Source organism: Arthrobacter sp. CAN_A6 (genome assembly GCF_015751715.1).
GTDB lineage: Bacteria > Actinomycetota > Actinomycetes > Actinomycetales > Micrococcaceae > Arthrobacter_D.
Genome location: NZ_JADOUV010000012.1, coordinates 1 through 46,255, shown reverse-complemented (window position 1 = coordinate 46,255; position 46,255 = coordinate 1). Strand labels below are relative to the sequence as shown.

The following is a 46,255-nucleotide window of genomic DNA, read 5'->3' as shown; positions in this document are numbered from 1 at the left end:
TCCAAGAGATCGCTGCCATTCTGCGCAACGCGACGGAACAGTAGACCGCGGACGCCGCCACAACAGCAGGAGAAGTGTCGCCACTATCGACAAGCGCCGCTGCGTAGCCGACCGGAACAATGCTCACCTGTGACGACCCGGGATCGCGAGGGGTTGGACTGGGAGTATTAATCGCGGACAGGAACGGGGACACTCAGGGCATGTTGGGTTGAGGGTGTCGTAGGCGGGTTCGCTGGGGTCACCGGAAGCACGTCGCCTGTGTCACCGTATCGTTGCCTTTGCAGGGCAAAGAGGTAGAACTGAGCCCGTTCATCGTACGAATGTACGGATTATGCAGAGACGGCGCGCCCTGCATTCGTATTCGATTCCGCATAGGCCAGCAAGGCTGCGGTGGTCCGTTCGATGTGATTTTTCATTGCACGGACGGCACCCTCGGCGTCCCTGGCGACGGCGAGCTCGGCGATGTTCCGGTGCTCGGCGGCGACGTCGCGGTCCAGATCGTGGGCAATGTCAATGGACCAGTGCTGATACAGCAAGGAACAATCCCGCAGTTCGGTGGCGATGGATTCAAGCCGCGGCTGTTGGCTCCGTAAGAAGTGCGCGGTGGAAAGCATGGTGGGCCACGGACCAAGTTCCGCCCAAATGACCTTCCCGTGTTGTGTAGGGCGTTCCTTGGAGGGTGTGATGGGCCGCGATCACGGAGGATTCCCAGTCCAGCCCACCGTCGCTGATGGACTCGCGCAGCACGGCAGTTTCGATAAGGACACGGGCGCGAGTCAAATCCAGCAGGTCTCCCACGGAGAGCGGGGTCACGCAGAAACTGAACCGCTCTGGGTTTCATAGAGATTCTGGTGTGTCCCGGGTTTCGCGTGATCCGGGACACACCAAAGCCTCCAACGAACCCAGAGCGGTTCAATGCATGGCGCACAGCAGGATGTGCATTGGGACTGTGCGATAAACGGTGTGAAGGGTCCGGCGGTTTTCATCAGCAAGTGGTTTTTTCGAACCGTCCGGCGAAGGTGATTGCGAATGCGTTCACGGCCGGCTTTCACCTGATCACCCAGCGTGCTCTGCCGCCGCCAGTGGGGTCAAGAGACCACGTAACGAGATATAGACACTGCAGCGCCGCGGACTCATTCGGGAAGTGTCCGCGAGCCCGCACCGCCCGCAACGGACAGACCGGCGACCGCTACAGCTTCGGTGAGTTCCGCGGCCGAATCATCGTGGCCGCGGTTCGCTGACGCGCTGGTTGGCCGGACGAGGCGCTCAATGATTGGCTGGGGGTTGCCGTAAAAGCGGACGCAACTTCCCACCAGTGCCTCCCAGATCCGATGCACAGTGCTGCAGGATGTCGAGGCACCGGTGGCGCTGCGGACCATCCAGCCATCCCCTGCGACCTGTACGGTGGGAAGACCGGCAATTCCGCTGCACAGAGTGTTGACGGTCTGGGCGACGAGCAGTCGTTGGCGGAGGGTCCGCACCGGGCCGAGCACGGGGTCAGGTACTGCTGTTTTTCCACAGGCTCCGCACATAGGTGGCCTCCTTTCAGGGCATGACGTCGCCGGAGTTTGGCCGCCCGAGAGTCTGCCCGACGTAAAGATTTCCGCCGGGATCGCTCGCCAGGAGAAGCGCGGTGGGTGCCACTTCTTCGGGAGACCCGAAGCGACCGAGCGGAAGTTCCTTGCGCTTGGCGGATTTCCATTCTCCAGAGATGCCGTCGACCAAGGGAGTTTCAATGGGCCCCGGCGCGATGCAATTGACCAGGACGTTGTCGGAGGACACCTCGAGGGCCAGCGATTTGGTCAGACCAATCACGCCGGCTTTCGCGGCGCTGTAGTGGCTCAATCCGGTTCCCCCTTTGAGGCCGAGCTGCGAAGAGATGTTAATTATGCGGCCCCAGTTGCGGCTCCGCATGTCGGGTACCACTTCACGGCAGCACAAGAAGACCCCTGTAAGGTCCACCGCCAGCGTCTCCGTCCACCGGTCCAAGGACATGTCTTCGAGCCTTGACTCGGTGAGTAGCCCGGCGCTGTTAACCAGGATGTCGATGGAGCCCAGTTCTGCCCGGGCAGTCGCGAAGGCCCCGACGACGCTGAACTCCTGGGCGACATCCATGACGATGGTCCCAGCGGCCGGGGTGCGATCCAGGACAGCAACACGGTCTCCGTTGGCTCGGAAAGCGCGGGCGATGGCGGCTCCGATGCCGCTGCCACCGCCCGTGACCACAACCGTCCGTCCGCGGTTCGTCCCTTCATCCGCCATCAGCCGCACTCCGTATTCACGGTCAAGCCCTCATCTTTACGGTGAGGCCACCGTCGACGATCAGGGATTGCCCGGTGACGTACCTGGCGGCGTGAGAGGTCAGGAAGCCGATCACGTCGGCCACTTCCTGCGGCGTGCCGACGCGTCCCCATGGAATGTCCTTGCCGGCCCGCTTCAGGCCCTCCGGGCCCAGCGAATTGACCGGGTCGAGGGATTGCGGCGTCTCGATGAGTCCCGGAATCACAGCATTCGCACGGATCCCCCGGGGGCCCAGTTCGACGGCCACACTGCGCACCAGGCCCAGTACGCCAGCTTTCGCCGCAGCATAGTGGGCGTGCTCCTCCCATCCGTACACGCCGCCGGCGATTGAGGACACTGCGACCAACGCGCCGCCGTCGTGCATGCGCTGAGATCCGGCGCGCAATGTGCGGAGGACGCCCGTGAGGTCCACGTTGAGCATGTCGTTCCACAGGTCGTCCGACAATTCGTTCAGCGGCGAGTTGCGGAGGATTCCAGCGTTGGCAACGGCGTAGTCGAGCCGGCCGAATTCGGTGAGGGCGCGCTCGGCGAACGCATCCACGGACTCCGTGGTCCGCACATCCACCTCATGGATGACTGCGATTCCGCCGGCTTCCTCGACCAATCGAAGCGTCTCCTCGGGATCGTGAGGATCGCCAGGGAACGTGCCGATCACGGATCGCACGCCACGGTGGGCATAGTGCTTCGCGAGGGCACGCCCTATCCCGCTGGCGGCTCCGGTGATGATCGCTACTTCAGACGATGGCATTGGCTTCCTCCAGTGCGACGGCCGGGACTGACTTTGTCCCGAGCATCAGGAAACCGGAGAGCAGAGTTCCGAGGGCACCTACCCACAGCGCTGCAGGCCCTGTTCCGGCTGCAGCGGCTACCACCGTGAAGAGCGCACCACCGAGTATGATGCCGGGCTGGCTCATGGCTCCGATGAAGGCGAGCCCGGTGGCACGGCAGCTGACGGGGTAGCACTCGGCCATGAAGTACTGGATTGCGGAGTACGGGCCCACCAGGAAGAACAGCCCAGTTCCGTAGGTCAGGATGATCAGGAAGGGGCTGGCTACCAGGGGGCTGAGCATGACGGCGAAAGAAAGCCCTGAAATGATCCATCCCGAGACAATGGTCTTCTTGCGACCGATCTTGTCACCCAGCCAGCCGTGGAAGACATAGCCGAAGTAGGCCAGCAGGTTGATGATGATGAGCATCCAGAACGCATCTGACAGCTGCACTCCCTTAGCGTTCGCCAGGACGGACGTGCCGAGGATGCTGAAAATCATGATGCCAAAAAAGTTGACGATCCACGCAAGCGAGAAAATGATGGTGTTGCGGCGAAGGGCTGGCTCCCAGATACGCTTCAGCGGAGCGCTTGAGGAGTGTTCCACTCCGAAGGACTTGGCGAGTGCATGAGCTTCAGATGTCTTGCCGCTCTTCTCGAGCTGCGTCAGCTTCTGGTGAAGCTCGAATTGAGGGGTCTCCTTGAGTTTCTTGGCGATCAGCAGGACGATGATGATCGCTGGAATGGTGGCCATGAGGTAGAGCGCACGCCAGCCGAGGCTTGGTAGAAAGGCCAGCGCCAAAGCGCTGGCCAGCAGGAACCCAAGCGGCCAACCGCCCTGGATAAAGGAGTAGTGGAATCCCGGGCGTTTCCGTTTCCGTTCATCCTCCGTGACCTGGTAAACCTCGTTCATGTAGGTGGCGTTGACAGCCTGCTCAGAGAACCCGAGCCCACCAAATGAACGCACGAGCACAAGCAGGGCGTTGCTCATGAAGCCGAGTCCGGCGGGGATGAAGGCGGTGACACCAGAGACGATGGCGGTGCCGCCCACGGTGAGCATCATGCCCTTTCGCCGTCCGAGGCGGTCGATGACGGGGCCGATGCCGAAGCAGACGATGGCTGTGCCCACAGCAATCCAGGTGTTGATTGCGTACGCCTCTGGTGCCGTCCATCCGAATTCCTCCTGCATCGCAGGCAGTAGGGTTCCAAACAGCCCGTAGTCGAAGACAGCAACGGTCCATGCGAGAAGCGCAAGGATGCTCACCGTCGTCGTTCTCTTTTTCGTGAACGTCGGAAAACGGCGCTTCTCGTCTCCTGTTGGCGTCGAAAGGTCGACGCCCGCCTCTTTGATGGACATCAGTTCGTTCCCTTCCGGGGGGTGCGTGCGAGGAATGAATCGGCGATCTGATCGAAGGTGTGCCAGCTGACGCCCTCGTGGGAGTTGAAGTGCTGAATGAGGCGTTCGAGCATGAGGAGCACCTGGGGGCGCCCCGACACGTCGGGGTGGATGGTCATCGTGAATACCGCCTGGTCCATTTCGGAGTAGACCCAGTCGAACTGGTCGCGCCACATCTGCTCGATGTCCCGGGGGTTCACGAAGCCGTGGGAGTTGGGGGAGGCCTTAATGAACATCATCGGAGGCAGATCATCGAGGTACCAGTTCGCGGGAATCTCCACGAGGTCAGTTTCCTTGCCCCGGACGAGGGGTTTCATCCAGGCCTCGGCAGGCTTGCTGTAATCGATTTTGGTCCAACTGTCCCCCACCCGGACATAATAGGGCTCGAAATCGTTGTGCATCAGTGAGTGGTCGTACTTGATGCCCCGCTCGAGGAGAATCTCGTTGGTGATAGTCGAGAACTCCCACCACGGAGCCACATAACCGGTGGGCCGTTTTCCAGACACATTCTCAATGAGTTCGATGGAGCGGTCCAGGATCGCGGTCTCCTGTTCGCGTGTCATGGCAATCGGGTTTTCGTGGGAGTAGCCGTGGACACCGATTTCGTGCCCGGCGTCCACGATCATCTGCGTCAACTCGGGAAACGTCTCGAGCGAGTGCCCCGGTACGAACCATGTGGAAGGAAGGTTGTACTTCTCGAACAGGCGGAGGATGCGCGGGCCTCCCACCTCGCCGCTGAACAGGCCGCGGGAGATATCGCAGGGAGAATCCTCTCCTCCGTAGGATCCGAGCATTCCTGCAACGGCGTCGACGTCGACACCGAACGCAATCTGTATGTCCTTTTTCATAGGTCAGCCTTTCAAGGGAGCGAGTGGGAGTGAATAAGTAGCAGAGTGCGGCAGGAGGGCGCCGCGCTGGGAGAAGTGTTCTTTTACCTGGGGGTGCGACATCCCCAGCGTGAGGAGCAGTTGGAGCAGGATCCGGGCCTGGGAGGGTTTGAGAAGACCGGCCGGAATGGCTCCCGCGGCGTGGAGGTCTTTGCCTCCGCCGTTGCCATACACCGGCAGTACCGGCCCGGCGTGCACCCTGGTGCTGGTGACCACAACAACCCCCGCCGCTGTGGCCTCGGCAACCGCCCCACAAATGACCGGGTTCGCATTACCATTTCCGGTTGCCGCAAGCACGATTCCCGAGGAACCGGCGGCCAGCGCCGCTTTCAGCAGTGCGGCATCGGCGCCAGGATATGTGGCGACGATATCTGCACGGTGTGGCTCCAGCTCAGGAGCCGGGATGGGCAGTGGATCGAACCGGAGCGGAACGGAATGCATCGATACGAGCCCTGTTTCCGACACCGCTCCAACGGGTTCGCCGTCGGGATTGTGGAATGCCTGAAGGTCCGCTGTGTGCACTTTCTGAACACCTGCAGCGGGAAGGATTTTTCCGGCGAAACTTATCAGGACTCCGTGTCCTTGGGCGTCGGGTGACGCTGCGACGGCGATTGCCTTTCGGAGATTGTCGGGGCCGTCGGGGTCGGCATGGTCGGCGGCGCGCTGGGCACCGGTGAAAACCACGGGGCGCGGGTCATCGTGTAGGAGATCCGCGAGGTACGCGGTTTCCTCGGTGGTGTCCGTACCATGAGTGACCACCACACCGAGGACCAGGGGATCATTGAGTGCCTGACGGATGGAGGAGCAGATGGAGAGCATGTCGGTGAAGGTCAGCTGGTAGGAGCCCTTGCGCATCACGTCGACCACCTCCACGGGCACAGTGCCCTGCCCGGTGCTTTGCAGGATAGCCGCACCTGTATCCTCAGCAAGCGTTGCGCCTCCGCCATTGGCTGAGGTGCGGGACGCAATGGTTCCGCCCGTGGCTAGCAGCATCACGTATCGGGTATCGGCTGGTATCACGTTCACCTCCTGAAAAGTTTCGAAGCTTATCGCGCAATCGTTTGGGTAAATTGCCCCGGCACCCTACTTACGGGTGAAGGTGGGTGGCCAGGCTCGGACTTGGATGTTGGTCGGGGAGCACGCGACCCAATCGTTTGGGTTGCTCGAAAGAAAACACTAGGATGTGATGTGGATCTCGTCAAGGGAATCGCGCGATAGTTTTCATCGAGAACGACTGGCGGGGTGCAGGGGAAAGATGTGGTCAATGAGTATCGCTGGGAAAGGCCGCACTCCGGTCACACTGAAAGACCTCGCTGCCGAGTTGGGCATTCATTCGTCCACCGTGTCGCGGGTACTGCACTCCACATCGGACGTTGCGCGGGGAGCGGCGTCGAGCGCCACAGCCGAGCGAGTCCGGAAACTAGCAGCGGAGCGCGGATACTCGCCAGATCCCCAGGCAACCAGCCTCCGGACCCGACGCACGAGGGCTTTAGGCGTCATCGTGCCGCGGCTCTCCGATATCGTGCTGGCGACGATGTATGAGGGCGTGGAGGAAGCGGCTGCGGCAAGCAATTACTCGACCTTCGTCATGAACTCGCATGACAGCATCGATGAGCAGCGCAGGAAGGCTGACATCATGCTCGCCAGAAGAGTAGACGGGTTAATCCTCGGCGACGTGCATGCCGGTTCCACCCTCATCCATGATCTCCGTGCACGGCACGTTCCCTTCGTCCTCATGAACCGCCGCCACGAGGGCTTTCCCTCGTCCACCTGTGACGACGTCACTGGCGGAGAGCTGGTGGCGGACCATTTGTGGGACGCCGGACACCGGCGGGTGGCCGTGATTGCCGGTGAGCCCTACGCGAGCACGGCTATCGACCGGACAGCCGGGTTCTCCCAGCGGTGGCGGGAGCTCGGCGGCGAGCTTCGGAAGAAGGACGTCATCTGGTCACGGTTCGACACCGAGGGTGGAAAGAACGCCGCCGAGAAAATCATCAGCCGCCCGGGCCGGCCACCCACGGCGGTGTTCTCCGTTAACGACTTCGCGGCGATCGGAGCCATGGGGACCTTCCGTGCGCATGGCCTGACCGTGGGCCAGGATGTCGCCGTCGTCGGCTTCAACGACACATCACTCGCGGCCCAGCTCCCCATTCCGCTGTCCTCGGTACGGTCACCGATGCTGGACATTGGCCGCCGCGCCGTCGAAATGCTTCAAAAGGTCATCAACGGCGAGCATGTCGATTCCGCGCGGATGACGCCACAGCTGTTCGTCCGCGAGAGCAGCGCGGCTGCATCCCACGTTTCACCCGTCCGCACGATCGCCGGGTGAAGTATCCCAAAGTTTCGACCGCACCAGCTTGCCCTCCGACCGCGCTGCAAGTGCCTCATCCATGGTGACTGCCCGAAAGGAGGTCTTGGTGCCCGGCGCACTCCGCGCGAGCAGATCCATATCTGCGCTGATCACCGTGGCCACCATGGCATAACCGCCACCGGAAACGGCGTCGCGGTGGAGCACGATAGGTTCCTTGCCACCCGGAATCTGAATGGAACCGATGGCATACCCGGCGTCCACGATGTTGGAGGGATCCGATCCCGCTCCGAACGGCTGGGTGCGGGGCTTCCATGCGACCTCGGGGCCGGAGTAACGCAACCCCGTGCGATCGGCCACGGGCGTGAGCGTCCAGGTCGCGGTGAGGAAGGTTTCGAGACCTTCCTCTTTGAGGCGGTGGTCATAGAGGCCCGGCAGTACCCGCACCGTGACCTCCTTCTCGAAAACAGGACGCAGGGACTCATCGATGCTCTGGATGCTCGGTCCGGGAGCAGAGTTTGAATCGGCGGGGCCGACAGGCAATATGTCGCCTGCCTTGAGCGTTCGTCCCTGGAACCCTCCCATGGCTCCCAGCGCGTAGGTTGACCTGCTTCCAAGCACCACGGGGACGTCGATGCCGCCCTGAACCGCTACATAGTAGCGCGTGCCACCGCGCAGCATACCGAAGGACACCTCGTCGCCGGCAGCCAGCTCAAGTCGGTTCCACTGCTCGCAGGCATCACCGTTAACCCGAACGTCGACGGGTGCTCCCGTGACCGCGATCATGGCGTCCCGGTCGGTGCGGAATTTCGGGCCGAGATAGGTGCATTCGAGGACAGCTGCCTCCGGCGAGTTACCCGTTAGTGCATTCGCCATCTCCGCGGACAATTGGTCCATGGCTCCACCTTGGGGGATGCCGACGTTGTAGTAGCCCAAGCGGCCTTTGTCCTGAACGCTGGTTGCAAGTCCTGACTCCAGAATCTCAAACGCCATCGAGGTGCTCCATCATCTTCTTGTTGTAGTCCTTGGGGTCCAGCATCGCCTGCTGCAGATCGAAGGTCACCGGTGCCTGCCGGTACCGGAAGTGTCCGTTTTCCACCTGCGCCTGGATCTGCCTGTATTCCGCCTCGTCCACCGGTTTGAACTTCACGATGTCACCGGGCTTGAAGAAGATCATGAAATCATCGAAATCGGGTAGACGCTGTGCGGGGTCGAAGATGGGTGCGGCAGCGATGCCGAACATCTGATAGCCCCCGGCTCCCCGGACCGAGTAGATGCAGGCAAAGCAACCACCATGGCCCACTGTCAATGGGGGAGTGTCAGTCCGTGGACTAAGATACTTCGGTACCTCCAGCTGCTCGTCCTGCGGGACGATCTGGAACATGAAGGGCAGGCCTGCCACGAAGCCGACCATGGAGACAAGCCAGGGTGATTCGTGGTGCCGCCGGATGAACTCCTTTGCGGAGGTGAGGCCGTTCTCCTCAGCCGCGAAATCGAGGTCCGTGCCCTCGGGCCGTTGATGCCCCTTCCGGAAGCGCGACCCGGTTTCGCGCGTGAATGGGTCGTCGTACCAGACGGGAATCTCGATGATGCGCGTTGATAGGGTCTGGTGCGTCAGTTGGGCGACCTCGGCTTCGACGCGGCGCACCAGATCCTCGAGTTCCTGGGGTGGAACTAGATCCGGGTTGAACCGGATGAGTAGTGATGCGTTGGCCGGACAGATGTCCGTAATTCCGTCGACGTTCCGGTGCTGCAGCAGGTTGGCCATGGCGTTGGCCGTGAAGTTCGCGGCAAGGCTCATAGCTTCGGCGATCTCAACGAAGAGGAACTCATCCCCTCCCCAGGTGTAGCGGGCCTGCAGGGCGGTGGATTCGCTCATGTGTCTACTCCTAGCAGGTCAGGCGTCGTTTCGATGAACTTGGAGTGGTGCTCAACGTTGCGCACCTCGTGGCGGGCGAGGACGGCTTCCAGGAGCGGGAGTGTGGTCTTCACACCCTCGATGCGGACCTCGCCGAGCGCGCGACGGGAACGGGCGATCGCCTCATCCCGGCCCGCGTCCCAAACCACGATCTTGGCGAGCAGCGAGTCGTAAAACGGTGCGACGGCGGAACCCATCACCACGCCGGCGTCGATCCTGATACCCGGTCCGCCAGGCCAGGTCAGGCGCTCCAAAGTTCCCGGGCTGGGCATGAACCCGTTCCTGGGGTCTTCTGCATTGATCCGGAATTCGAAGGCGTGACCGGTGAACCGGACATTGTCCTGGCTGAGACGGAGGGTTCCATCGCGCGCCACCAGGATCTGTTCGCGGATCAGATCGAGGCCTGTGATCATTTCAGTCACTGGATGTTCAACCTGCAGACGGGTATTCATCTCGATGAATGCGGCCTCCTGGGTATCCGGGTCATAAAGGAATTCGATGGTTCCAAGACCCCGGTATCCGCAGGCCCTGCCCAACTCGATGGACGAGGCGGCGATGGTGTCCCGAACCGTTGCCGGCAAACTTGGGGCTGGTGCCTCTTCGACGATCTTCTGCTGGCGACGCTGCAATGAACAGTCCCGGTCGCCGAGGTGGATCACGGTTTCGCCGTCGCCGATAATCTGCACCTCCACATGCCGGGCCCGGTGCACGAACTGTTCAAGGTAGACAGCGGAATCCCCGAAGGCCGCACGCGCTTCGGCCTGGGCGACTTCAACAGTAGACAGGAGATCCTGCTCGGTGGTCACCAACCGGATGCCCCGCCCGCCCCCACCTGCTGCGGCTTTCACTACGAGGGGATAGCCGACGGCAGCGGCGATGGCGATCGCGTCGTCTTCGGGCATCAGCGCCCCATCGCTCCCCCGCAGCGTAGGCACGCCAGCGTCCTTCGCAGCCTGACGCGCCCTTGATTTATCACCCATCAGTTCAATCGCCTCGGGCGAAGGCCCAATCCACGTGATGCCCGCGTCGATGACGGCCCGCGCGAAGGCGGCGCTCTCTGAAAGGAAGCCGTACCCAGGGTGAAGGGCATCACAGCCGGATACTTCCGCCGCCTTGAGGATCGCGGAGGTATCCAGATAGCTTTTGGCCGCTGGCGCCGGGCCGATCACCTGCACCTCGTCCGCTAGCTGCGCCGCATAGGAATCGGCGTCGGGTTCACTTGCGGCAAGCACGGTGCGGATGCCGAGTTCGCGCGCTGCGCGGATGATGCGTACGGCGATCTCACCGCGGTTCGCGATCAGCATCTTTCCTGCCGGAACTGTCGCGGCCGGCACTCCTGTCACCACGATCAATCCTCCCTGATGATTGCGATGACGTCGCCGGGGTTGACCGTCCCGGAATCGTCGATCGCGAAACTTTCCAGGACTCCCGAGACGTCGCTGCGGATTTCGGAGAACTGTTTCATGATCTCCACGACCCCCACCGTCTGGCCGGCCTCGATGCGGTCTCCCTCATTGGCATAAGGCTCCTTGTCGGGACCCGGCTTGCGGTAGAAGATTCCGGGAAGGGGGGATGTGAGGTCAGCCATGGTGGGTCCTTTCAGGACGGTAGGAAGATGCGGCGAGAATTTTCTAGGAAGCGAGGACACCGCGGACGGCGGCAGCGACCTTGGGTGAATTAGGGGCGTCGGAGTGGACGCAGATGCTTTGGAAATCGATGTGCAGGACTGTGCCGTCCGTGGCCTCCACAGCACCGTCCTCGAGTGCGCGCCTGACGCGTTTCGCCGCCGCAGCCGGGTCCGTCGGTTCGGGCTGGCGCTGGATGAGTAACTGGCCTTCGGATCCGTAGTTGAGATCCACATAAAGCTCACCGACGAAGGGAACTCCTATCTCCTCGCACACCGACTGGTGATGCGTACCCGCCAGGCCGTAGAACGGCACCCCATAGAGGATGGCTACCCGCGCTGCTGCGGTCATGAGGGAGTGGTCCCGCGCGAGCATTCCGTAAAGCGACCCGTGAGGTTTGATGTGATGAAGTTCTGCGCTTTCCCTCTGCAAAAATGCCGACAGTGCTCCCACCTGGTACATGATGAGGTTCTCCACCTCCCCGGGCGTCAGCTTCATCTCGCGCCTGCCGAACCCCACAAGGTCCGGCAGGCCAGGATGCGCGCCGATGCCCAGACCATGCTCTACGGCGGCGGACACTGTGGTGGCCATCGTGTCCGGATCTCCTGAGTGAAATCCGCAGGCCACATTGATGTGGTCGACGATGCCCATGAGTTCGAGGTCATTACCGAAGGAATGCAGACCGAAGGATTCGCCCATATCGGAATTGATCGTCAGCAACGTTCGAGGCGTGGTGTGGATCACGGGCGCGTGAGTCATGGGTTTCACCCTAACCTCGCCCCGAAGCGCCGGTATAGTAGGCATCTGACTCGATTTCCTTGCGAGCAATGGGCGGATGCACATGTGGAGGATTAGTGATCGTTTCGGATCTGCTCGCCGCCGAAGCGCTGCAATTGCGCCTGCATACGCCCTCGTCAACTGAGCGCCTGAGCTGCGAAATCAGCTGGTGTGCTCCCGCTGAAACCATCGATCCGACGCCCTTTCTTAGCCAGAACGTGTTGCTGCTGACCAATGGAATCGGGCTCAACATTCAGGACAACCGCACATGGGCGGCGTATGTGGAACGGCTCGTCAAGGTGGGTGTTGCCGCCATTGCCTTCGGCACGGGCACCGCCCACCGGTTGATCCCCCCGGGCCTTGTGCAAGCGGCAACAGCACTGGATGTGCCTCTCCTGGAAATCCCGAGGGCAGTGCCGTTCCTGCAAGTACACCGCCACGTCACCAACGTGCTTCAGGCAGAGCGCTTCACCGCCACAACCCGTTCGTGGGAGCTCGCCCAGAAGTGCGCGGCGCTGGCCTCCTCCGGCGCCCGGTTGTCGGTCATCCTTGCCGTTGCCGCTGAGGCAGCGGCAGGGCAGCTCGCCATCGTGGACGCAGCAGGCTCGATCATTGCTCGGTCTCCGGAGGATTCATCCTGGAGCAAGGAGGATCTGGAGCGCGCCGCCAACGGAGGCAGGGACGTAACCGTCCCGCTCCCCATGGGAAGTGGGGACGCGTTCCAGCTGGTGGTACGCGATTGCCTGGCGGATCATCCCCTGGGCACGCTGCTGGCACCGGCGGCTTCCATCATCGCGGTCCAGTTGCAGACGGCTCTCCACTCGACAGCACACAAGCAGCAAGAGCTCGAAACACTGCTAGACCAGGTCCCGGACTGGAGCGGAGTAGCCCTTGAGGAATTCACCAGCACGTTCCGCTCCACCGGGTTGGACAGCAGTGAGCCGACTTTCGTGATCACCGCGCGCACCGGGCCCCAGAACCTCGCCAACGCATGGCGTATCCGGCTCGTGCTGCAGTCTTTGTTCGATGACGTTCGAGTGCAGGTCCGCGCAAATGTCTTGTTCGTCTTCGCGCAGAAACCTGCGATCCCCGGCCAGCCCGGTACCATCGATGTGCTCCTGTCTAAGTTTTCACAAAAGTTGCCCGGCCAGCCCCTAGTGCTTAAGGGTCCCTGCGCGAGCATCGACGAATTGCGGTTGGGGGTCCATCAGGCGCGGGAGCTGGTGGATCAAGTTGACCGGCCGACGATTGCTCCCGAGCTGGGGGTCAGTGCCCTTGTTGCCTCCACGGCTTCCCGTGGCGCACGAGCTGGGGCCACGAGGCTCTTTGCTCCCGTTGTCGCCCATGACGAGTCCCACTCGGTGAATCTGTTAGGAACACTGGAGTGCTTCCTCGTCCACGACGCACAGCCTTCCAGGGCAGCGGCTGCTCTCTACATCCACCGCAATACGCTCAGCCAGCGCATCACTAAACTGGAGTCGCTGCTTAACCTCTCCCTCGCATCCCTTGAGGGGCAGGCAACGTGCCTGATGGCACTGAGAATCCTCCGCTCATGAACGCTCACCAAGGCCACCTGGCCCGCAGTCGGGGGCGGGTGGCCAATCGTTCAGGGGACGATCGATTGGCCTTGCGACGCGTCGCAACTCGACTACTGATGGCTTCCGTAGCATGCGGCGCTGCTGAGATGCCGTGACCAGTACCCTTGCCACGGATGTCGTCAGCGTTTTTGCCGAACCTGTCCATGATGAAAAAACGTGACCGTGTTGCCGAGAGAATGTCAGCAATTCGGGGATCGGAGTTCGCTGGCTTAGGACCCCATGCCGAGGTGCGCTCCACCAGCGACGTCGAGGGACACTCCAGTGATGTACCGGTTGATGGGGTCCGTGAGGAAGCTGATCGCGTTGGCGACTTCGGTCGGCTCGGCGAAGCGCTGCATGGGCAACTGGGCGGCCCGAGCGTCTCGTGCTGCTTGCGCGGCACCGGACTGGTCGGCGAGCTGCGCCCACAGCGGCGTGTTCACCGGACCCGGGTTGACGGCGTTGACCGAGATGCCATTCGGTCCAAGGATCTTCGCCATGGACCACATGATGTGCAATACGGCGATCTTGCTGGCGTTGTACGGCAGGTAGTCGATTCGTGCTTCTTTGGCCGCGACCGACGACAGCAGCAGGATCGTTCCCTTCGTGCCGCTGGTACGCATGACGTTCGCGACTTCGCGAGTGATCGTGAACGTGCCCGTGGCGTTGATGCGCATGACGCGCTCGAATTCCTCGGTAGTGGTGACCAGCGGATCGGCAGTGCCGCCCAGCACCCCCGCGGCGTGCACGAGGACATCGATGCGACCGTGCTCCTGGATGACTTGGCCGATCACGTCACTGGTTTGCTGCTCGTCGGTGACGTCGAGCTCGTAGAAGCTAGCGATGTCCTGCCCGTCGAGCGGTGCGCGGTCTGCGCCGACGACGACGTCCCCGCGCGCCTGGAGCGCGGCGACGACGGAGGCACCGATTCCGCCGCTGGATCCGGTGACCAGGGTAACCTGGCGGTCCGTGGAGGGTTTTACTGCACTGCTTTGCTTGACCACACGCGTCCTTCCTGCTCCTCGGTGGGTAGGCCTGCTGCACTAAGGATCTGATCAAGGAGTTGCTGGGTCTTGACCGCTTCCCACCCGGAGGTCAGCGGCTGCTGCCGGTCTTGGACCCGGTCAAGGAAGTGCCGGACCGCGGCGGCGAATCCGAAGGTTTCGGTTGCTGTTGCCCACCCGAAGGCTTCCGGACTCATTGACCGAACGGTTCGGACGCCATCTACTGTGACTGTGACGCTGTCGGGTGCGATGACCTCGGCCGAGCGCATCTGACCGTATGCGTCGAGCTTCTCGCTCCACGCGCCGGCGGCTCGCGCCGCGACGAGCAGGCCGGTGTTTTCGGTCGAGAACCGTACGAGGGCGGCTGTGCCGTCCTCCTCCCAGCGGTTTGTTCCGGCGGATGCGCTGGTGACCTCGACGACTTCTCCACCGCAGAACCAGCGGAGGAGGTCAACCATGTGGATGGCGTTCTCGAACGTGGCCCGATACTCAGAGCCGGCGCGGTTCTTCTGGGCGACGCAGAACGATGCCCCGGCTGCCCCGAACGCTTCTCGTGCGGCGACGTACACGGGCGCGAACCGCCGGTTCAGTCCAACCATCAGAATCCGGCCGCGTTCGTCCGCGAGTTCGGCAAGGCGGACGGAGTCGGAAGTTGAGGTGGCGAGGGGCTTCTCACAGAAGACGTCGACGCCGGCGCGGAGGGCGCTTTCGACGGCCGCAACGTGCTCGGAGCGGGGCGTGAGGACGAAGACGGCGTCGAGCTCTTCGGTCTCGAGCATCGCGTCGACCGTGCGGTGAACGTTCGCAAATCCCCATCGGCGTTGCAGGGCACTCGGGTCCTCACGGCGGGATACCAGGGCGCGCAGCTCCACGTCGTCGCGCTGCACGAGGGTGGGTAGCTGCGCGATGCTGGCAATGTTGCCGGCACCGACCACGCCAACCCTGAGCGCGGTCACGAGATGACCTCGGCGTCTTTGTTGTTTGCGTTCAGCTCGAGCTGAGACAGCAGCGCACGAAGGTGCTCGGCACCGCGACGAAATCCGATCTCGGGGTCGTCGAGGTCCTGCGGGTGCCACCGGTACTCGTACTCGAGCGAGAGTACGTCGTTGTAGCCGATCTCGCGGAGGCGGCGGAGGGCACGGGGCCAGTCGAGGGAGCCGTCGCCGACGACGCGGGAGATGACAGCTCGTTCTTCGGCGTGCACACGGGCCGTCTCAGACGCGACGAACGGAGCGTTCGGGTCCTTGAAAATCAGGTCCTTGACGTGCACGTGGCCGATGAGATCACCTTGGACGGCAAAGGCGTCGTCGACGTCTTCGTCGTGGGTGAAGGTGAGGTTGGCCTGGTCGTAGAGCACTCGGACGGCGGGGGAGTTGACGGCGCGGACGAGCTTGGCCGTGTCCCGCGCGGTCTGCGTCATCGTCCCGAAGTGGTTTTCCGCACAGAGCACGACACGGGCGTCTGCTGCCGGACCGGAGAGCTCGCGGAAGGAGCGAACGAGTTGTGCCCAGTGTGCGGCGTGGTCGTGCTGGTCCGGTTGCCACGCGCCGGAGTAGACGCGGATGCGGGTTGCTCCGACGATGTGAGCGGTGTCGATGGCGGACCGCAGCTCGTCAACGGCTGCCTTACGGACGTGCTCGTCCGTCGCATTGATGGCGGTTGTGTAAGGCGTGAGTCCGATGATGGGGATACCTTCGCCGTCAGCGACGCGTGCCGCTTCCGCTGCTGTGGCGGCATCGCCGATGGGCAGACCGCTGGTGTAGTCGTTCTGGTAGATCACCTCGGCGGCATCCAGGCCGGCTCGGGCGAAGAGCTGGAGTGCTTCAGGGACGGTGTGATGGGGGGTGCCAAGGGTGTGGCCGGCGATTTTCATGTGGTTGTCTCCGAGGTGGTCGAGGTCGAGTGGGAGTGCCAGTCGCGGGGGCCGACGAGGCGCGGGGGATCGGTGACCCGGGACCGGTCGACGAATTCGAGGATGAGTCCCCAGTCGGTTCGGGCGTACACCCACCGGTTCCCGGCAACGGCGGGGCTGTCGCCGGCGACTTCTTTTCGAGCGCCGAGGATCTCGATGCCGTTGAGGTCTGAGATGGCGGTGACGACGTCGTCGACGTCGTCGACGACAAAGCAGAGGTGGTGTCCACCGGCGTCGCTGGCGCGCGGGAACACGGGGGAGCGATCCGCTGTCCACCACTGGAACAGCTCGACGTTCAGGTTCGGCGGAAGTCGGAGCATGCGTAGCTCGAGGTGCGCGTCCTCGGGGACGCCGAAGTGCTCCGGCATGACCGAAGGGTCGGGCCCGCGAGTGGATCGGTAGAGCTCTTCGGCGCCGAGAAGGACGGTGAAGAGGCGAGTGGCATCGTTGAGGTTGGGGACGGTGAAGGCCACGTGGTCCACGTACTGCAAACCAGGAAGGCGACTGGGGTTCGGTTTGATCATGGGAGTCTCTGTGTGGAGGAGCGGATGAGAAGTGTCGGCTCGAGGACGACGTGGTCAGGCGGGCCGTTGGCGATGAGGGTTTCACCGAGTTCGATGGCGATCCGGCCAAGGTCGGTGATGGGTTGACGGACGCTGGTCAGTCGAGGACTGAAGTGTGCCCCGAGGTCGAGGCCGTCGAAGCCGACCACCGAGAGGTGGGCGGGGACGGTGAACCCGCGGGTGCCGAGTTCAGAGATCACGGCGAACGCGATCATGTCATTGGAAGCGATGACCGCCGTTGGACGGACCGGTTCCCGCATCCAGTGGTCCACGATCCCGGAACCCAGCTCTACCCCGGGTGCTGCTTCCAGAACGACAGGCGTGATGCCGTGACGCTGGGCGGCGTGATGGTAAGCATCCCACCGGTCCTGGGCGGTGTAGGTGCCCACAACCCCAGGGGCGTAGGCGATGTTCGTGTGGCCAAGACCGAGGAGGTGATCAAACGCGAGGTCGACGCCATGAGTGCTGTCAACAGTGACGGTGGGTACAGAAGGGTCGTCCTTGACCCGGTCGAGAACGACGACCCGGTTCTGGAACGCATACTGGCGCAGCGCTTCCAGGTCTACCCGGGTTGAGGGAGCGACGACGGCAAAGGGGGAGTACATAGAACGCATCGAGGTCAGGTAACCGGCGGTCAGCCCCATGTCACCGCCGGTGATGCAAAGCATGAGTTGGTATCCGCGCGCTTCGGCGGCGACGGTCGTCGCGCGGGCCAGCTCAGCGAAGAACGGGTTGGTGATGTCCGGGACGATCAAAGGGATGAGATTGCTGGAGCCACGGCGGAGGGCTTGGGCCAGGGGATTCATCGAATATCCAAGTTCTGAGGCGACACGCAGCACATGCTCCCTGGTCGCCGTCCGGACGGCATCCGGTTTCGAGAACGCGCGCGATACGGTCGAACGGTGCACTCCTGCCGCCTCGGCGACGTCGTCGATGCTGATCTCAGCCACGATTCATCGTCCTCACCAGGTCCGGCGACCAGATGACCTCCATCGTGGCGACGAGCTCCGCCAGCGTTGGCATACCCGCGAACCCTTTCGTGAGCGTGTCCGCGACACCATCGACGAACACGTCATAGAGCGGGTCACTGTCCACCTCGAGGGTTGCGGTCGTGGTGGTGCCGGAGTGGTCGGTGAAGGATGCGCTGCCGGTGGTGTCGACGGAGGTGAACCCGACTGTTCCGGCCGCACTGAAGCTGCAATACCGTTTCAGCCGCGAATCGGGGAACGTATAACCGACCTCGATGATGGCCTCTCGCCCCGTTCTCGTGGTCAGGATGACCGTGGCGTGATCATCGACCGCCGCACCGTGTAGCGTCGCGGACAGCTTCCGAACGATGTCATCCGGGTGTCCGAGGTGGCGGATAGCCATATCGATAAAATGCGGGCCCAGATTCATCAGACTGCCGCCGCCGGAGAGGGCCGGGTCGAGCATCCACGGATTGCCGTTCTGCTCATAGCGGGTAGGCGGACCGGCGATGAACGCCATTCGTTCGTAGACGATGTCGCCGGCCTGCCTCAACCAGGTGTCGATCGGGGCGCCTCGCTGCACAAGCGGCACGGTCGCTGGAACGCCGGCCAGGCGCGCCTCCCGCTCGATTGTCCTGAGGTCATCGAGGCCCGTGCCCGCAGGCTTTTCGATCACGAATGGGATGCCCCGATCGATGAGTCCGCGGCTGACCGCGAGCATCTCGTGGTGCGGGTTGAACACGAATACTACGTCGATGCCCTCGTCCTTCACAGCATCATCGACGCTGGCGGTGACCGACGCACCCAGAGGGTCTGCGAAGAGCTGCGCGGCTTCAGGACGGGCGTCCTGCACTGCCATCACGCGGAAACGTCGAGCGAGCCCGTCGCGATACAGCAGTGCGTGCCAGTGAGATGCACCCAACACCACAGCCGTAGGCCGAGGATCAGCGGCGAAACGCTTCGTCATCCTTGACTCCTCCGTCTAGAAACGCAAGATAGCGCTAGTGCACCAAATGAGAACGATTACTGAGATCGATTGCAAAAAGACTCCCACACGGTCTCTGGAAGTGTCAACGCCCGGAGTCACAAGCTCGCAAAACTCGGGAAAGTGGTGTATCCCTCGATGTCATGTTCAAAAAACTTGATGTCCTACAGACCATCCGCGAGTCCGGCAACGTCCTCATCGTCCGTCTTGACACTGCTGAGGAGGCGTACGAGGTCGCCGCCGCCGCAGCCGCCGGCGGCATCCGCGCCCTCGAAATCACCCTGTCGATTCCAGGCGCACTGACAGTTATCCAGCGCCTCACTGAACGCTTCGCCGGTGAGGACGTGACATTCGGCGCGGGCACCGTCTTGGACGGACACGCCGCCTGGTCCAGCATCCAGGCCGGCGCCCAGTTCCTTGTCAGCCCGAATCTCAACCCCGAAATGATTCGCGTCGCCAACCGCTACCAGGTCGCCACCATCAGTGGCGCCTACACCCCCACCGAAATTCTCAATACCGCGGAAGCGGGCTCTGATATCGTCAAGCTCTTCCCGACCGAAGCTGGCGGAATTCCCTACACCAAAGCGGTCCTTGCGCCTCTCGCGCACGTCCCGATCCTCCCTGCGGGCGGCGTCACCACCGCTAACGTCGGCGACTGGTTCGACGCCGGCGTCATAGCTGTTGGAGTAGGCAGCGCGATCACCAAGGCCGGTCGCCCCGATGGGGACATGACCAAAGTCACCGCTGCGGCCGAGGAATTCGTGGCGGCGATCGCCCGAGTGAAGCGATGACATCCAGCGACCAGGCCCTGCCGGTCGCCTACATCACCCTTGGCGGGGCGGGGTCGGGCAAATCGACCTTGTCGAGGCGCCTCAGCTCACTCACCGGCGCGGTGTATCTCGATAAGGACACACTCGCCGGGCCTCTCGTACAGGTAGCTCTCGAAGCGTTCGGGCAGGATCCTTCCGATCGAGAATCGAACGCGCTGTACCTGGAAAGGATCATGCCAGCCGAGTACGAGACGCTCTTTGCCACCGCCGGCCGAAACCTGGAGCTTGGCCACTCCGTGGTCCTCGACGCGCCTTTCGTGGCCTACCTGGAGGACCCCGACTTCCTTCGCCGTTTAACTGAGAACGCAGCCTGGCCCGCGGCTCGCATCCGCGTGATCCACGTGCGTACCTCACCCGACGTCGTGCGGCAGCGGCTCGTGGAAAGAGGCAGTGAGCGGGACCGGATCAAGCTTGCTGATTGGGACACCTACTGGGAGCGATTCGGTGCTGTTGAGTGTCGCTGGACCACCGGTGAGCATGTTGTCGTCGGCAACGACGATCAGTCGGCGCTCGAGCGCCTGAGCGATCTGGTGCAGCAGGACTCGACCGGAGCGTCCTAGCCGGGACTGGAAAAGCAGTTTGCATTGTCCCTTGACAGGATTTACCGACGCATGCGACTCTTTCGTAACGGCGTTACAGTAACGCTGTTACAAATCCGCAATGACGGGGAGATGACGTTATGGCACTAGCCGACGATGTAGCGAATGCGATGCACGCACTTGAAATGCTGGCATCGCGCCCCGAAGGCCGAGGGGTGAGTGAGATCGCTGAGCGCCTTGGCATCAATAAGGCCATCGCACATCGCCTTCTCGCCGCGCTGGTAGATGCCGGCTACGTCAGCCAGGACGCCCGCACGTCCAGCTACTTCGCCACCCACAGCCTCGGCGCCCTCGGGCTCCGTCAGCTGTCGTCCTCAGGAGTGGGGACGTGGGCTCAGCGGGCCTTGGACTCGCTCGCCGCGGACTGTGAAGAGCTTGTCCGCCTGGCGGTAGCGACCAACGATTCCCTGCAATGGATCGCCAAAGCCCAAGGTTCGAACTCATCCCTTCGTCTCGACCCCGTCATGGGCCAGGACGCGGTTCCCCATGCCACGGCATCCGGAAAGGCCTGGCTCTCCACTCTCTCGTCAGAGCGAGTCGCGGTCGTCCTGGAGCACGAAAGCCGCCTCAGCACCACCGCCAGGGCACCCCTTGACCGGTCCGGTCTCCTCCTTGAGCTCGACGAGGTTCGTCGCCGCGGTTATGCCACGACATTCGAGGAGATGGACCTCGGCATCAATGCTGCGGCAGCACCCATCTACGGAGCTGGATCGGGTCGGGAGGCCACCGGAACAATTAGCATCGCCGGTCCCTCCGTGCGGATGACGCGAGCACGAATGGCAGAACTGTCGCCGCTGCTGCTCGCTGCCGCGGCGGAAGTCGCCAGAAGTTGGCCCAGCTATACCTACCTCGTCGCGGACGAGGAGCTTTCCGCCTAGATCTCCTCACTGACAGCTTAGATCTCTCGACCTCGACTGGTCAGCCGCTACCAACCACGCTCCGTTGACCATGCCCAAATGCACCCCAGCCGGGTGCCGCGACACCTTTTTGACGACTGAAAGTCCAAGGAGAGCTCAATGACAAAAACCCCCGACACCTCGCACGCGTCCCTTCCCGACAGCAATGCCGCCGGCTGGGTCGAGCACTCGTCCATTGCTCCCAGCTCGGCCCCGAACCAGGCCAAGAGCTCCTGGTCCTAGCAGTTCCCACCCCTTGAGCCGGGTGCTCACGGCACCTCATTGAACTGAACGGACAAGCCTATGATCATCAACACGTTCTCGTACCTCTGGAAAGCAACAGCAACCGATGCGATTGCTGAGTTGGTCGACAGTGGATACACCACCTTCGAGATTCCGATCAGCTCTCCGCATTGCTGGCCGGACGAAATCTCCACCGCCGAGCGCTCGGCAACTCGCGCAAAGCTCAGCGAATACGGTGCCGAGATCAGGTCCCTGAACGCTGGTGGATTCGACCTCAACCTGGCCAGTCCCGCTGCGAGCATGCGACGCAGGAGCATCGAGCACATCGACTCGGTGATCGAGCTGGCTGCTGCTTGGGATGTCCCAGAAATCGTGATTTCCCCCGGCACGCGGCGTCCCATGATCTCGCCGTCACTCGAGCAGGTACACGGGTGGCTGTACGACAGCCTGGACGTTCTGATCCCTCGGGCTAAGCAGGCCGGAACGCGACTCCTCTTCGAACAAACTCCCTACTGCTTCACTCCCACTATCGAAACCCTCGCGCATGTCGTCCGCACGGTCCACGATGATTCGCTCAAAATCGTGTACGACGTCGCCAACGCCGCCTACATCGGCGAAGATCCGGTAGCAAGCCTGGTCTCGCATCAAGAGTCGATCGGTCTCGTGCACATTTCAGACACGGGCACGGAGATCTGGGGCCACGATCCCATCGGCACGGGAGTCATCGACTGGCGCGCATTGGGTAGTGCCGTCGAGGCGACGCTCGGAGTCGACAACGTCGTTCTCGAGGTCATCCGCGAAGAGAACACCCTGCACGAATTCGCCCAGGCCCTGCGCGACCTCAGCAGGGAGGGCTGGAACCTCGGGACGTAATCGAGGTCAACCATTCGGTTCAACTATGCCTGTCGAACCCGTGCGGCAAGGAAGTTTGCCCACTCCAAATACGCAAGGAGATTGTGCAATGAGAGCTCTGGTCAGTGGTGGAAGTAGTGGAATCGGTGCTTCTGCAAGTCTGAGGCTCGCAGAAGCGGCTCTCGCTCGAGGTGAGCAGGCGATGATCGCTGTGTGCGGACATACCTCCAATGCCCAACAGGAGGAGGTTGTCGAATCAATCCAGTCGATCGGTGGCACGGCCATCGCCTTGATGGGCGACTTAGGCGACCCCGAAGTGCCGGAACAGCTGGTAGCTGCCGCGGTCGAAGAGTTCGGTGGCCTGGACGCGTTGGTGGCAAACGCCGGGATCGCGAAGCCCGGTGCACTCAAGGACTACTCCCTCGAAGACTGGGACGGCATGTTCTCCGTCAACCTCCGCGGCGCGTGGCTTCTCGCCAAAGCGAGCTATCCGCATCTGAGAGATAGCGAAGGCGCCGCGTGTTTCACCTCATCGATGTCTGGTCAGCTTCCACATGCCGGATCAGGCGCTTACAGCCCCAGCAAGGCTGCGCTGACACTGCTGGCTCAGACGCTCGCGCTGGAATGGGCGCCCGACGGAATCCGTGTGAACGTCGTCTCGCCGGGCATGACTCGTACAGGCATGACCGAAAAAATGTATATCGACCCCGAAATCAAGAAGGCGCGGGAAGAAATCATCCCGTTGTCACGGATCGGAGACCCGATAGACATCGCCAACGTCATCGAATTTCTCGTCAGCCCGCTGTCGGGTTATGTCACGGGGCAAGACATCTGCGTCGACGGTGGCTTCTCCAAATCCATCCTCAGCCACATCCCCGGTCGACCTAGCTCTAAATCCTGACATCCGACACGTGTCAGTGCTCCTCGGGGCGCTCGACACAACCTCAAGTAATCACGAATACGGGCATCCGCTTTCCCGGGCACAGCTGCCGAAAGAAGCGACTGATCTCGAAGGAGAGAACGAAAATGATCACGAAGCGGTGGAGTATGGCACTGGGAAGCATTGCGGCGGCGAGTATGCTGCTGACCGCGTGTGCGCCGACGGATGATTCCGGCGGCGGCGAGGGCAATGCGGACAGCGGTCCGGTGACCCTCACCTATTGGGACTTCCTGGATCCAAGCCAGGACAACCCGCGGGCAAAGGCGTTGCGCGATAACATCGCCGGCTTCGAGGACGCCAACCCCGACATCGACGTCGATCTGTCAGTGGTGTCGCTCGGCGATATGATCAGCCGGATACCCCAGGCAGCGGCAGCGGGCCAGGCGCCCGATGTGTTCAAGATGTTCACTCCGCAAGTGCCGCAGATGGCCGCAGGCGGCGCGTATACCCCGCTCCCCGAAGCCGCCACAGAGGTCGACTGGCTGCGGCCCGCGGACACGCTGGCCGGCCCGGACGGCCAGCAAGTAGCTGTCCCGTACGAATACCGGACCTGCGCGTTGTATTTCAACCAGAAGATCCTCGATGAGATCGGCGCCACCGCACCGACGACATATGACGAGGTTGTCGACGTGGCGACCAAGGCGGCCGCAGCCGGGTACACCGGGTTCGGCACCGGCTTTTCCGACACCGACAACTCCGCGATCATCGCGACGTTCTTCGACTGCTTCATGAGCCAGGTTGGACAAGACATCTGGAACGAGGACGGCGATGTCGACTACGCCGGCGAGAAGGCAAACGAGTTCGGCGATTTCCTCGCCGAGCTCCGTGACGCGAACGCCCTCGGCGGCAGCGTCGTGTCGGATAGCTACTCCACAGTCACGGACGGGCTCGCGAACGGGACAGTTGCGATGGCTGTTCTCGGCACGGAGCGCATCGTGACCTACGGCGCATCCAACCCCGATATCAAATGGAGCGCCCTTCCAACCGCCTCGACCGGTGATCAGACCGGGGCGACCCTTGGATGGACGATGGGCATCGGCGCAGGAAGTGATCAGGTGGACGCCGCATGGAAGTTCATCGAGTACATGACCAGTGCTGAGGCTGCCGCTGCGATGGCTACCGGTGGTGAAGTTCCGTCCCGCGCATCGAGCTACGACGCACCGTTCTTCTCGACCCCGGAAGCCGACACCGTCAACTCCATCGCCGAATACGTCGAGAGCAACAGCGAACCGCACGCGTACGGGGACAACTGGATTGCGGTCGCGACAGGGCTGTCACAGGCAGGTCAGGCGCTGTACCTGAACGACCTGTCGGGCAGCGAATTCATCTCCACTGCGCAGGACGCCGCAAACAACTAGACCGACAGACATCCGGGGAGCCCGAGAGGGCTCCCCGGGGATCGGAAAATCATGACTCTTTCTGGTGATGTGGCCGGGATCTCCTCCGACATCCGCAATACGGCGCCCGACACGAATCCCCGCATCCAGCGCCGCCCCGTCAAGGACAGCCGAATATGGTTGTACACCGTCCCGGTCGTGCTGGTCTTCACCTTCGTCTTCATCGGCCCGCTCGTGTACACGGCGTGGACCGCGCTGCATGAGACGACGTTCTACGAAGTAGGCGAGTTCTCAGGCCTGAACTCTTTTGTCGCTCTGTTCTCGGACCCAAGCCTTCCCAAGCAAATCGGAACCACCCTCGTTTTCTCGCTAGGGGCGCTGGTGATCGCACTGCCAGCTGGTCTGATTTCGGCGATCGTGCTCAACGACTTGAAAAGGTTCAAGCGGACGGTGCGAAGCCTGTTCCTGCTGCCGTGGCTGATGTCGCAGGCGATCGCTGGCACTATCTGGCTGTGGTTCCTGAACCCCAACTATGGTCCTGCCTCCTACATCACGACGTCGCTGGGACGGGGGCCCACGGATGTGTTCTCCTCACCCACAGCCGCCCTGATCGCGGTAACCCTGATCACCGCTTGGTGGTCGTACCCGCAGGCCATGCTGCTGTTACTGGGGGCTCTGCAAACCATTCCGGAGGAGCTTCACGAAAGCCTCCGCATGGACGGCGGCAACATTTGGCAAGGATTCATCAACATCACGCTGCCGTACCTGCGAAACACGATCGTTTCCGTCGTCGTGGTCCTGCTCATGCTGTACGTGCAGATGGTGACGATCATCCTCGTCACCACCCGTGGAGGACCACTAGCGGCTACCGAGACGTTGTCCATGCGCGTCTTCAACCAAACGTTCCTCGACTTCGATCTGTCGGGTGCATCGGCAACGGCGATCCTGCTGTTCGCGATCAATACCGTGCTCACTCTCGCCGCCATCCGTTTCCGTCGAAAGGAAGTATTGTGACTACCGCAACGACCAGGCGTCGTCGGCCTATCGACTGGCTACGGGTTGTACCCGCATGGATCTACATCGTTCTTTCCGCCGCGATCGTCCTGCCGCCGGTGGCATGGATCGTGTCCACGGCGCTCAAACCTGGCGCCGACACGATCCAGTTCCCCCCTGAATGGATCCCCAACCCGATCACATTCGAATCGTTCGCCGGCATCTACACCACAACCAACGTGCGGTTCTTCGTGAACTCGCTCATCTACGCCGGAGGCTCCATCGCCCTGGCGCTGGCGATCTGCATCCCCGCGGCCTATGTTGCGACCCGATATCGGAGTCGCCGCATGGAAACCCTGATGACGGGCATCCTGGTGCTCTCAATGGTCCCCGCGATCGTGGTCTTCGTCGCTCTCTACTCGATGTTCGTGAAGACCGCGCTGATCAACACATACCCGATGCTGATCGTGGTCTACACCGCGATCATCTGCGGCCAAACCATCCTGTTCCTGCGCAACTTCATCGAGAACATCCCGGTCGAGATCGAAGAGGCCGCCGCCATCGACGGGTGCTCACGGCTGCAAATTCTGTGGCGAATAGTGATCCCGCTGATCCGCCCCGGAATCGCCGCCATCGCCATCTTCATCTTCATCTTCGTATGGAACGACTTCCTCGTAGGAACCGTCCTGGCGACGACGGAAGACATGAAAACCGTCCAGAACGGCATCGTCCGCTACATCACAACCGGATTCGGAAACTTCTGGGGCCTGTTCTCCGCCTTCGTGATCGTCGCATTCATCCCGGTCCTTATTATCTTCACCGCCTTCCAGCGCTGGTTCATCGCGGGCCTGACATCCGGAGGAGTGAAGGGGTGATGTGTCGGCATTGACCCAGGTGGCCGCGCGGGCGTCGTTGATCAACGCCCGCGCCTGGCGTCACCATCGTGACCGGTCCCGCTCTCGAGCAAGAAGGGGAGGGCTGACGGGCGCGGTTCGTCCCTGAAGTCCTCCTAATTCAGATGTACGGTCTGACGCACGCCAGCGCCCTCCCCCACGGGAGAGTTGGCAAGAGTATGAACTTGGGTGCCGCGCGACGGGTGGCTGCCTATACCACCGGGACCCCGAAACCCTCGGCCTCGCGAATCTGCTGGCCGACCAGCCACTGCCGCACCGGATAGTTGTTGCGGATACAGTTCGCACCTCCGCAGATGAACCCACAAGAGCCGAACCACACGGCACGGTCTGGCGATACCACCACGAATGCACAGGCGCGCGCTGCTGCCCGCACTGGCGGCTCGGGTGCTTAACCTGCGCCGAGGCCCGCTGAGGCTATTTCTCCGACGACCACGCGCGGAGGCTCACTGGCAACGGCACCCAGTCCGGCACGGGACATCCGCCGGATACCTCAGCGAGTGTAGGTCAGCAGAACGATCGCACGCATCACAGGCGTCGGTAGATCAGCAATCGCCAGAATCATGTCGGCACGCGTGAACAACATGCTCGACCACTTGAGCATCCATGAAGACATGCTCGTCGCGGTCCGTGAGGCCCATGCGGTCCACCCGCCGAAATCCCGTTCTCCAGTGAGTTCCCGGTCCTAACCGCTATGAGAGCTCGACCCGCATGCTTGTCGGTCGAGGTCAGACGCATTTCACCGTTTGAAACAGATGACCGAACGAGGAGACGACAGTGAGTGACGGAAAAATCGGTATAGCACTAGTGGGATCTGGGGCGATGGGAACCGTCCACGCGGCGATTGCAGCCGGCATAGACGCGCTGCAGATCGTCGCGGTCGTGGATCCAGCCGCCGAATCCGCTACGCGTCTCGCCGCTCGACTCGAGGCGGCCGGCTTCCGCCGTCCACAAGAGTACGCGATGCTGGAAGAGGCACTGTCCCGTTCCGAAGTCGACCTAGTCGTGATCACAACGCCCAGCGGGATGCACGTGTCACAGGCAACAATGGCTCTTCAAGCTCGCCGGCATGTCATCGTCGAGAAGCCTCTCGACGTCGATCTCGGACGAGCTCGCGCGATGGCCGATCGCGCTACGCAAGCAGCACAGGAGGACTTCGTCGCTAGCGTCATCAGCCAGCATCGATATGACACGGCGACGACGATCGTGGCAGATGCGCTGAACGCCGAGGCATTGGGGCGCGTAACAACGGCCATTGCCTCGACAGCATGGTGGCGTCCACAGAGCTACTACGCCTCAGCAGACTGGCGCGGCACATGGGCACTGGATGGCGGCGGCGCGCTCATGAACCAAGGTGTGCACAACGTCGACCTACTGTTGTCCTTCCTTGGGCGGCCAGCAGAAATATCGGGGCAGATAGGGCTACTCGCTCACGGAGATATCGAGGTCGAGGACTCAGTGGTCGCGGCCATCCGTTTCGAATCCGGAGCTCTCGCGTCGCTGCATGCAACGACCGCCGCATACCCAGGTCTCTCGACGCGCCTCCATCTGATGGGTTCGCTGGGCTCAGCAATTATCGAGGACGATCTCCTGACGTACTTCCACACCGCGAAGTCTCCGGGAATCGACGTCGGACCGATGGGACTCACATCGGTTGAGGGCAACAACGCGGCAAGCATGCTCGCGAATGTAGATGAGCCTGTCTACCGCCTTGGTTTCGATCTTCCTCCTGCTCCCCCCGGCCAGTACAGCCTCGACCCCACGAGCCACCATCGGCAGTACGTGGATGTCGTCAATGCCATCACCTCCGGGAGACAACCCCAGGTGACCATGCAGCAGGCTTTCGAAGCGATGGCCCTCATCCGTTCGGTCTACGTCGCGTCCACACTGCAGCGCTCCGTGCTCTTCGACGATGTCTTGACGGGGAAATATGACGATATCGAGTTAGCACTACGGCAGCACTGACGAAGATAGGGCGGCGGAAGCGTTCGGCGGGGGCGTAGGGGATTTCGAGCCAGAAGCGGACAGTATGTCGTTCGGGTGCGTCGGCCATTCGGAAGCGTCATCATTCTCTTTGACTGAACGTTCGTGGGTCAACCGGCCGCTTTGCGTGGGGCAGGTTCTCGACCACGAGCAGGTAGGACTCGGTAATGAGGTCATCGACGAGGTCCTCCTGCAAGGTGCCCCCGGGATGCAGGGTGATCCAGTGATGCTTGTTCATGTGATAACCGGGGGTGATGTCCTCGTGTTGCTCTCGGAGGGCTTTTCCGTCCTCCGGGCCGGCTTTCACGATCACGATCAGCTCGCCGCTGATCTCTGTCAAGAGCATGAAGACCTTGCCGTGCACCTTGAACACGTCCCAGTCGGGCCCGAACGGATACTCCAACAGGGCACCCGGAAGCTCCTCGACGCGGTTGCGCGCATGCTGCTGCAGCGTGTCGCCGTTCATAGTCACCCTCTCGCTGTCTTTACGCCTTAGGAATTCTGCAGGAGGAGTTTCAATCGACCAGTGCTGTCGGTTTGAGTAGTCGAAAGGCCTCATCGAGTAGCTGACGGGTGGTCACGGCACCATCGCGGTGCACCAGCTCGGCTGAGGAGACGTCGAGACAGGTCAGGGCACACAGGGTGATGGCTCGTGCGTGGTACTGCCGTGTGGCTCCGGGTCCGGTGAGGGCGGCGGCCACCAGTGGCACGAGAACAGTCATCCACGCCAGATGTTTCTCGGTGTTCCGGGCCCGCAGTGAGGGCGTGCTGATCATCACCCGTGTGGCACGCAGCGCCCACTCGGGGTTCGATTCGACTGTTTCCACCACGACCTCGAACCCTGATCGCAGGGCCTGCCAGACCGGCATCGATTCCAGGGCCTGGGCAAGGCGCTCTCGCACGGGTTCACCGTAGAGCATCGGATCCCCAAGGACGACGTCCTCCTTGGAGGCGAAGTACCGAAAGAAGCTCCTCGGTGAGATGCCGACAGCGGCTGCGATCTGATCCACGGTGGTCTCATCGAAGCCCTGCTCGTCGAACATCACGAGAGCAACCTCGGCGATCTGCTGACGCACAAGGTCCCGCGTCCGCTGCCGTAACCCGCCACCACTTCTACTTCCACTCATGAATCCAGCATACCGCGCCCAAATTGACAGTGACTGTCATATGAGACGTAGACTGTTGGGATAGGTAAGACGCCGTCGCCTCCGGCCAAAGCCAAGTCGCCCCCCTGCACTGATCGAGAGAGAAATCATGCCAATTGCTGACCAGATCGATGTTTTCTTCACCTACCGGGTCCTGGATCAGGACCTCTTCAAGCAGTACCTCGCTGCGGTGCTGCCCGTGACCGAGAAGGACGAGCCGTACGTCCTGGAGTACACCCTGGCGCGCGGCACAGACGGGACGATCCTGCAACACGAGCGGTACGAGAACGAGGAAGCGATTGGGCGTCACCTCGCACTGACCGCTGACGGGCAAAAACTGTGGAGAGAGTCCACGGAACTCACCGACATCCGGTTCGTCGGACCCTTGAGCGAAAAATTCCGGACCGAAAACGCATTGGAGCCCATCGCCTCCTGGTGGGACCGATACCAGTCCATCAACCGATAACAGAAGGACACATCATGCAGTCACGCACACTGGGCACACAAGGCCTAACCACGTCCGCCATCGGCTACGGCTCGATGGGAATCTCCATGGCGTACGGCGCAGCCGACGCTGAGGGCGGCTCCTCCGCCATCCAGCGCGCCTACGACCTGGGCGTCACCTTCTTCGACACCGCCGAGCTCTACGGCTGGGGCGAGAACGAGAAGGTCGTCGGCCAGGCGGTCAAGCCCTTCCGCGACGAGGTAGTCATTGCCACGAAGTTCGGTTTCACCCGCGAGTACGGTTTCGACAGCCGACCCGAGCACATCCGCGAGGTCGTCGAGAACAGCCTGCGCTACCTCGGCATGGACCACATCGACGTCCTCTACCAGCACCGGGTGGATCCCAATATCCCCATCGAGGACGTCGCCGGAACCGTGAAGGAACTCATCGACGCCGGCAAGGTCAAGTACTTCGGTCTCAGCGAAGCCGGATCCGAAACAATGCGTCGTGCCCACGCCGTGCAGCCCGTCTCGGTGCTTCAGACGGAGTACTCCCTCTTCGAGCGTGAAGTAGAGGTGCTGTTCCCGACCCTGCACGAGCTCGGCATCGGCTTCGTCCCGTACTCGCCCCTGGGGCGCGGGTTCCTCACCGGGGCCGCGAAGCCGGCCTCCGACTACGACGCGGCGGACATGCGCAGCTGGGACGCCCGATGGCAGCCCGGCAACTTCGAGAAGAACGTCGAGGCCACACACCAACTAACCGAACTTGTCGCGACGAAGGACGCGACCGTCGCGCAGCTCGCCCTGGCCTGGCTGCTCGCGCAGGGAGAGAACATCGTCCCGATCCCCGGTACCCGCAGCGCCAAGCGCGTCGAGGAGAACATCGGCGCCGCCAACCTCACCCTCACCGACACCGACCTCGCACGCATCAAGGAAATCCTCCCCGAGGGAGGGTTCGGCTCCCGCTACCCCGAGGGCATGAACCCGAACTGGCAGTAACACCCGAACGACGACAGCGACATAAGGCGCGGGACTCACAACAGGTCCCGCGCCTTCGCTCATGCCATCGAGAAGTGTTGAATCGACCACCCGCCCGCCTAAAGCATGGTGCCCGTAAGCCGATGGGTGAGCGCGACAGAGAATTCTGCGAGGTTATGCATGAGGTTGCATAGTGCTGCGTGTTTTTCGGGAACGGGTCTAGCCAAGTAGTGAGGAATGCAGTTGAGCGAGCTTCATCGCGACACTTGACATTTATCCGTTCGGGGTGGTCCCTGACTGAAGGAACTTTTCGGGCTGCGCCGAGACCTTCTTGCGCAACGATTGGTTCCTTCACGCTTTTCGGGTGCTGGTGATGTAGCTCACCCGGTGGGAGGGCTACGTGAAGCCGGGACCACCCTGCCGCGCTACGGTTTTCAGGGTGGTCCCGGTGTCGAGGTGTACAGCGTCGGTGCTGTAAAGGTCGTGGCGCCGAGTGGTAGACCCGGCATGTTGTGGGGTTAGATGTCCTGCATCTTCCTGGCACGGATCTTGCGTGTGATGCCGTAGATCACGACGAGCAGTAGTACGCAGTACAGGGTGAGAGAGATCCCGCTGGAGATCAGGACGCTGGCGTCCCCGCCGGTGGACATCAAGGCGTTGCGCAGGCTGGTCTCGGCCAGTGGGCCGAGGACGACCCCGATCATGACCGGTGCCAGCGGAAAGCCGTAGCGGCGGAGCAGGAATCCGACGAAGCCGATGCCGAAGACCAGAAGCAGATCCGAAACGGCGGCCGAGGTGGCGTAGACGCCGAGGGCGCAGAACACGGAGATCCCGGCGTAAAGATAGGGCTTGGGGACAAGGATGAGTTTCGCCCACAGGGGGGCGAAGGGCAGGTTCAGGATCAGGAGCATCACCAGGCCGACGAAGAGGCTGGCCAGCAGCGCCCAGACCAGATCGGGGCTGCGTTCGAAGAGTAGCGGCCCCGGTTGGAGACCGTATTGCTGGAACGCTGCGAGCATGATGGCCGCGGTGGCCGACGTCGGCAGGCCCAGGGCGAGGAGGGCTCCCATGGCTGTGCCGGAGGTGGCGTTTCCTGCTGCTTCGGGGCCGGCGACGCCTCGGATGGCTCCTCTGCCGAACTGGGGGATGCGGCGTCTGCGGTCGAGGCTTCGTTCGGTGCCGTAGGCCATGAAGGTGGGTACTTCTGCGCCTCCGACGGGGATGACGCCGAAGGGTACCCCGAAGGCGGTTCCGCGCAGCCAGGCTGGCAGTGCTTCCTTGAACTCCGCCTTTGAGAGGTAGGGGCGCTGGGAGATGCTGACCGCGGTGAGGACGGGGTCGCGGTGGATGCGTGAGGCGACGTGGAAGACCTCGCCGAGGGCGAGGATGCCGACGGTGATGACGATGATGCTGACGCCGTCGAAGAGTTCGGGTATGCCGAGGGTGAAACGTCCGGCCCCGGAGATGCCGTCGATGCCGATGACCGCCAGGGCGAGGCCGATGACGAGAGCGGACAAACCTTTGGTGACGGAGTCGGAGACAACGGAGGCGGTGGCGACGAAGGCGAAGATGGCCAGGGCGAAGTACTCGCCGGGCCCGAAGAGTACGGCGAGTTCGGCCAGGCGTGGGGCGAAGAACACCACAATGGTGGTGGCGATGATGCCGCCGATGAAAGCGCCGATCGCGGCAGTGGCCAGCGCTTGGGGGGCGCGGCCGTCCTTGGCCATGCGGTGGCCTTCGAAGGTGGTGGCGATGGCGGTTCCACCGCCGGGGGTGTTCATCAGGATGCCCATGGTGGAATCGCCGAACAATCCGCCGAAGTAGACGCCGGCGAACATAATGAATGCGCCGACGGGGTCGAGGCTGAAGGTGACCGGCAGCAGGAGCGCGACGGCCATGGCGGATCCGAGGCCTGGCAGGACGCCGACGGCGGTGCCGAGCAGGGCTCCGACGAACACCCAGAGCAGATTCATGGGGGTGAGGGCTTGGGAGAAGCCCTCGAGGAGAAGGTTCAGTGAATCCATCAGAAAATTCCTTCCAGGATGCCCGCGGGCAGGGCCAGGCCGAGGCCGGCGGAGAAAGCGACCTGAATGAAGGACGCGAAGACCAGAGCCAGGGCGGGGTCGAAGAAGCGTTTGCGGCTGCCGAGAGCGTAGGACATGGCCCAGAACATGGCGGCGGCGGACAGGATCCAGCCCAGGGGTTCAAGGATGAAGCAAAATCCGAGGAACGCGGCCAGGACGATGCCGAGCGACTTCCAGTCGCTGTGCATTTTGTATTGCTGACCTGCGTCCTCTGCTGTGGCGGAGGTGATGGCGACGGGCGGTTCGGGGTGGCGCAGCGCCTGTACGGCGAGCAGGAGGGCCAGGACGAACGCGGCTGCGGCGATGATCCCGGGGAAGAACTGCGGGCCCGGCGCATTGGCGCCTTCTGGCACGTTCATGGTGATGATGCCGACGGTGAGGTACACACCGATGGCGGCGACCAGGCCGGCGAGGACCAGTTCGCTACGTCCGGCAAGGAAACCCTGGGGTGATGCCTGTACGCCCGGCCCGGTGGATCCTCGTGGAGGGGACGTCGTTCCAGCAGTTGTTTCAGGACTTGTTCTAGGACTCATGGTGGGCTGCCTTCACGGCGAGGACGGGAACGTGGGAGCCGAGGATGATGCGTTGCGCGTTGGAGCCGAGGAAGAACTTGCCGACCCGGGATCGGCTGCGGATGCCGATGACGATGAGGCTGGCTGCGTGTTCCTGGGCTGAATCGAGCAGTTCATCCGGTGCATCATCGCTGCGCTCACTACGCGCCAGCCAACGATGGAAGATCCCGCTTTCAACGAGTTTGCGGGCAGGTGCAGATTCGGTCGGTGGAGTGAACTTGCGGTCGGCGTCGGATGTGGTGCTGTCGAGGTCGAAGACCGTGAGTTCCAGTCCGTCCTTCTGCGCCAGGGCGATGGCGTGATCGAGGGCGGCTTCGCCTTCGGGTGTGTGGGCGTAGCCCGCGAGAATAGTCATGAGTCTGCTCCTTGGCTTGAACAGGAAGATGGCTTGAACAGGAAGATGGCGTGGACAGGAAAGTGACGAGGGCGGGGGAAGAGACGTAGGCAGGCAACGGGTGCGGGCAGGGGCGGTTAGTAACCGAGTTCTGCCCAGATGCCGTTGACGAATTCCGTTTCGGTTTCCAGACTCTGCCGGAATTCGTCACCGACCATGAACGTGTCCGTCCATTGGTTGCGTTCGATCGCGCTTCGCCATTCGGGGGTGTCGATGGTTTCGGTCACGATGGTTTCCAACTCGTCCTTCTGCTCCTCGGTGATGCCGGGAGGGGCAACGATGCCTCGCCAGTTGGTCAAGGTCACGTCGTACCCGAGTTCCTTCAGGGTGGGCAGATCGATGCTGTCGACCGGTTCAGGGGCGGAAACGGCCAGTGCCCGCAGGGACCCGGACTCGACCTGGGGTGCGAAGTCGGTGTTACCGCTGACCGAGGCTTTGATAGTGCCCGACAGGAGGGACGTGGCGAGTTCCGCACCGCCGGAGTAGGCGATGTAGTTGACGTCGGTGGGGTCGATGCCGCTTTCGAGGGCGAGCTGGCTGATGATCATCTGATCGACGCTGCCCAGCGACCCGCCACCGAACGCGAAGGTCGAGGGATCCTCTTTCCATGCGGCGATGAGATCGTCCATCGTCTGAATGGGGGAATCGGCCGGGACGACGACGACGTCGTAGTCGTCAGCGAGCCGGGCAATCGGTACGACGTCACCGAGGTCGGTTTCCGATCCGTTGATGGCGATGGCCCCGAGCATGGTGATGCCCATGACCATCAGCGTGGATGCCTCTGCATCCATATCGGCGACCTGGGTGAGACCGATGGTGCCACCGGCTCCGGGGATATTGACGACCTGCGGGTTGTTCACAATGCCCTGGGCGCGCATGGACTGCTGCAGCTCACGGGCAGCAGAGTCCCACCCACCGCCGGCTCCCGCAGGCGCAATCAAGGTCAGACGGGCACGGGCATCATTACCGGTACCACTGGTCGCAGCATCGGTGACGGCAGCACCGACAATCGACAGACCGACAACGGCCCCAACAATCCCAAGGACGCCCGGCTTGCGCCGCCGGCGCCCATTCGGTTCTGGAGTATGAGCCATAACTAACTCCTTGCAGCACTGGAAGGTCTCACCCGGACATCACGTTCATCCCGGCAACAGGCTATAGGTTATAACCTGTAACGCTGTGATGTCCAGCACAGCGGCCCAGGTCTCGATCAAGGCTGCAGCCAGGGCCGCCGTCAGAGGCTCCCGTCGGGGCCAGAATCAGGAAACGGCTGGTTCCTCGAGCGCAGTGATGGCACGCCGTCCCAGACTGTGGGTGATGTGGTCCCGCATGGTCTGCTGTGCGCGGTCCGCGTCCTGCGCTTTGACCGCGTCGAGCAGTGCCTGATGCTCGGCGCTGACCCGGGCGTTGTCGTCAGCCGAGTCGGAGGTGGTGCGCAGGCCGATCAGTCGGTACCTGTCAGCCTTGTCCCACAGCTTCTCGAGCATATCGATGAGGATCGGGTTGCCGGAGGCCCGGTAGATCGAGCGGTGAAACTCCCTGTGAGCCATCAACGAATCGAGGGTAGCGGCACCTCGCAGGGGAGTCAGCGCATCCAGGGCGCGCGACATGTGAGAGATATCCTCGTCCGTCCGACGTTCGGCGGCAAGACGTGCAGCCAGGGGATCGACGCTTTCCCTAACCTCGTAGAGGTGTTTAGCCTCATGCGCCGAGACCGTCGTCACCCGGGCATCACGATGGGCCTCCAGTAGAATCATGCCCTCCGCAGCCAGGCGCCTGATCGCTTCGCGCAATGGGGTCGTGCTCACACCCAGTTCATCCGCAAGCCGGGCCTGGCTGATCACCGACCCGGGCTCCAACTCCCCGGTCAGGATGCGGGAGCGCACCTCGGCATAGGCGTAATCGTTCTTCGTGAAGACCCCTGCCGTCAGCGACATCGCCCACGCTCCTACCGTTCGATGGTGTGTACCTGTATCCATTGTAAAGAACAACTACAGGTTATAACCTATAATCTGTTCTATGGATGAGGAGTGCCCGTGACGGCGACCCAAGCGAGTTCCACCCATGCCGTGCTGCACTGGCGGGGGACCGACTTCCAGGTCAGTGACCTGACTGCCCTGGCCGGTGGTGATCTGCAGCGCATGCCGATTGTCCTACGCCTGCTGCTTGAGAACATCGGCCGGACGATGCAGGGTTCGGAGCGGGAGCGCGCCCTGGCCGCCCTGCGCGCCTGGTTGGGTGAGCGCAGCAGCGAAGCGGAGATCGATGTCCTGCCGGGCCGGGTCCTGATGCATGACACGACCAGCACACCGGCCCTGGTGGATATCGCGGCGATGCGCGATGCAGTCGCCGAAGCCGGTGGTGACCCCCGGTTACTCAGCCCCCTGCTTCCCGTGCAGGTTTCCGTTGATCATTCCCTCGCGGTCGAGGAATACGGGCGCCTCGATGCTCCGGTGCGCAATATCCGCCACGAGATCAGGCGCAACAAAGAGCGCTACCGGTTCCTGAAGTGGGCGGCCGCGTCGATGGACGGGGTGTACATCAACCCGCCCGGCACGGGCATCATGCACACCATCAACCTCGAGCAGCTCGCGACCGTGGTGACCACGGAGGAGCGCGACGGTGTGCTCTGGGCGGTCCCCGACATCATGATCGGCACCGACAGCCACACGCCCATGATCAACGGCCTCGGAGTCCTCGGGTGGGGCGTCGGAGGGCTCGAGGCGCAGACCGTCATGTTCGGCATGCCGACCACCATGCGCATCCCCGACGTCGTCGGCGTCCGGCTCACCGGCTCCCTGCCGACAGGGGTCCTCGCCACCGACCTGGCACTAACCATCACCCACGAACTGCGGGCCATGGGAGTCACGGGCGAGTTCGTCGAGTTCTACGGGCCCGGCGTCAGTACCCTCACCATCGGGCAACGAGCGGTCATCGCGAACATGGCTCCCGAGTACGGGGCGACGACCGGCTACTTCCCGATCGATCACCACACCCTGACCTACCTGCGGTCTACCGGGCGGGAAGCCGCCCACATCGACCTCGTCGAAACGTACGCCAAGCAGACAGGGCTCTGGTTCGATCCTGCCGCGGCGCCGGAGTACACGCGTACCCTCGACATCGACCTGGCGGGCCTCACCACGTACGCGGCCGGCCCCCGCCGACCCCAGGACCTCCTGGCCCTTGACCAGATCCCGGCGGCACTCGGACAGGAACCGGCGCCCCGCTTCGCCACCGAGTCCGCGTTGCCGGACTTCCCGGTCGCCATCGCCTCCATCACCAGCTGCACCAACACCTCCGATCCGGCCCTGCTCATCGCCGCAGGCCTGCTCGCCCGCAGGGCACGCGAGCTGGGGCTCGTCGTCCCGGAGTGGGTCAAGACCTCGCTGGCTCCCGGCTCTCCCGCCGCGGCCAGCTACCTCCAACGCGCGGGTCTCATCGAAGACCTCTCATCCGTCGGTTTCGACATCGTCGGCTTTGGGTGCGCGACCTGCATCGGCAACTCCGGTCCGCTGACCCGCACCATGGGCGACGCCCTCACCAGTGGGTACGCCGCACCGGTCGCGGTACTCTCCGGCAACCGTAATTTTCCCGGCCGGGTCCACCCCGACCTTGACCTCGGCTTCCTCATGTCCCCACCCATGGTCATCGCCTACGCCCTAGCGGGGGACGCCCGACGTGACCTCACCACCGAACCCGTCCAGGTGACAGCCGCCGGAGTGCCGATTTATTTGAAGGATCTGTGGCCGGATGCCGCCGACGTCGAACGTCTGCTCGCCTCGGCGATCGACCCGGCTGACTACGCGCGGGATTTCCGTGCCGCGACCCAGAACAAGCTCTGGGCGGAGATCGAGGCGCCCACCAGCGACCTGTACCCGTGGGAGGAGTCCTCCACCATTCTGCGCCGGCCGCCCTTCGCCTCTCCTTCCCAGGGCACTCTGCTGGGCAGTTACCGGGCGCACCCGCTGCTGGTGCTCGGTGATGACATCACGACCGACCACATCTCCCCGGCCAGCGCGATCCCCGCGGACAGCGCAGTGGCCGACTTCCTCGTCGAACGAGGAGAGCAGCGCGATGACCTCAATGTCTTTGCTTCCCGCAGGGGCAACTGGGAAGTCATGGTTAGAGGTGCCTTCCACAATAAATCCCTGCACAATTACCTCGCCCCGAACGCCCCCACCGCACACACGATCCACGCACCAAGCGGGCAGATCATGCCCATCTGGGACGTAGCCCAACAGTACGCGGCAGCAGCAGAGTCCGTGGTCGTCGTCGCCGGCGACCGGTACGGCATGGGATCCTCCCGCGACTGGGCGGCAAAAGCCCAGCGCCTGCTTGGCGTCCGCGCCGTCCTGGCTACCGGCTTCGAACGCATCCACCGCTCCAACCTCATCGGGATGGGCATTCTCCCCCTGATCATTCCGAACGAGGCCTATGCGGTCCTTCAAATTCTGGAGCCGGGGGATGAGCTGCACATCGACGCCGACGCCCGCCACATCCTGCCCCAGGCGGACATTTCCGTCCGACTTCACCAGCGCGCCGGCAATGTCCTGGACTTCACCGCCCGCGCCGCAATCGATACCGACCTCGAAGTGAGGCTGCTGCGCAACGGCGGCGTCATCCCCACCATCCTCAACCGCGTGCTGCCTTCCTGACGCGGTCCGCTACAACAGATCCGAGATTCCTATGCCTATCTTCACAGCCGACATCTACGACGAACGCGGCGAAGCGTTCCAGTCCGTCACCACCCAATTCGAGTCCCTGGGCGGCGAACACCACTTCCATGGGCCCGTTCGTACAGTGCGGTGTTTCGAGGACAACTCAGTCCTCAAAGCCCTCATCGCAACACCAGGAGACGGAGCCGTGCTCGTCGTCGACGGCGGAGGCTCACTCGCCTGCGAACTCATGGGCGGAATGATGGCCCACACCGCACACGCCAACAACTGGGCAGGAATCATCCTCAATGGCGCCGTACGGGACCGGACTGAGCTCGCGGAAATCCCCATCGGCATCAAAGCCCTCGGAAGCAACCCCCGCAAAAGCTCCAAGAACGGATCCGGCGAGCAGGACATCGACGTCAACTTCGGCGGAGTTACCTTCCGGACTGACGCGTTGATCTACTGCGACCGAGATGGGATCCTCGTCGAACTCTGAACTGGGACGATGCGGCACGTTGAGGACAAAGGAAAAAAACCAACCCCTGACGGCGCCAGCCTCTAGGCATCCTTAAAATGCCGCGATGCCCCGGGCGTAGACATTGCCAGTCGCCGGAGGTGACCGTTGGAGGGTCCTCCACCGCTCCACTATTTTCGAGGCTGACTGCCATCGAAAATCCCATATTGTGAATCGCAACGGTGAATGGCGTGGTTTCTGCAGCGCTTCATGGCCCTTCACCTGAAGGCGTGATGTAGTGGCGCCCATGTGGAGTACACGTCGCTATGGCGTCAGAACCTGGGTCACGAACCGTTTAGATGACGTCCGAAACCTGTGAATGGCGGCGATGGTTGGCTGTTTTTCGGACGTCGCAAATTGGCGCGCCCCGTTTTGTCATCGTTTGCCCGCCTGCCCATATGACGACGCGCGATGTCACCACGACTCCCGAGCGTTCGGCAACTTATGCCGTGTCGTAGCGGTGGGAGACGTGGGCGGGTTCGTCATTGATGCGCAGGTCTGCGGATGTGCGCTTCCTCAGCGCTCGATGACTGTGACCTCCACCGACTGCACCACTGCGTCCTCGGTCGACCGAAGGAGCACGGTGGTGTTCTCATCAGCGGGGAAGATTTGCTCGGTGATGGTGACCGCTCCGGCCTCGGCGAAGACCTCAACCGAGGAAACGTCGATCCACACGTCGATCTCGACCGTCTCGCCGGGGGCAAGCGGCGCCTTTGACACCGAGGCGAACGTCTCCGAGAAGCCGATATTTCCCGAGCGTCGGCGGTCAAGGGACACCTCTCCGGTGACGAGGCGCACTGTCGTACCGACCGAGCCGTCAGGGGAGGCACGCAGCACCAGCTCCACGACTCCTCGTCCTGGCCGCGCCACGAGTTTGATCCGTGCTGCTCGCCCGTGGGCGTCCTCGGGCAGAGGGACGGCGACCTCGGATAATGCGAGCGGACCTGCCGAGTAGTGAGGCGCCTTCGCCAGGTTCACGGCAGGACGCTGCACGAGACGTTCGCCGCGCAGCTCGAGCCGGCGAGGCAGTGTTGCTGAGCCTCGCCAGGGCGACGACGGGATAGCGTGGGCGTAGTCCCAGTTGCTCATCCAACCGATAAGCACCGGTGCCGGGGCGTCTGACACCGTGACCGCGGCGTAGAAGTCGCGGCCCCTATCCAGCCAGTCCCAGGACGTGGCCGTGAACGTGGTGCCGTCGAAGTCGCCGATGAAGTACTGCATGCCTGAGCCGCCGGCCGGGTTGCCCGGATTCATGGAGAGCACGAGAACCCAGCGGCCGTCAATCGGGAAGAGGTCGGGGCACTCCCAGATGCCCTGGGGGGCGCCCGCCGGACCGAACACCGACAGCGGGCTCCAGTTCTGCAGGTCGTCCGAGCGGAAGAGGTGCACCTGGCGATCGAGCGCCTCGACAGCGATGAGGATCCAGTGGTCGAGGTAGCGGAATACCTTCGGATCGCGGAAGTCGGTCGTGCCTCGATCGAGCACTATTCCGCGCTTGACCCAGGTCTCGCCGCCGTCGGTGCTTGACGCTAGCGCCTGCGCCTGGCTTCCCTGCCGGGCAGAGGTGTAGAGGGCGATGAGCGGAGGTCGTTCAGTGGTCCCAAGCTTCGAGCTGTTCTGGGCATCGAAGACGATCGATCCCGAGAACACCGCCTCGTTTTCGTCGTGGAGCAGGGCGATGGGATGCTCGGTCCACTCGAGCAGGTCGGAGCTCGAGGCGTGACCCCAGCTCATATGGCCCCAGTCGCCGTCGTAGGGGTTGTGCTGGAAGTACAGGTGATATCGGCCGCCGTGGTGGATAAGGCCGTTGGGGTCATTCATCCAGTTGCGCTTGGGGGCGAAGTGCACCGCGGGCCGGGTGGAGAGGGCGGTCGAGGTCATCCCTTGACTCCTGTCGAGGCGATCGAATTGACGAAGGAGCGCTGGAAGGCCACGAAGAGCGCGACGACGGGAAGGGTGATCATCGAGCAGTAGGCCATGATCTGACCCCAGGAGGTGTTCAGCTGCGAGAAGTACTGCACGCCGAGCATCACGGGCCGCAGCTCCTCCGTCTGGATTACCATCAGCGGCCAGAGGTAGGAGTTCCACGCTGGGAGGAAGGTCAGGATCGCGACCGTCGCGACGGCCGGACCGGAGAGCGGCATGACGATCTTGCGGTAGATGGTGAACCAGCCGGCGCCGTCCATCCGCGCCGCTTCGTCGAGCTCTTTCGGGATCGACTCGAAGTACTGGTGGAACAGGTAGATCGAAAAGGCGTTCACGATGAACGGCACGATCTGGACCTGGTAGGAGTCGAGCCAGCCCTTCGTCATATAGAAGCCGAGGCTGTCGACGCCGAAGTTCGGCAGCTGGTTGACCCACCACACCAGCGGCAGCGCGAGGGTCTCGAAGGGGATGATGAGCGTCGCGATGATCAGGGTGAGGATCGCGCGCTTGAACGGGATCTGCATCCGCGAGAGAGCGAACGCGGCGAGGCTGTTGATGATCACTCCGAGGATGACCGTGACGGCCGAGATTCCGATGGAGTTGACCAGGAATCGCGCTGCCGGCACCCGGTCGAAGACCGCCGTGTAGTTGTCGAACGACACGTTGCCGATGGGTAGGAACGCCGCGAGCGAGCCCAGGTCACCGAAGATTTGCTGGTCGGGCTTGAGGGAGGAGACCAGCATGAACAGCAGCGGGAACGCGAAGACGATCACGAGTGCGATGCGGGCGAGCCAGCCGTACCAGCCCACGCGGGGACGGCCGAACGGGGAGGGAGAGGCACTGGTCCGACGACGCGCTCGGACGGCGGTTTTGAGGGCCATGGTCATGCCTTCTCTCTGGTCAGGAAGCGTTGGACGCCCGAGATGACGAGCACGATTGCGAAGAACACCAGTGAGATCGCGGAGGCGTAGCCCGTCTCCTGCTGCCGGAACCCGCGCTCGACGGCCTGGTAGACGACGGTGGTGGTGGAGTCGAGCGGCCCGCCCTGCGTCATGACGCTTACCTGGGTGAAGAGGCTCAGCGCAGAGATGGTGATGGTGACGAGGATGAGGCTGCGCGTCGCGCGCAGGCCCGGCCAGGTGATGTAGCGGAAGCGCTGCCAGGCGCTCGTGCCGTCGATGTCGCCTGCTTCGTAGAGCTCCTGCGAGATCGTCTGCAGGCCCGAGAGCCAGATGATCATGTGGAAGCCCACGCCCTGCCAGACCGACATCAGGATGATCGACGGCATCGATGTCGCGGGATTGCCCAGCCAGTCGGGGCCCTGAACGAGACCGAAGGTGAGGTTTGAGAGCAGCGTGTTGAGTAGCCCGTCCTGCTGGTACATGAAGCTCCAAAGGAGCGACACGACGACCATCGAGGTGACGACCGGAAGGAAGTAGATCGTGCGGAAGAACGTCGTGCCGCGCACTCGGGTGTTGATGAGCATGGCCATCACGAGGGCGAGGCCCGCCTGAAGCGGAACGACGACGATCCCGAAGTAGCCGACGTTCAGCAGTGCCCGGCCGAACGCAGCGTCCTGGAAGAGGCGGACGAAGTTGTCCGCTCCGCTGAAGGACGCCGGGTTGGGCGAGATCAGCCGTGCGTTGGTGAACGCCAGGCCGAAGGCGAGCCCGGCGGGGATCAGGACGAACAGGACGAGGAGGATGAGCGCCGGGGCGACCATGGCCAGACCCACGCGCTGCTCAGCACGGGAGTTGCGGTTGGTGGTCCGTTGCGGGCGCGGTCCCCGCGACGTCAGCGCTGCGACGGCGACCGGCTCGAGCGGCGCCACGGAGGACGCGGTGTTGGAAGTCATGACATGCTCCCGATCAACTCGGTGCTCATCATCACTTCTGCGAGTAGCCGTCGTTGGAGGCGATGTTCTGGTCGATTGCCTCCACCGCCGCGTCGAGGGTCGACTGAGCGTCGGCCCCGTCGAGGATGTCGGAGACCGCAGCGCCGAACTCGGTCGCGATGAAGGGATAGGCCGGCGTCTCGGGACGGAGTACCGCGAACTTCTCGGAGTATTCGCGCAGGGAAGCGAGTTTGCCGCCCTCCTCGTAGCCCTTGACCAGCTGGGCGGCTTCGTTCGACGCAGGAATGGTGCCCGTCGCCTCGGCGACGGCCGCGATGTTCTCGGGCTGGAGCGAGAAGGCCAGGTAGTCCATAGCGGCCTCGGTGTCGGAGCAGCCGGTGGTCACGCCCCACTGCCAGGAGCCTCCGCCGATCTTGGGGCCGGCGCCGAGGTCGACGGTGGGCAGGGCGACGAAGTCCTCGCCGAAGGTCTCCTTCGCCGCGGCGTAGGCCCAACTGCCGGAGTAGGTGATGGCGGACTTGCCGTTCTGGAAGTCAAGGGTGGCGTCCTCGCCGCTCTTCTTCGCGATGTAGCCGTTGTCAACCAGGCTCTGGAACCACTGGGCCCACTCGATTGCCTCCGGGCCGTTCAGCACGCCCTCCGCGCTCTGGAAGTCGGTCCGGTCGATCAGGTCGCCCCCAGCGGACTGGAGGAACGGGGAGTAAGCGTAGGGCAGCCATTCGCCGGTCCCTGCGGTTCCGAGGTCGAGCGGGTAGTCCCACTGACCGGTCGCCTTGAGGGTCGCGAGGGCGGCGTTGAACTCGTCCTTTGTCCAGGGCTCGTCGATGGTGGGGATGCGGATCCCGTTCTCCTCGAGGATCGAGGTGCGCGAGAGCATTGTCAGGGCGACGTCGTAGTAGCCGATGGAGTAGAGCTCGTCGTCCCAGACGCCTTTGACCGAGGGGAGGAACGAGTCGAGGTCGACGCCGGGCAGATCGAGCGGGGTGAGGTATTCCGCCCAGGCCCAGTTCGGGACGTTCGGGCCGTCGATGTCGACGATGCAGGGCAGCTTGCCGGCGGCGGCAGCAGCGATGACGGAGTCGTTGTATGAGTCCTGCGGGAAGGCCTGGACCTTGATCGTGGTTGCGTCCTGGCTGGCGTTGTAGTCATCGACAATGCCTTGGATCGCATCGAGCTCGGCGTCATTGCCGGCGTTGTGCGTCCAGAGCGTGATCTCGCCGTTCGCACTATCGGTGCCACCGGGGCGCGGGGCGCAGGCGCCGAGACCGAGAGTCAGGGCGGCGAGAGCGACGGAGGCCGTCATGACGCGCAAGGGGGAGTTTTTCACTTTGTTCTCCTTTGAACTAGGGCTGCTAAATTGATTTAGCAAGAAGACGGTAACACGCTCGGCGAGCCCCCGCCAAGCATTTTGCTGAATTGGTTTAGCATTCCTTGTGAAAGTATCCTTCAAGGCCGTTCCTAGGATGGGAGTGCGGATGCTGAGGACGAGAGGAAGTTCATGGGATCGTCACGTCGTGTAACCCTCGCCGATGTCGCCGAGCGCACCGGCCTCTCTAAGACCTCAGTCAGCCTGATTTTGAACAATCGGCCGGGCTCCCGACTGTCGGCGGACGCCGTTCTGCGCGTACAGGCCGCTGCCGCGGAGCTCGGGTACCGCCCGGATCCTGCGGCTCAGAGCCTACGTCTGGGTAAGACGCGCACGATCGGCTTCCTCTCGGACGAGGTCACCGTGACCCGCTTCGCGTCCGCGATGATCCGCGGCGTACTGGACACCGCCGAGCAGCGGGAGCACACCGTGCTCATCGCCGAAACAGGCCGCGATCCGCAAAAAACCGCTCCAGCACTCGACGCGATGCTGGCCCGCCGCGCCGACGGGATCATCGTCGGGTTGATGGGGGCGAAAGAAATCGACGTTCCCGCGATCGCAAGTGGCGTCCGCGTAGTGCTGCTGAACGCCTCCAGTCCGACCGGCGAACCTTCGATCCTCCCCGACGAGGAGAGCGCTGGACGAGCGATCGCTCGCCAGCTCTTGGACGCCGGTCATCGCCGCATTACGCTCATCGGTGACTCGCACTCAGCCGCGACCGATCCGAGAGTGTCGGTCACGGTCGGCGCACGATTCGCCGGGCTCGACGCAGCCCTCGCGGAGGTCGGAATAAACTTCCTCGAGCGCGTCCCAGTCGAACCCTGGGAGCCCGTCGGTGGTTACGAGGCCATGCAAAAAATGCTGAACGGGCCGGAAGTTCCCACTGGCATCATCTGCTCCAACGACCGTCTCGCATTCGGGGCCTATCAGGCCCTGCAGGAGGCGGGCTGGCGGATCCCGAATGACATGTCGGTCGTATCGTTCGATGACGACGAAATCGCGTCATACCTCCGACCCGGTCTGACCACGGCTCAGATTCCGTACGAGGAAATGGGACGCCACGCGGTCGATCTGCTGCTAGGCGGAGGAGAGGGGCGTCACCTCGTGCCGATGCCGATAATCATCCGCGGGTCGGTAGGCGCGCCACGCGGCACCGAGGGCTTCACCTCCTAATACCCGAACTGGCGCGCTCGGCAAAGCGCCGTTGAACGCGATCATGGGACCGGGTAACCGCGGTTGCAATTTTGATACCTGACGACACGGCAGCATGGCGAAATGTGCTCCACCGACGTCCGCACAATGCTGCGTTCGCGCACCTTTGCAAAGCCGCTCCTATCCCAGCCAGCAGCGACCGAACCCACCGTCACCGACTCAGTCGCGGCGGTGATAACGTCGCCAACAACGCTTTCCACATCGTCGTCCTCGGCCGCCTGCGCTATCACGCACACACCCGCGCCTACACCGACCGACGCGCCCAGCAAAGCCACCCACACCTGAAATCATCCGCAGCCTCAAACGGTACGTCGCACGAGAGAACTACGCCGCACAACAACCCACCTACACAACAAAACCACCCCATGAGACCCCTTGACGATCCATACGATCATCGATCGCTCACCACAACGCCTACAACTGATGGGACTGCCCACGGTTTGGGACTGTAAGAAAAACGGTGTGTGAGGGTCCGGTCTGATCCGGAAGGAGATGGCCGTGAACGACTTTACGACCGAAGTATCAGAGGCGATGAT

General features: G+C 62.8%; 47 protein-coding genes. 18 read left to right on the top strand and 29 right to left on the bottom strand.

All coding sequences use genetic code 11. The features are described from left to right. Nucleotides 1–329: 329 nt before the first annotated feature. The 7 genes from IWX75_RS15630 to IWX75_RS15600 all read right to left on the bottom strand — a co-directional run bounded on the left by IWX75_RS15630 (nt 330) and on the right by IWX75_RS15600 (nt 6,370). Nucleotides 330–614, bottom strand: coding sequence for an FCD domain-containing protein (locus IWX75_RS15630; protein WP_196823179.1), 285 nt, complete (start codon nt 612–614; stop codon nt 330–332). A 519-nt stretch (nt 615–1,133) separates the two neighbouring features. Continuing rightward, entirely contained in the window at nt 1,134–1,532 is a 399-nt protein-coding gene (locus IWX75_RS15625; RefSeq protein ID WP_196823187.1) for a hypothetical protein, read from the bottom strand. Nucleotides 1,533–1,545: 13 nt separating this feature from the next. Beyond that, nucleotides 1,546–2,262 (bottom strand): SDR family NAD(P)-dependent oxidoreductase, encoded by a 717-nt coding sequence (locus tag IWX75_RS15620; protein ID WP_196823178.1) that lies wholly within the window; start codon nt 2,260–2,262, stop codon nt 1,546–1,548. Between the two features lie 22 nt (nt 2,263–2,284). Then, nucleotides 2,285–3,049, bottom strand: coding sequence for an SDR family NAD(P)-dependent oxidoreductase (locus IWX75_RS15615; protein ID WP_196823177.1), 765 nt, complete (start codon nt 3,047–3,049; stop codon nt 2,285–2,287). After that, on the bottom strand, nt 3,036–4,424 hold the full coding sequence (locus IWX75_RS15610; protein ID WP_196823176.1) for an MFS transporter: 1,389 nt from the start codon (nt 4,422–4,424) through the stop codon (nt 3,036–3,038). Before IWX75_RS15610 ends, IWX75_RS15615 begins: the two co-directional genes overlap by 14 nt. Next, on the bottom strand, nt 4,424–5,311 hold the full coding sequence (locus tag IWX75_RS15605; RefSeq protein WP_196823175.1) for a polysaccharide deacetylase family protein: 888 nt from the start codon (nt 5,309–5,311) through the stop codon (nt 4,424–4,426). The genes IWX75_RS15610 and IWX75_RS15605 overlap by 1 nt, the downstream gene beginning before the upstream one ends. A gap of 3 nt (nt 5,312–5,314) precedes the next feature. Next, nucleotides 5,315–6,370, bottom strand: coding sequence for an asparaginase (locus IWX75_RS15600; protein ID WP_334684401.1), 1,056 nt, complete (start codon nt 6,368–6,370; stop codon nt 5,315–5,317). A 244-nt stretch (nt 6,371–6,614) separates the two neighbouring features. On the opposite strand from IWX75_RS15600, the gene IWX75_RS15595 reads away from it, so the two are divergent. Continuing rightward, the gene (locus tag IWX75_RS15595) at nt 6,615–7,679 is read left to right on the top strand and encodes a LacI family DNA-binding transcriptional regulator (RefSeq protein ID WP_196823174.1); all 1,065 of its coding nucleotides are present in this window, start codon (nt 6,615–6,617) and stop codon (nt 7,677–7,679) included. Here IWX75_RS15595 and IWX75_RS15590 read toward each other — a convergent pair. From IWX75_RS15590 to pxpA, 5 genes are read right to left on the bottom strand one after another with little or no spacing between them, the layout of a single operon-like run. Then, on the bottom strand, nt 7,653–8,651 hold the full coding sequence (locus IWX75_RS15590) for a biotin-dependent carboxyltransferase family protein (protein ID WP_196823173.1): 999 nt from the start codon (nt 8,649–8,651) through the stop codon (nt 7,653–7,655). The genes IWX75_RS15595 and IWX75_RS15590 overlap by 27 nt on opposite strands. Then, nucleotides 8,641–9,537 carry a 5-oxoprolinase subunit B family protein gene (locus IWX75_RS15585; RefSeq protein WP_196823172.1) on the bottom strand — a complete coding sequence of 299 codons (897 nt, stop codon included), beginning with the start codon at nt 9,535–9,537 and terminating at the stop codon, nt 8,641–8,643. The genes IWX75_RS15590 and IWX75_RS15585 overlap by 11 nt, the downstream gene beginning before the upstream one ends. Further along, nucleotides 9,534–10,922 carry an acetyl-CoA carboxylase biotin carboxylase subunit gene (locus IWX75_RS15580; protein ID WP_334684400.1) on the bottom strand — a complete coding sequence of 463 codons (1,389 nt, stop codon included), beginning with the start codon at nt 10,920–10,922 and terminating at the stop codon, nt 9,534–9,536. The genes IWX75_RS15585 and IWX75_RS15580 overlap by 4 nt, the downstream gene beginning before the upstream one ends. 2 nt (nt 10,923–10,924) lie before the next feature. After that, entirely contained in the window at nt 10,925–11,164 is a 240-nt protein-coding gene (locus IWX75_RS15575; protein ID WP_196823171.1) for an acetyl-CoA carboxylase, read from the bottom strand. Between the two features lie 43 nt (nt 11,165–11,207). Further along, on the bottom strand, nt 11,208–11,960 hold the full coding sequence (gene pxpA / locus IWX75_RS15570) for a 5-oxoprolinase subunit PxpA (protein ID WP_334684399.1): 753 nt from the start codon (nt 11,958–11,960) through the stop codon (nt 11,208–11,210). A gap of 95 nt (nt 11,961–12,055) precedes the next feature. Here pxpA and IWX75_RS15565 point away from each other — a divergent pair, with 95 nt between their 5' ends. Beyond that, nucleotides 12,056–13,534: a PucR family transcriptional regulator gene (locus IWX75_RS15565; protein WP_196823170.1), complete on the top strand. Its 1,479-nt coding sequence runs from the start codon at nt 12,056–12,058 to the stop codon at nt 13,532–13,534. 251 nt (nt 13,535–13,785) lie between these two features. Here the strand turns inward: IWX75_RS15565 and IWX75_RS15560 are convergent, their stop codons facing one another. The 6 genes from IWX75_RS15560 to IWX75_RS15535 are packed head-to-tail and all read right to left on the bottom strand — an operon-like array spanning nt 13,786 to nt 18,969. Continuing rightward, on the bottom strand, nt 13,786–14,559 hold the full coding sequence (locus IWX75_RS15560) for an SDR family NAD(P)-dependent oxidoreductase (RefSeq protein WP_196823169.1): 774 nt from the start codon (nt 14,557–14,559) through the stop codon (nt 13,786–13,788). After that, entirely contained in the window at nt 14,535–15,515 is a 981-nt protein-coding gene (locus IWX75_RS15555; RefSeq protein ID WP_196823168.1) for a Gfo/Idh/MocA family protein, read from the bottom strand. Before IWX75_RS15555 ends, IWX75_RS15560 begins: the two co-directional genes overlap by 25 nt. Beyond that, on the bottom strand, nt 15,512–16,432 hold the full coding sequence (locus IWX75_RS15550) for a sugar phosphate isomerase/epimerase family protein (RefSeq protein ID WP_196823167.1): 921 nt from the start codon (nt 16,430–16,432) through the stop codon (nt 15,512–15,514). The genes IWX75_RS15555 and IWX75_RS15550 overlap by 4 nt, the downstream gene beginning before the upstream one ends. After that, nucleotides 16,429–16,995: a VOC family protein gene (locus IWX75_RS15545; protein ID WP_196823166.1), complete on the bottom strand. Its 567-nt coding sequence runs from the start codon at nt 16,993–16,995 to the stop codon at nt 16,429–16,431. The genes IWX75_RS15550 and IWX75_RS15545 overlap by 4 nt, the downstream gene beginning before the upstream one ends. Next, complete coding sequence (locus tag IWX75_RS15540) at nt 16,992–17,984, bottom strand: LacI family DNA-binding transcriptional regulator (RefSeq protein WP_196823165.1); 993 nt, start codon at nt 17,982–17,984, stop codon at nt 16,992–16,994. Before IWX75_RS15540 ends, IWX75_RS15545 begins: the two co-directional genes overlap by 4 nt. Beyond that, nucleotides 17,977–18,969: a Gfo/Idh/MocA family protein gene (locus IWX75_RS15535; RefSeq protein WP_196823164.1), complete on the bottom strand. Its 993-nt coding sequence runs from the start codon at nt 18,967–18,969 to the stop codon at nt 17,977–17,979. Before IWX75_RS15535 ends, IWX75_RS15540 begins: the two co-directional genes overlap by 8 nt. Before the next feature lie 161 nt (nt 18,970–19,130). Here IWX75_RS15535 and IWX75_RS15530 point away from each other — a divergent pair, with 161 nt between their 5' ends. The 10 genes from IWX75_RS15530 (at nt 19,131) to IWX75_RS15490 (ending at nt 28,553) form a co-directional block, all read left to right on the top strand. Beyond that, entirely contained in the window at nt 19,131–19,778 is a 648-nt protein-coding gene (locus IWX75_RS15530) for a bifunctional 4-hydroxy-2-oxoglutarate aldolase/2-dehydro-3-deoxy-phosphogluconate aldolase (RefSeq protein ID WP_196823163.1), read from the top strand. Then, entirely contained in the window at nt 19,775–20,377 is a 603-nt protein-coding gene (locus tag IWX75_RS15525; protein WP_196823162.1) for an AAA family ATPase, read from the top strand. The genes IWX75_RS15530 and IWX75_RS15525 overlap by 4 nt, the downstream gene beginning before the upstream one ends. A 119-nt stretch (nt 20,378–20,496) precedes the next feature. Continuing rightward, the gene (locus tag IWX75_RS15520) at nt 20,497–21,294 is read left to right on the top strand and encodes an IclR family transcriptional regulator (protein ID WP_196823161.1); all 798 of its coding nucleotides are present in this window, start codon (nt 20,497–20,499) and stop codon (nt 21,292–21,294) included. Nucleotides 21,295–21,432: 138 nt separating this feature from the next. Beyond that, nucleotides 21,433–21,555 carry a hypothetical protein gene (locus IWX75_RS17780; RefSeq protein ID WP_334684398.1) on the top strand — a complete coding sequence of 41 codons (123 nt, stop codon included), beginning with the start codon at nt 21,433–21,435 and terminating at the stop codon, nt 21,553–21,555. A 60-nt stretch (nt 21,556–21,615) separates the two neighbouring features. Then, nucleotides 21,616–22,428, top strand: a complete 813-nt coding sequence (locus IWX75_RS15515; protein ID WP_196823160.1) for a sugar phosphate isomerase/epimerase family protein — start codon at nt 21,616–21,618, stop codon at nt 22,426–22,428. Between the two features lie 88 nt (nt 22,429–22,516). Next, nucleotides 22,517–23,308: an SDR family NAD(P)-dependent oxidoreductase gene (locus IWX75_RS15510; protein WP_196823159.1), complete on the top strand. Its 792-nt coding sequence runs from the start codon at nt 22,517–22,519 to the stop codon at nt 23,306–23,308. 125 nt (nt 23,309–23,433) lie between these two features. Beyond that, nucleotides 23,434–24,705: an ABC transporter substrate-binding protein gene (locus tag IWX75_RS15505; RefSeq protein WP_196823158.1), complete on the top strand. Its 1,272-nt coding sequence runs from the start codon at nt 23,434–23,436 to the stop codon at nt 24,703–24,705. Between the two features lie 51 nt (nt 24,706–24,756). After that, nucleotides 24,757–25,698: a carbohydrate ABC transporter permease gene (locus tag IWX75_RS15500; protein ID WP_196823157.1), complete on the top strand. Its 942-nt coding sequence runs from the start codon at nt 24,757–24,759 to the stop codon at nt 25,696–25,698. Then, entirely contained in the window at nt 25,695–26,552 is an 858-nt protein-coding gene (locus IWX75_RS15495) for a carbohydrate ABC transporter permease (protein ID WP_196823156.1), read from the top strand. Before IWX75_RS15500 ends, IWX75_RS15495 begins: the two co-directional genes overlap by 4 nt. A gap of 813 nt (nt 26,553–27,365) precedes the next feature. Then, on the top strand, nt 27,366–28,553 hold the full coding sequence (locus tag IWX75_RS15490; protein ID WP_334684397.1) for a Gfo/Idh/MocA family protein: 1,188 nt from the start codon (nt 27,366–27,368) through the stop codon (nt 28,551–28,553). Nucleotides 28,554–28,653: 100 nt separating this feature from the next. On the opposite strand, the gene IWX75_RS15485 is transcribed toward IWX75_RS15490, so the two are convergent. Both IWX75_RS15485 and IWX75_RS15480 read right to left on the bottom strand, forming a co-directional pair. Continuing rightward, nucleotides 28,654–29,037, bottom strand: a complete 384-nt coding sequence (locus IWX75_RS15485; RefSeq protein WP_196823155.1) for an MmcQ/YjbR family DNA-binding protein — start codon at nt 29,035–29,037, stop codon at nt 28,654–28,656. Nucleotides 29,038–29,086: 49 nt separating this feature from the next. After that, nucleotides 29,087–29,698, bottom strand: coding sequence for a TetR family transcriptional regulator (locus IWX75_RS15480; protein ID WP_196823154.1), 612 nt, complete (start codon nt 29,696–29,698; stop codon nt 29,087–29,089). A 127-nt stretch (nt 29,699–29,825) separates the two neighbouring features. Between IWX75_RS15480 and IWX75_RS15475 the strand changes: the two genes are divergently transcribed. Together IWX75_RS15475 and IWX75_RS15470 are read left to right on the top strand one after the other, a co-directional pair. Further along, entirely contained in the window at nt 29,826–30,182 is a 357-nt protein-coding gene (locus IWX75_RS15475; protein ID WP_196823153.1) for a hypothetical protein, read from the top strand. 14 nt (nt 30,183–30,196) lie between these two features. Continuing rightward, nucleotides 30,197–31,159: an aldo/keto reductase gene (locus IWX75_RS15470; protein WP_196823152.1), complete on the top strand. Its 963-nt coding sequence runs from the start codon at nt 30,197–30,199 to the stop codon at nt 31,157–31,159. Between the two features lie 497 nt (nt 31,160–31,656). Here the strand turns inward: IWX75_RS15470 and IWX75_RS15465 are convergent, their stop codons facing one another. From IWX75_RS15465 to IWX75_RS15445, 5 genes are all read right to left on the bottom strand, one after another. Beyond that, complete coding sequence (locus IWX75_RS15465) at nt 31,657–33,162, bottom strand: tripartite tricarboxylate transporter permease (protein WP_196823151.1); 1,506 nt, start codon at nt 33,160–33,162, stop codon at nt 31,657–31,659. Next, on the bottom strand, nt 33,162–33,755 hold the full coding sequence (locus tag IWX75_RS15460) for a tripartite tricarboxylate transporter TctB family protein (protein WP_196823150.1): 594 nt from the start codon (nt 33,753–33,755) through the stop codon (nt 33,162–33,164). The genes IWX75_RS15465 and IWX75_RS15460 overlap by 1 nt, the downstream gene beginning before the upstream one ends. Further along, a complete protein-coding gene (locus IWX75_RS15455) occupies nt 33,745–34,149 on the bottom strand; it encodes a universal stress protein (protein WP_196823149.1) in 405 nt (134 codons plus the stop codon). The genes IWX75_RS15460 and IWX75_RS15455 overlap by 11 nt, the downstream gene beginning before the upstream one ends. 116 nt (nt 34,150–34,265) lie before the next feature. Beyond that, nucleotides 34,266–35,282, bottom strand: a complete 1,017-nt coding sequence (locus IWX75_RS15450) for a tripartite tricarboxylate transporter substrate binding protein (RefSeq protein WP_196823148.1) — start codon at nt 35,280–35,282, stop codon at nt 34,266–34,268. A 165-nt stretch (nt 35,283–35,447) separates the two neighbouring features. Continuing rightward, the gene (locus tag IWX75_RS15445; protein ID WP_334684396.1) at nt 35,448–36,167 is read right to left on the bottom strand and encodes a GntR family transcriptional regulator; all 720 of its coding nucleotides are present in this window, start codon (nt 36,165–36,167) and stop codon (nt 35,448–35,450) included. Nucleotides 36,168–36,224: 57 nt separating this feature from the next. Between IWX75_RS15445 and acnA the strand changes: the two genes are divergently transcribed. Both acnA and rraA read left to right on the top strand, forming a co-directional pair. Beyond that, nucleotides 36,225–38,843 (top strand): aconitate hydratase AcnA, encoded by a 2,619-nt coding sequence (gene acnA / locus IWX75_RS15440; RefSeq protein WP_334684395.1) that lies wholly within the window; start codon nt 36,225–36,227, stop codon nt 38,841–38,843. 31 nt (nt 38,844–38,874) lie between these two features. Beyond that, nucleotides 38,875–39,342, top strand: coding sequence for a ribonuclease E activity regulator RraA (gene rraA, locus IWX75_RS15435; RefSeq protein WP_196823146.1), 468 nt, complete (start codon nt 38,875–38,877; stop codon nt 39,340–39,342). Nucleotides 39,343–39,876: 534 nt separating this feature from the next. Here the strand turns inward: rraA and IWX75_RS15430 are convergent. The 4 genes from IWX75_RS15430 to IWX75_RS15415 all read right to left on the bottom strand — a co-directional run bounded on the left by IWX75_RS15430 (nt 39,877) and on the right by IWX75_RS15415 (nt 44,468). After that, nucleotides 39,877–41,241, bottom strand: coding sequence for a glycoside hydrolase family 32 protein (locus IWX75_RS15430; RefSeq protein ID WP_196823145.1), 1,365 nt, complete (start codon nt 41,239–41,241; stop codon nt 39,877–39,879). Beyond that, nucleotides 41,238–42,029, bottom strand: a complete 792-nt coding sequence (locus IWX75_RS15425; RefSeq protein WP_334684402.1) for a carbohydrate ABC transporter permease — start codon at nt 42,027–42,029, stop codon at nt 41,238–41,240. The genes IWX75_RS15430 and IWX75_RS15425 overlap by 4 nt, the downstream gene beginning before the upstream one ends. A gap of 140 nt (nt 42,030–42,169) precedes the next feature. Next, the gene (locus IWX75_RS15420) at nt 42,170–43,141 is read right to left on the bottom strand and encodes a carbohydrate ABC transporter permease (RefSeq protein ID WP_334684394.1); all 972 of its coding nucleotides are present in this window, start codon (nt 43,139–43,141) and stop codon (nt 42,170–42,172) included. Between the two features lie 31 nt (nt 43,142–43,172). Next, nucleotides 43,173–44,468, bottom strand: a complete 1,296-nt coding sequence (locus IWX75_RS15415; RefSeq protein ID WP_334684393.1) for a sugar ABC transporter substrate-binding protein — start codon at nt 44,466–44,468, stop codon at nt 43,173–43,175. A 171-nt stretch (nt 44,469–44,639) separates the two neighbouring features. Between IWX75_RS15415 and IWX75_RS15410 the strand changes: the two genes are divergently transcribed. Next, complete coding sequence (locus IWX75_RS15410; protein ID WP_196823143.1) at nt 44,640–45,680, top strand: LacI family DNA-binding transcriptional regulator; 1,041 nt, start codon at nt 44,640–44,642, stop codon at nt 45,678–45,680. A 71-nt stretch (nt 45,681–45,751) separates the two neighbouring features. Continuing rightward, a complete protein-coding gene (locus tag IWX75_RS17890) occupies nt 45,752–46,171 on the top strand; it encodes a transposase (protein WP_442858993.1) in 420 nt (139 codons plus the stop codon). Nucleotides 46,172–46,255: the final 84 nt, after the last annotated feature.

Coding starts and splice junctions, on each gene's coding strand:
- IWX75_RS15630 (WP_196823179.1), bottom strand. CDS start 614: ATGCTTTCCACCGCGCACTTCTTACGGAGCCAACAGCCGCGGCTTGAA.
- IWX75_RS15625 (WP_196823187.1), bottom strand. CDS start 1,532: ATGTGCGGAGCCTGTGGAAAAACAGCAGTACCTGACCCCGTGCTCGGC.
- IWX75_RS15620 (WP_196823178.1), bottom strand. CDS start 2,262: ATGGCGGATGAAGGGACGAACCGCGGACGGACGGTTGTGGTCACGGGC.
- IWX75_RS15615 (WP_196823177.1), bottom strand. CDS start 3,049: ATGCCATCGTCTGAAGTAGCGATCATCACCGGAGCCGCCAGCGGGATA.
- IWX75_RS15610 (WP_196823176.1), bottom strand. CDS start 4,424: ATGTCCATCAAAGAGGCGGGCGTCGACCTTTCGACGCCAACAGGAGAC.
- IWX75_RS15605 (WP_196823175.1), bottom strand. CDS start 5,311: ATGAAAAAGGACATACAGATTGCGTTCGGTGTCGACGTCGACGCCGTT.
- IWX75_RS15595 (WP_196823174.1), top strand. CDS start 6,615: ATGAGTATCGCTGGGAAAGGCCGCACTCCGGTCACACTGAAAGACCTC.
- IWX75_RS15590 (WP_196823173.1), bottom strand. CDS start 8,651: ATGGCGTTTGAGATTCTGGAGTCAGGACTTGCAACCAGCGTTCAGGAC.
- IWX75_RS15585 (WP_196823172.1), bottom strand. CDS start 9,537: ATGAGCGAATCCACCGCCCTGCAGGCCCGCTACACCTGGGGAGGGGAT.
- IWX75_RS15575 (WP_196823171.1), bottom strand. CDS start 11,164: ATGGCTGACCTCACATCCCCCCTTCCCGGAATCTTCTACCGCAAGCCG.
- pxpA (WP_334684399.1), bottom strand. CDS start 11,960: ATGACTCACGCGCCCGTGATCCACACCACGCCTCGAACGTTGCTGACG.
- IWX75_RS15550 (WP_196823167.1), bottom strand. CDS start 16,432: ATGAAAATCGCCGGCCACACCCTTGGCACCCCCCATCACACCGTCCCT.
- IWX75_RS15545 (WP_196823166.1), bottom strand. CDS start 16,995: ATGATCAAACCGAACCCCAGTCGCCTTCCTGGTTTGCAGTACGTGGAC.
- IWX75_RS15535 (WP_196823164.1), bottom strand. CDS start 18,969: ATGACGAAGCGTTTCGCCGCTGATCCTCGGCCTACGGCTGTGGTGTTG.
- IWX75_RS15530 (WP_196823163.1), top strand. CDS start 19,131: ATGTTCAAAAAACTTGATGTCCTACAGACCATCCGCGAGTCCGGCAAC.
- IWX75_RS15525 (WP_196823162.1), top strand. CDS start 19,775: ATGACATCCAGCGACCAGGCCCTGCCGGTCGCCTACATCACCCTTGGC.
- IWX75_RS15520 (WP_196823161.1), top strand. CDS start 20,497: ATGGCACTAGCCGACGATGTAGCGAATGCGATGCACGCACTTGAAATG.
- IWX75_RS17780 (WP_334684398.1), top strand. CDS start 21,433: ATGACAAAAACCCCCGACACCTCGCACGCGTCCCTTCCCGACAGCAAT.
- IWX75_RS15515 (WP_196823160.1), top strand. CDS start 21,616: ATGATCATCAACACGTTCTCGTACCTCTGGAAAGCAACAGCAACCGAT.
- IWX75_RS15510 (WP_196823159.1), top strand. CDS start 22,517: ATGAGAGCTCTGGTCAGTGGTGGAAGTAGTGGAATCGGTGCTTCTGCA.
- IWX75_RS15505 (WP_196823158.1), top strand. CDS start 23,434: ATGATCACGAAGCGGTGGAGTATGGCACTGGGAAGCATTGCGGCGGCG.
- IWX75_RS15500 (WP_196823157.1), top strand. CDS start 24,757: ATGACTCTTTCTGGTGATGTGGCCGGGATCTCCTCCGACATCCGCAAT.
- IWX75_RS15485 (WP_196823155.1), bottom strand. CDS start 29,037: ATGAACGGCGACACGCTGCAGCAGCATGCGCGCAACCGCGTCGAGGAG.
- IWX75_RS15480 (WP_196823154.1), bottom strand. CDS start 29,698: ATGAGTGGAAGTAGAAGTGGTGGCGGGTTACGGCAGCGGACGCGGGAC.
- IWX75_RS15475 (WP_196823153.1), top strand. CDS start 29,826: ATGCCAATTGCTGACCAGATCGATGTTTTCTTCACCTACCGGGTCCTG.
- IWX75_RS15470 (WP_196823152.1), top strand. CDS start 30,197: ATGCAGTCACGCACACTGGGCACACAAGGCCTAACCACGTCCGCCATC.
- IWX75_RS15465 (WP_196823151.1), bottom strand. CDS start 33,162: ATGGATTCACTGAACCTTCTCCTCGAGGGCTTCTCCCAAGCCCTCACC.
- IWX75_RS15460 (WP_196823150.1), bottom strand. CDS start 33,755: ATGAGTCCTAGAACAAGTCCTGAAACAACTGCTGGAACGACGTCCCCT.
- IWX75_RS15455 (WP_196823149.1), bottom strand. CDS start 34,149: ATGACTATTCTCGCGGGCTACGCCCACACACCCGAAGGCGAAGCCGCC.
- IWX75_RS15450 (WP_196823148.1), bottom strand. CDS start 35,282: ATGGCTCATACTCCAGAACCGAATGGGCGCCGGCGGCGCAAGCCGGGC.
- IWX75_RS15445 (WP_334684396.1), bottom strand. CDS start 36,167: ATGGATACAGGTACACACCATCGAACGGTAGGAGCGTGGGCGATGTCG.
- rraA (WP_196823146.1), top strand. CDS start 38,875: ATGCCTATCTTCACAGCCGACATCTACGACGAACGCGGCGAAGCGTTC.
- IWX75_RS15430 (WP_196823145.1), bottom strand. CDS start 41,241: ATGACCTCGACCGCCCTCTCCACCCGGCCCGCGGTGCACTTCGCCCCC.
- IWX75_RS15425 (WP_334684402.1), bottom strand. CDS start 42,029: ATGCTGGTCTCCTCCCTCAAGCCCGACCAGCAAATCTTCGGTGACCTG.
- IWX75_RS15420 (WP_334684394.1), bottom strand. CDS start 43,141: ATGACTTCCAACACCGCGTCCTCCGTGGCGCCGCTCGAGCCGGTCGCC.
- IWX75_RS15410 (WP_196823143.1), top strand. CDS start 44,640: ATGGGATCGTCACGTCGTGTAACCCTCGCCGATGTCGCCGAGCGCACC.